The following is a 56273-nucleotide window of genomic DNA, read 5'->3' as shown; positions in this document are numbered from 1 at the left end:
GTAACCGATGAATACGCTAAGAAACTTGCAGAAAATTACTTTCCAAACATACAAGTTAGGCAGTTACCAAATCTATATCTGGATAGCATCGTTGCAGAAGTACGTTTGCAAGAGATCTCTGTTACAAAATCTGAGACAACAAGATTACTTTATGTCCTTGAACCAATACGTCACTCTTGGGGTAATAGTGGACAGTTAGGAGAATTTCAAGCATTAGACTTTTTTATCCAAAACATGGATTTTTTACAACTTGAAAGCCATCTATCAATTAAACTTCGTCCCCATCCTTCCGATCCAATTGGTAAATATAATCAATGGATAGATTTGCAAAAAAATTTAGATATATCTTTAGATACTTCTCTAACTTTAGCTGAGTCTATTGCATGGTCAGATATAGTAGTTGGTTGTCAAACCTATGCTATGGTTGTATCACTAGCGGCTGGTAAGAGAGTTGTCTGCTCAATTCCTCCTTGGGGAGATGCCTGCATCCTACCCCAACCTAAAATCATCAAACTAGTAGATATTTTAAACCACTAACCCTCTTAATAGTATGCTTTTAAAATTTTTGCGATTGAAGCAGCGATTAATATCTTTTTATTCTCAAACACTAGTAATCCCTTCTATTAGAAAGTTTGTTGGAAGAATACGTTTATTCTACTTCTATGAAATAAAGAAGAGATGGCAGATAGTTTCGTCAGAAGATGCATTTAATAATACCAATAAGCATAATCTTAAGTCACTAAAGAACTTTGATATGTACAGTAGAATGGATTTAATCATTAAGCCCATTTCAGTGCTCGAATTTCTTGATCATAATTCAAAAATTCTTGTTATTGGACCTAGAAATGAAGGGGATTTGCTAAGTCTGGTAGGACATGGATTCCCAAATAAAAATATTCGTGGACTAGATCTCATGAGTTATTCTCCACTAATTGATGTAGGTGATATGCATCAAACACAATATGCAGATAATGAGTTTGATGTAATTATTAGTGGATATACTTTAGGTTATAGTAAAGATCCAAAGAAGTGGGTTCAAGAATCTATTAGGATCGCTAAAAGTGGAGCTGTATTTGGGGTTGCTGTTGAATATTCAAATATGACAAGTGAAGATATAAAAAAACTTTGTGGATATGAAATAGTTGAGAATGGACATCAAGAATGTAATTCGGTAAAAGAGATTATTGATTTGTTCGATGGTTATGTTGATCATGTTTATTTTTCCCATGATGCTCCAAGTAAAAGATCACATACATCTGAAGGACTTGTTGACAAACCATCTCGTATTTGCGTTATATTTACAGTTAAGAAATAGATTGCATTTTGCATTTATCTCTACTTTTTAGTTTAATAGTCTGAAAAACAATGCTAGATATCTTATTTGAAAATAGGGTTTCATTGAAATTAAAAAAGATCTTTTCTAAAGCCGATAGATTTTTTTGTAAGCTCGCTAGATATAGACATTATAAATACTTATTTAGAAATAAATTTATAATTGATACACCATCAGAAAAATTTTTAAGTTTAGTTCTCGAATTACAGGATATTGAACAGCAGCTAATTGATGAATCTGAAAAAGAAAAGTTGAGATATAGTGTGTTCAGACGCGATTTCTCTTCGGTTCTATGGGCTTGGGCATGTGAGCAAAAAATCAGGTCGGCTCATAATCAATTTTATGACACCATGATCATTTTTATTGAGGGATATGAGTGTTATTGCGATACTGGCGTAACTACCTCAGAAGCCTATTACAGCTCTAGACAATTATACTGGATTACAAATGGTAGTTTTAACGAGTTCTGGGCTTCTTTTTACGGACTTTTTTTCCCTAAATATTTATTACCTAATCAAGTAGAAAATTTAGAGCTTATTAAATTAAAAGATCTCCAAAATGTTGTTGGAGAAATTAAAAAGAATGGATATCATATCTTTGATACAAAGTTGAATTCGGAAATTAGCGATCGCTTAGTTTCATTTGCTGAAGTTTCCCTATGCAAATTATCTCCTTATTACCCTGAACTATCAACAAAGGAATACCTAATATATGATCGTCATAATCCTAAGTCTGTAACTTATCGTATTGATGAACAAGAATTAGCGAAAAATCTAGATATTCAGAACCTGATTGCAGATTTTTCAGTAATATCGATGGTGCAAGAATATTTTGGTTGTAGAGCTGTGCTCAGAAATATCAGTATGTGGTGGAGTACAGATTTATTGAAAGGAGCCTCAGATTCATCCTCGGCTCAGCTATATCATTGGGATGGAGATGCTATTAAATTTATTAACATTTTTGTCTATCTTACTGAAGTTACTACACATAACGGACCGCATTGTTTTGTTAGAAATTCTCATCGTTCTAAACCTCCTAGCTTACTTAGAGATGGTCGATTCTCAGATCAAGAAATTGAAGACTTTTATGGCAAGAACAATATAGATGAAATAGTCGGTAAAAAAGGAACTATTATTGCTGCTGATACTAGAGCCTTTCACAAAGGGAAAGCTTTGGAGGATGGAGAAAGATTAATCCTTATGCTCACTTTTAGTACAGATCTTTTTGGTGCTCCGTATAGTTCTATTCAACTAAGTGATCAATTAACAGATTCTTTATCTATCTCTATGCGTTATTCCCCATATACTTATGCTCGATTAACATTAACAAGTAAAGCAGTGGAATAAAGAACACTACAAAAAAGCTGTATGGCTTATAAATTGGAAGTAATAATTATCAGCTTAATGTTTTAAATACAAATGAGCGCCGCATCATCCTACGTATTCTATCCATTTACTCGGCAATTGCAATGAAATACTGTAAGTCCTGCTTACAACCAAATACAAGACCAAATTCCCAGTTTACTGAGACAGGAATTTGTCCTGCTTGCCATTATTTTCGACAACTCAAGGATGTCGATTGGCAAGAACGATATGAAATCTTAGACGATTTATTAAAGCAGTTTCCCCGTCAATCTGGTCAGTATTTTGATTGTATTATTGGCGTTAGCGGCGGTAAAGATAGTACGAGACAAGCTTTATACGTGCGCGACAAATTGGGTTTGACTCCTCTTTTAGTTTGTCTTAGCTATCCGCCGCCACAAGTCACCCAGAGAGGTGTTGATAATATTTCTAACCTCATTGATCTAGGTTTTGATGTAGTTTTATCTGCACCTGCGCCTGAAACTTGGCGACGTTTGATGAGAGTTAGCTTTGATAAATTTACAAATTGGGCGCGTTCTACAGAACTCGCCTTGTTTTCTTCTGTTCCCCAAATAGCCATTCGCTACAATATCCCCTTGATCCTCTGGGGAGAAAATCCCGGATTACAGTTAGGTGATTTAAAGACTTTAGGTCGTTATGGTTATGACGGTAATAACTTACGTTATATGAATACCCTCTCTGGTGGTGGTTTAGCTTGGATGTTAGATGCAGATTTTACTTATCAAGAACTTTTGCCCTATATATATCCTAGTCCCAAAGAGTTTGATGTATCCAAGATACAGATTGTCTATTTGGGATGGTTTTTGGGTGACTGGTCGCTTGTAAATAATGCAGCTTATTCCTGTGCCAATGGACTGGAAATACGTGAAGATACTGTGCAAAATACAGGTGATCTTCATGGAGTAACTTCACTTGATGAAGACTGGGTGACGCTTAATCAGATGATTAAATACTATAAATTTGGTTTTGGACGTGTGACGGATTATGTCAATGAGGAAATTCGCCTTGGAAGAATGACTCGTGAACAAGGAATCTCTGTGGTAGAGAAGTACGATAATGCTTGTAGTGACGAATACATAGAGAGTTTCTGTACATACATCGATATATCAGTAAATGAATTTTGGGATCAAGTTTATGCTTCAGTAAATCTACACCTATTTTCGGTGGAACCAAATGGAGCGATCCTTCGCAAATTTAAGGTTGGAGTTGGTTTATGAGTGCTGTGACCATAGGAATAGTGGATTATGGTATGGGTAATCATGCATCAGTGATGCATAGCCTCAAAAACTTGGGGTTTAAAGTTCGAGTTAGTGCTGATCCCCAAGCTTTAGATAGTACAGATGTATTAATTCTGCCTGGGGTTGGCGCTTTTCCGTCAGCAATGCAAGCACTTCACGATCGCGGACTAGAAAGTTATTTGCAACAGCAAGCTGAGAAACAACGCCCAATTATTGGGATCTGTCTCGGTATGCAACTCTTAACAACTGCTTCGTATGAATATCAATATACGTTGGGGTTAGATCTGATTGCAGGCGAAGTCGTTCCACTACCTGAATCACAATGGCATATTGGCTGGAATACGATTAAATGCATTCAACAGGATGTATTACTTCAGGCTAGTGATAACGAGGTGTTTTATTTTAATCACTCATTTACCTATCAAGGTGTGGATAAATATCAAATAGCTATGTCTCAACATTCTCAGGCGATCGCATCGGTGATCCGCAATGGTAGTATAGTGGGCTTACAATTTCATCCAGAAAAGAGTCAGGTTGCTGGTCGAGAACTACTTAAAAATTTAATTGTGGGGTTGGTTGATGCTAAAAAAGAGATTGATAGGAGTTGTCACGGTTAAGGATGGTTGGGCTGTGCAATCCTTTGGATATCAGCACTATTTACCTTTGGGTAAGCCCGAATGTTTAATTGAAAATTTGGATCGCTGGGGTGCAGACGAAATTTTAGTACAAGTTATCGATCGCTCTCGCCGCAATAGTGAACCTGATTTTCGTCTATTAGAAAGCATTGGGAAACTGGGCTTAGCAACTCCCTTAATCTATGCTGGTGGGATTCGGAATGTCGCTGATGGCATTAAGGTGATTAAGTATGGAGCCGATCGCCTCGTTGTTGATGCTCTATTACATGACGATCTCCAAGCAGTGCAACAACTTTCAGAGAGATTAGGAGCGCAGGCGATAATTGCTTCTCTTCCCCTAGCTTGGCAAGAGGGAAGAATTGAGTGGTTTGATTATCGTACCCAAACTAAATCGGTGATCTCAAATCAAGTTCTATCAATTATTAGTTTGGGTGTGGTCTCAGAGGTATTCATTTCCGATTTTTCTCATGAGGGACAAGCCAATGGTTTTGAGTCAAATCTAGTTACAAATTTCCCCTTGCAGGATGTTCCCATTATCGCCTTTGGTGGTTTGAGCGATCCTACTCAAATGAGAAACCTACTACTTCAACCTAATGTTGTCGCGATCGCTGTGGGAAACTTTTTAAATTACAAAGAACAGGCTGCTCAGAAATACAAGCAAGCGATCTCGTCTGCACAACTTCGTAATCCAGTTTATGACTCAAACCATTCCCTATTAACTCATGCCTGAACTTCATCCAGAAATTTACTTTTGTCAGCGATGCCTTTACTCAACTGCTCATCCTTTAGGATTAATTTTGGATGCGGATGGTATTTGTTCTGGATGCCGCATTCATGAAGAGAAAGATTACCTTGATTGGAATGCGCGATGGGAATTATTAGAACATCAGATCCAGCCATATCGAAACCTGAATGGACAAAATTATGACTGCATCGTTCCTGTAAGCGGTTCTCAAGACTCTTACTACATTGTCTACTTAGTGAAAGAGCAATTAGGACTGAATCCGCTTTTAGTTACCTACAATAAATATTTCAATACACCATTAGGTATCCGTAATCTAGCAAATCTGCGTATAAAATTTAATTGCGATATTCTTTACCAAAACGTTAATCCTATTTCTGTTAAAAAGATAACACGCACGACTTTACGCCGTTTTGGCAGTATCTATTGGCCAATCTTGGCAGGACAATCTGTTTTTCCTGTACAGACCGCAGTTCGTTATCAAATCCCTCTAATCATTTGGGGCGCTCATCAGGGGCTAGAGCAGGTTGGGATGTTCTCTCATACACATGAAGTCGAAATGACTCGCCGCTATCGTAAAGATCATGACTTAATGGGGCACGAAGCCGATGATTTGCTATCAATCTTCGATATTCTAAAAGAGGAAGATATCTGGCAATACCGCTATCCTAGCGATCGCGATTTACATACAGTCGGTGTACACGGAATATATCTAGGTAATTACGTGCGATGGGATTCTAAGGCTCAACATGAACAAATGATGAATGAATACGACTACAAAACCGCATCCTTTAATCGAACTTTTGACTGTTATGATTACGTTGACTGCTTCAATTATATGGATCTTCACGATTTATTGAAGCTATACAAACACGGCTATTCCAAAGTCACTGATCATGCTTGCCGTGAGATTCGATTTGGGAGGCTCTCTCGTGAAGAGGGATTGGCTCTTGTTCGTAAGCATGAATTAGCCCCTCTTACCTATATCAATCAATTTTGTGAATGGTTAGGAATGACACCGAGATCGCTACAATTTATGATTGATCAACATCGCAATCCCAAATTTTGGAATCAAATTGAGACTAATAAATGGGAATTTAATGGCTGGAGTATGCAGCAACCTCAATCAGTCGAAGATACAAAAGTAAATCTGCCTCAACTGTTTACAGCTAATAACTATCTAGAATATAACGGTGATGCAAAATATATAACGATAGGGAGAGGATATCCATGAAATCTAAGGACATGAATATCATAGTTAGAGCTGATGCTTCTGCGCAGATTGGCACAGGACATGTCATGCGTTGCTTAGCATTATCACAGACATGGCGAGTTCTAGGAGGTCAAGCTATATTTATGCTAGCAAATAAATCTCCATCTTTAGAAGCGAGATTAAGATTTGAAGGAATGGAAGTTGTATATTTGTCAGGAGAAGCTGGTAGTGATGAAGATGCTCAGCAAACCTTAGATTTGTGTCAGCAATTTTCTACTCAATGGATAATTTTAGATGGATATCATTTTGGAGCAGCTTATCAAAAAGCTATTAAGAATTTTGATGTTAGCTTATTATTTTTTGATGATAATGGTCATGCCGATCACTACTACGCTGATCTAATCTTAAATCAAAATATTTCAGCTAAGATAGACTTATATCAAAGTCGAGAACCATATACTCAATTATTATTAGGTACGCAGTACGTTCTACTTAGAAAAGAATTCTTGTCTTGGAAAAATTGGCAAAGAGTAATAAATCCGATCGCCTCTAAAATATTGGTTACCCTAGGTGGTAGTGATCCTGACAATATCACCCTTAAAGTCATTCAAGCTTTACAACAAGTAAACAGTGGTAATTTAGAAGTTATTGTTGTTGTCGGTGGCAGCAACCCACACTATGAGAAATTACAGACTGAAGTTGCAAAATCCAGAACACGAATTACTTTGCAACGGAATGTTAGTAATATGCCTGAGTTGATGGCTTGGGCAGACATAGCGATCGCTGCGGGTGGCTCAACTAATTGGGAATTAGCATTTATGGGATTGCCTAGTCTCGTGATTACAGTGGCGGATAATCAGAAGGAGAGTATAGCCGAGCTTGATCGACAAGGAGTAATTACAAATCTAGGATGGCATCAAGATTTGTCTATCGAATGGATTAGTTTTGCATTGCAGAAGTTGATGTGCGATCGCCTCAACCAAAAAAAAATGAGCCAGCAAGGACAGCAGATCGTAGATGGAGAGGGCGTAATGCGCGTTGTCTCAAAAATTGCTGATATGATAGCTTAGCCCGAATTTACTGTATGCAATATATTTGCAAAAAAATGGCTGGGGTAAATAGTAAAACATTATATGTAGAATAACAAAGCTGATTATTAAAGCATATCGAGTTGCAAACTCACTATAGAGAGAACGCGAAATTAGGAAAATACAATGACAATGAATTATGGGCAGGTTAAGAAACACTGGGATAGCTGGGCAAAAGAATTTGGCACTTCTTTGAGAGCCACCACAAAGAGCATGACTATCAAACAGCTTGAAATTTTTGCCCTCATGAAACATTTAGTTCCTGGGTCAAAAATTCTTGATGTTGGCTGTGGCAATGGCTACAACGGAATTGCTTTTATCGAGAACATTCCCAATATAACTGTCGTTGGGGTAGATTACTCAAAAGAGATGATTGAGAATGCTATTCTCAATGCGCAGAAGCTTAGCCAAGAACAACAAAAAATGATTGGTTTTGAAGTTGCAGACGTTCTTACATTGCCATACAATGCTGAATTTGACATCGTCACGACAGATCGCTGCATTATCAACCTTACAGATATTGATCTGCAAAAAAAGGCTATTGATAACTGTTGTAAGGCTTTAAAGCAAGGAGGAGTTTTTCTAATGTTAGAAAATAGTCAACAGACCTACAGAAATCAGAATGATGCTCGTGCGGCTGTTGGTCTGTCAAAGAGGAATCCTCCATCATTCAACCTATTTTTCGATGAAGAAATCATACTCCCTTACTGTAGTAGTAGAGGGTTAGACCTTTTGCAAATAGATGACTTTGGTAGCCTTCACGATCTGATGCTATACGTTATACTTACTGCTGCTGATCCAACCAAGGATCACTACGACGAGCCAGCAATTGTCAAAGCAGCAGAGGTTACTATGAACCTTTCAGCCCAAGGATGTGGCTATCCATTTGGTAGTTTTGGGCAGAACAGACTTTATATTTTTCGCAAATCAACAGCAGAAACTAATGGATGATCGAGAAAGTCCTCAAGATAAATGTATGAAAGGAATTAACATTTCAGACAAAAAAATTGGTGAAAAGCAATCTCCATTTATCGTCGCCGAAATGTCTGGCAATCACAACCAATCATTAGAAAAAGCTCTAAAAATTGTTGATGCTGCTGCTGAAGCTGGAGTAGATGCCCTCAAAATCCAGACTTATACAGCCGATACAATGACCCTCGATATTAGTGAGGGAGAATTCTTTATTAGCGATCCTCAAAGCCTTTGGGAAGGTAATTCTCTCTATAATCTCTATCAACAAGCATATACACCTTGGGAATGGCACAAACCAATATTTGACCGCTGTAAAGAGCTAGGCATCATCGGTTTTAGTACTCCTTTTGATGACACGGCTGTCGATTTTTTAGAAACATTAGATGTGCCTTGCTATAAAATTGCATCATTTGAAAATACTGATATCCCACTCATCCGCAAAGTTGCTAAGACTGGTAAACCAATGATTATTTCTACGGGTATGGCGACTGTTGCAGAGCTAGATGAGACAGTCAGAACCGCAAGAGAATCAGGCTGTGAAGAGCTTATTTTGCTCAAATGTACCAGCACCTATCCCACTACTCCAGAGAATACGAACATCTTGACGATCCCGCATTTGCGTGATTTGTTTGATGCTCAAGTGGGACTATCAGATCACACGATGGGGATCGGTGTGGCTGTAGCCAGCATTGCACTGAGTGCTACGGTCATTGAGAAGCACTTTACGCTAAGTCGAGCTGATGGAGGCGTAGATTCAGCTTTTTCGATGGAGCCAGAAGAAATGCGACAATTAGTAATAGAAACGAAAAGAGCGTGGCAAGCACTAGGTAAGATTAGTTACGGTGTTACTGAAGCTGAGAAAAAATCACTCATGTATCGGCGATCGCTATATATTGCCCAAGACATGAAAAAGGGTGACATTCTAAAACCAGAAAATCTTAGAACAATTCGCCCAGGATTAGGATTAGCTCCGAAATACTATGATGTTTTATTAGGAAAAGTTGTCAGACAAGATGTAAAGAAAGGGACTCCTATGAGTTGGGAAATACTGGCTTAGAATATGGGCAAATTAGTAAAAAAGCTCTTTTATTTATTTAGCGATCGCGAAAAAATCCAAATAGGTATAATTTTTTTACTCATGCTCATGGGAGCAGGATTGGAGACGCTTGGAGTTGGTTTGATTCCTGCATTTGTGTCTTTATTAGGCAATCCTGAAATAATTGAGCAGCAAAAGACTTTAAATTGGCTATATATCCAATCGGGTGCAACATCTCATCAAATATTTTTGTTGTGGGTAAGTATTGCCCTATTAGCTATTTACTTAATTAAAAATGCTTATCTATCGATCTTGACCTACTGGCAATATTATTTTTTATATAGAAAACAAGTTTCTTTATCAAGTCGTCTGTTGCGGTCATACTTAAATAGCTCATATACATTTCATCTACAACGTAATTCCGCCGATTTGGTTCGCAATGTTACTTCTGAAGTGCCACAAATTTTCGCGGGTGTACTTATACCAATGCTGACTTTGGTTACTGAGATAATGGTGATGATTTGTATTGGAATATTACTGGCGATCGCTGAGCCATTGTCGTCAGCGATCGCAGCAATATTTTTGGGGATATCGATATTTGGGTTAAATAGAACGATTCGCAAACAAATGAGTGGACAAGGATTGATTCGTCAAGAACAGGGTGGACGAATGATCCAATGGGTTAATCAAGGGCTTGGCGGTATCAAAGAAACTAAGGTGTTAGGTAGAGAGCTATTTTTTCTGGATGCATTTCAAAGAAGTACAGAGGCTTTTAGTAAAGCAAGTTTATTTGTGGGACTTGCAAACCAGTTACCCAACTTATTTATTGATACAGTATTGATTACAGCAGTGTTATTGATTGTAATTTTTAGTTTGATTCAGGGGAGGGAAATCCAGTCGATTTTGCCAATGCTTTCATTGTTTGCGATCTCCGCTTTGCGGCTCATGCCCTCTGCTAAACGCATTGTCTCCACTGTCACCAATATCCGCTATTCTCGCCACGCAGTCGATCTCATCTATCAAGATCTGACTGACCTAGAAACAATCCCTCAAGCTGTCTTATCGGATAATGTTCCAGTCTTGAATTTGCAAAATTTGATCGAACTCAAAGATATTCACTACCAATATCCCAATGCCCCTAAGCCCTCACTATCGGGTATATCCATATCAATCAAAAAAGGAGAGGCGATCGCCTTTGTTGGAGCATCAGGTTCAGGTAAAACTACGCTTATTGATGTTCTTTTAGGATTGCTAACGCCCAATCAAGGTGAAATCTTAGTTGACGATAAAAATATTCTGACTAATCTTGCAAGTTGGCAACAACAAATTGGGTATATTCCTCAAAGCATCTATTTGTCTGACGATACTATTCGCAATAATATCGCCTTTGGTTTAGCCGCTAATGAAATAGAAGAAGAACAAGTATGCGCCGCTATCAAAGCTGCTCAGTTAGAAGAGTTGGTGTATAGCTTGCCAGATCAGCTAGATACCCTAGTTGGTGAGCGTGGCATTCGACTATCGGGTGGACAACGTCAGCGCATCGGTATTGCGAGAGCGCTATATCATAATCCAGAAGTAATCATCATGGACGAGGCGACCGCCGCCTTAGACAATACAACTGAGCGAGAGTTTATGCAGGCTTTGGAAGTAATGAGTAAACATAAAACGATGATTATGATTGCTCATCGATTAAGTACTGTAAAAAACTGCGATCGGCTCTATTTAATGAAAAGTGGCATCGTTGCAGATGTCGGAACTTATAATGAACTAATTTCGAGAAATAAAGAATTTCAAACCATGGCTCAATAAATAATGAAGAAAAAAATTCTTTTCTATTCACCTTATACAATCTTCCCATTTCATTTTGAAACTGAATTAGAACTAGCCGAGAAATATTTAAATCAAGGGCATAGTGTAACTTTTTTATTCTGTGATGGAGACTTGCCATCATGCGATGTTAACCCTAATCATAAATACAGTGTTTGTGCTGTGTGCAAATCTCGACGAAATTCTGGCATGAAATGGCTTGGCAAAGATAAGGTTAAAGTCGAAAATTTTTATCAAGTAACAGAAGCACAAAAGCAAGTTATTCAGAGTTTTCAATCTATCGATATATTATCCTTAGAACAACTTAAAAATATATCTATAAATGGTTCAGATATTGGTATGGCAGTTTATGGCTCTTTAATTTGTAACTTAAGAGAGCCATATCTAGATCCCACAGAATACATAAATCTGATCAGAAAAAATTTAATTGCGGCGGCAATAGTTCACTTTTCTTTTAAGAACCGATTAGAAAAAGATAGACCTAACGAAGTAATTATTTTTAACGGTAGGATGGCTCCACTTAGACCAGTACTTCGTCTCACTCAGTCTTTAGGAATTACAACATATGTACATGAGAGAGCTGGGGATTTGAATCGATATAGTTTAACACCAAATATATATCCACACGATCTCAATTTCATGAAGCAAGAAATTGAATTGACCTATCATAATTCACCATTATCAGAATCTGAAAAATCAACTATTGCAAATGAATGGTTTGAAGAAAGATCTAATAATCATCCTCAAGCTTGGGTTTCCTTTACAGATCAACAAAAAAAAGACTTAATTCCCGAAAGTCTAAATTCGCAGAATATCAATATAGCTATTTTCAACTCTTCAGAAGATGAAATGATGTCTATTGAAGGATGGAGTAATCCATTTTATAAAGATCAAAATGATGGAATTCACAAAATATTAAATACGTTTAAAGATTTTGACAATATTAAATTTTTTCTTAGAGTTCATCCAAATTTATCTAAAACAGATAACTCTCAAACTAGGTTCTTAAAAAATATTTCATCTAGATTTTCTAATATTGAAATTATTGCTCCAAGCTCTCCAATTAGCACCTATTCACTAATCAATGCTTGTGATATTGTAATCACTTTTGGGTCAACAGTTGGAATTGAAGCTGTTTATCAAAGCAAACCATCAATTCTAATGGGAAGAGCTATATACGAAGATTTAGGTGGGCTTATACTACCTAGTAGTCATCTAGATCTGGTAAATGTAATTAGCAATTATATGTTAACTAGAGAATTACCTAAAGCCAAAGATTCAAAAATAGCATTTGTTAAATATGGATTTTTCCAGAAAACATATGGTTGTCTTTTTGAGTTCGTAAAACCATATAATGCTTTTAGTGTTTCATTACAAAGAGATAACGAGAATGAATATTTTGTCCAGCCTAGTTTTTTAGCTAAGGTTTTAAATAAGCTTAAACTTTAATTATGATTTTTCAGTTAACAACTCCTGTAGCATTCCTAATCTTTAATCGCCCTGACACAACATTTAAGGTGTTTGAATCAATTCGTAAAGCTAAGCCGAATAAGCTTTTGATCGTTGCTGATGGCGCTCGATATCCTGAAGAGGAAACTAATTGTAACGAAGCAAGAAGTATCATTGAAAAAGTTGATTGGAACTGTGAAGTATTAACTAATTTTTCTGAAATAAATTTAGGCTGTAAACAAAGAGTATCCAGTGGTCTAGATTGGGTATTTTCAGAAGTTGAAGAAGCAATTATATTGGAAGATGATTGTCTGCCAACGCAGTCTTTTTTCTATTTTTGCCAAACTTTACTTGAATACTACAGAAATGACGAAAGAATCATGCATATTAGTGGCAACAATTTTCAATTTCGTAATCAAACAACTAATTACAGTTATTTTTTTTCCAAGTATGGAGGAATTTGGGGATGGGCATCTTGGCGCAGAGCTTGGCAACACTACGATCGCGACATAAAAACTTGGACAGAGGCTAAACAAAACAACCTAATTGACTATATTTATGATAATTGGGCTGAAAAGTTATATTGGACGAATATATTTGATAGGGTTGTTAATGGTATTCCAAACACTTGGGATTATCAGTGGCTTTATGCTCGTTGGATGCAAAAAGAACTGTCGATCGCACCTGCGGTAAATCTTGTAGCAAATATTGGGTTTAATGCTAATGCAACTCATACAAACCATGAAAATCAGCTTGCAAATATGCGCACAGAGGATATTTGGGAAATACTCCATCCTCCATCTATGACTAGAGATAATTTAGCAGATGCTTATGTGTTTGATTACTGCTATGGAGGTAAAAGAATAAAACGTTATGGGCGATGGTTAGCAACAATACTTTATAAGCTTATTTCACTCAAAAGATTACTGGTTACATAACATACTTAATAAATACTTATTATCAAGATTTAGCAATATGCGAAAAATAAAATATTATTTTAAAAAGTTCAAAATCTTATTAACTTTATTCCTAAATAAGAATAATCTCATACTAAATATTCATCCTAAGTCAACTTTTAGTATGAGCATATTGCAATTAAAAGACAACTGTAAAATCAATATAGATGAACACAGTCTAGTGGAAGGCGTTATCTGCTTTGACAGGAATAATGCGACAATTGCTATTGGTAAACGAGTATTTATGAATGGCTCTTTAATCGCTGCCCAAAACATTGAGATTGGTGATGATGTGTTAATTTCATGGGGCGTGACCGTTGTCGATCACAACTCTCATGCCATATCTTTTTCTGAGCGATCGCAAGATGTTGTCAATTGGCGATTAGGTAAAAAGGACTGGGCTAATGTCAAAATAGCGCCGATTAAAATATCTAACAAAGTATGGATTGGTTTTAACTCTATTATCCTCAAAGGAGTTAACATTGGTGAAGGCGCAATTGTTGGGGCTGGATCGGTGGTGACTAAGGATGTACCAGCATGGACAATAGTTGCAGGTAATCCGGCGAGAGTAATTAGGGAGATTCCAGAAGATGAGCGATAAGCTATTGACTTGGGAAGAAGCTGTGCTATGGCTCAAATCTCAACCTGATCGCCAAGATTTAGTAAGGGCTTGTTACTATGATGACTCTGTGCTGGAAGCAGCTCAGCGATTTGTAAGTAGCGAGGAATGGCAGGCTGTTTTTGATATTGCCAAAGCTCGGATGAAATGTGATGTTCTCGATTTAGGTGCAGGTAATGGCATATCTAGTTATGCTTTTGCGATCGCAGGTTGTCGCGTGACAGCTCTAGAACCAAACCCCAGTGATATTGTCGGCGCGGGAGCGATCGCAAAATTAGCTAAGCAATCTAACCTTGACATTAAAGTTATCCAAAGTTTTGGTGAGTCACTTCCATTTGCTGATAATAGTTTTGATATTGTGTATGGTCGTCAAGTCCTACATCACGCTGAAAATTTATCTAAACTTTGTCAGGAAGCAGCAAGAGTGTTGCGCCCAAAAGGATTATTTATTGCCACTAGAGAACATGTTATTTCCCAGCCTCAAGACTTAGAGTGCTTTTTGCAAAGCCATCCATTACATCAACTATATGGTGGGGAAAATGCTTTTTTGCTTCAACAGTATTATGATGCTATCTCACAGGCAGGCTTAACATTACAAGCTAGTTATGGACATTATCAATCTGTGATTAACTATGCACCAATTACGCGATCGCAATATCAACAAAATATTGCTAATAAGCTAAAGAAATATGTAGGTTTGCAATTAGCTAGTTGGTTAAGTAATCAATCAAATTTTATTAAATTAGTTAGTAATGTTCACACTTGGCGCGATCGTACCGCTGGTCGTCTTTATTCCTTTGTCGCGACTAAATCATAGAAAGAAAGATCAGGATAGATAGTGAAAACAGTCTTAATTACAGGTGTTACAGGGTTTCTCGGTCGGTATATTGCTCGCCAGTTTAGTCAAGCAGGATGGTTAGTGGCAGGTATTGGCACTCGTCCCCCGGAAAATGCACCTCGACAAGACTTGTCTCACTATTACCAATTTGTGCTGCCTTCACCAAATCTAGTAGAGATCGCCCAGAGATTACAGCCAGATGTTTGTGTACATTGTGCGGGTAGAGCTTCGGTGGAGATTTCGGTCAGCGATCCTGCTTCCGACTTTCAGGCTAGTGTGGCGATGACATTTCATCTTTTAGATACGCTACGGCTATATGTGCCTAAATGTCATCTTATTTATCTCTCTAGTGCTGCTGTATACGGTAATCCCAGCATTATTCCTATTCCCGAATCTCAATTCACTGCGCCCATTTCTCCCTATGGATTTCATAAGTTGATGGGAGAACAACTTTGTCTAGAGTTTTTTCGAGTTTATCAATTACCAACCACGATCGCACGGATTTTTTCAGCCTATGGTGCAGGTTTACGACGACAAGTGGTTTGGGATATTTGCCAAAAAGTCTTGACCCAAAATAGGATTAAACTATATGGAACGGGACAAGAAAGCCGAGATTTTATTCATGGTATCGATGTGGCTACGGCGATGTTAGTTTTAGCAAAGCATAGTAGTGGACAAGCAGATATTTTCAATCTTTCGACTGGTGTAGAAACTAAGATTGAAGATTTAGTAAGATTAATTGTCGCAAAACTAAATCCTAAAATTGAGATTGAATTTGATGGGAATTTGCCTTCAGGAGTTCCTTGTAATTGGCAAGCAGATATTACCAAAATTAAACAGCTTGGGTTTGTGCCAAAAGTTGATTTAGAAAAGGGTTTAGATTCTTTTATGCAATGGTGTCGTGGAGAAGTTATCGGATGGTAAATAAATCGCTGAATAAATCGCAAGATAAATTACATATTTGTTTGAATATGGTGCATGATCCAACTTGGTTAGGTGGGATTTTATATATTCAAAATTTGATTCGGGCGATCGCACAATTACCAACAGAAGAAACTGAACATATCCAATTAAGTTTGGCTCTATTTAAAAGAAATACAAGATTAGCAGAACCAGTTAAAGATTTAGTGACTCAAGTATACGCAGGTACTACTACGGAATATGTTTATTTGAAAGCTTGCAAACTATTAGCTGAATATGCCTCATTTGTGCCATTAAAAGTATTAAATCCGCGCTCCTATGACTTTGTATATCCAGATTTATTAGGTGCTAGATCGGCTTATAAATGGGGAGCATGGGTCGCCGATCTTCAGCATTGTCACTTACCGCATTTATTTTCACAAAAGCAACTGGATGCTCGAAATGCGGAGCTAAAGAGGATGGCGGATAATGCTCCCGTAATTGTGGTTAGTAGTGAGATGGCTGGTAATGATTTTTGCGATCGCTATCCTCAGGTACGCGATCGCACAAAGGTGATGCATTTTGCTAGTTTCGTTGATCCTCAATGGTATGAGCCAGACCCACAAACTACACAAGCAAAATATCAACTGCCAGATCGCTTTTTTTTAGTCAGTAATCAGTTTTGGAAGCATAAAGATCATGGTGTTATTATCGATGCTTTAGCAATTCTTAAACAAAGACATATTGATGCCACCATCGTATGTACTGGTACTTTATCAGATTATCGAAATCCTGACTATTTCAACCAATTATTAGCAAAAGTTGAAAGACTAGAACTTAAACAGCAATTTATTGTTTTAGGATCTATTCCTCGCAACGATCAAATTCAATTGATGCGAAGATGTTTAGCCGTAATTCAACCTTCATTGTTTGAAGGATGGAGTTCCGTGATCGAGGATGCTCGGAGCCTAGGTAAGCCAGTAATTGCCTCTGATTTTCCTGTGCATCTTGAGCAAAATCCTCCTAATTCTTATTTCTTTGAGCGGAGTAATCCTGAAGAACTTGCTGAATTAATTGCTAAAGCATTATCAAATTTAGAAGCAGGTGTAAATTCCCGATTAGAATCTTCGGCTCGACAAGACAACCAAAAACGAGTTAAAGCCTATGGAAGGCGCTTTTTGGAAATAGTTCACCACGTAGTTTAATCATGCAACCCATCTATATTATTATTCCTGTTCATAACCGCAAGGTGCTTACTTTAGCTTGTCTAGAGAATTTAAAAGCTAATAGCGATTTACATAAATATCATGTAATCGTTGTCGATGATGGCTCTAGCGATCGCACTGCGGAAGAGGTCAAAGCCAGCTATCCTGAAGTTACTGTCCTGCAAGGCGATGGTAATTTATGGTGGACGGGAGCGATCGCATTAGGTATGACATATGCGTATAACCAAGGAGCAACACATTTTATTTGGTTAAATGATGATTGTCTTACTAAGTTAAATACTCTAGAGCTATTATTAGATTTCCTACAAGAACATCCTAATTCAATTGTTGGTGCTGCTTGTTATGAGGCTGAATCAGGGCTATTAGTGGAAACAGGATTTAAAGGAAAAATAAGAGTCAAAGCATTAGAGAATGAAGTTGTCGAAGTAGATGGATTGAGTGGCTATTGTGTCGCGATATCAGCATCAGTATTTAAGCTGATTGGCGCTCCTGATGCTAATAAATTTCGACAATATGCTGGTGATGGTATGTATACTCTAAAAGCGACTAGAGCAGGTTTTAAAGTATATATTTTAGGCAAAGCAAAGGTGGCTTTAGTTGAAGAAAAAGACCCCATTCATAACTTTACTAACTATGTCCAGAAAGCAAAATATCGCACCTTCCAATCAATATTCTGGAATTATAAGTCTCCCTATCATTTACCAACTCAGTTTTATTACCATACTTATAAATATGGTTTTTTACTTGGATTTCCACTATTCATCGTTAAATCATTCTCTTGGTTAGTGCGCTTTTATGTCTAAACCACTGCATATTGTGATGTTTCATAACCGTTATCAATATGTGGGGGGCGAAGATGCTGCGGTGGAGTCGGATGTTGAATTATTGCGCGAATATGGTCATCGAGTGACCTTAATTGAAGTTCACAATGACATCATCAAGACTTATGCCAAATTCGATAAACTCAAACTTTTTGGAGAGACTGCGTGGAATTTTCGAGTGTATCGTCAAATGCGATCGCAATTCCAAAAACTAAAACCCGATCTTGTCCATGTCCAGAATTTTTTTCCATTGTTTTCGCCTTCTATCCATGCTGCTGCGAGATCACTCAAAATCCCCACTGTGCAACATCTTCACAACTTTCGTTTAGGTTGTCTAAACGGATACTTATTTAGAAATGGCAAAATTTGTGAAGCTTGCGTAGGCAAGAATCCTTGGCGCGGTATTGGCTATGGGTGCTATCGAGATTCGCCTATTGCCTCTATAGCAGTTTGGGCAATGATAACATTCAATCGATGGCGACGGACTTGGGAACAAGATGTGGATGCCTTTATTACACCCAGTCATTTTGCTGCTCAAAAGCTCAAAGAGATGGGAATTCCTAGCGATCGCCTTTATGTGAATCCTAATGTAATTAATCCCCAGAATGTTGAAGTTTTACCATCCTTACAGTCTGAAAATCCTAACTTCCTATTTGTAGGACGATTATCCGCCGAAAAAGGTATCATTACATTGCTGCAAGCATGGGCTGAATTGAACATGATAGATTGGCAATTAAAGATTATCGGCGATGGTTCTGAAAGACCAAATTTGCAGCGATTTATTGATCAGGCAGGGCTAAAAAATGTTCATTTTTTAGGATATTTGACTTCATCGCAGGTAGCAATTGCTATGCATTCTGCTACTGCAATCCTAGTTCCCTCGCAATGGTATGAAACTTTTGGGCGAGTGGTGGTCGAAGCTTTTGCTTGTCGTAAACCTGTATTAGCTTCAGATGTGGGCGCTCTATCTGAACTAATTACATCGGAACATAATGGTTTTTTGATTCCTTGCGATCGCATTAGTGAATGGACAGAAAAATTACACTGGTGCGGCATAAATCCTGAAGCTATGCAAATTCTTGGGAAGAATGCATATCAAACTTACCAAGAACTTTACTCCCGTTCTGCTAACTATCAACAATTAATGAAAATATATGATTCTGTGCTACACCCTTCCCAATGAATGATTAATGGTGCGCTGCAAAGCCGCGCACCATTAATCATTCATGTTAAATAATGCCTATGTTTTGGAGTATGTAAAGTGAAGCATGTAAAGTCTGGGAAGTATACAGAGAGATAATCAAGACACACAATTACTAACGATTAATAATAGCGATCGCCTTTAGAAGATAGATTGTTGATGCGATCGCCTAAAAATCACGACTCACAGGACTAGCGATCACCTACAGCAACCTATAGAAAATATATTGTTAAGGCGATCGCACTTGACTTATACCAAAACACGTAATAAAGACGACAGATGATTATTGCAAAAATGCACGTAAAAACTAAACCAACCTAGAATATGAGGATTTTATATGTCGTCCTACCTAAGTGATTTGGTATTAAAGTAGAAATCTGCGGTACTTCATACTAAGTAAAGTAACTATACCGCAATTGCGTTAAGCTGTTGTGCAGCTCAAGATGTCTGTGGGGGCTACATCTTCAAGCTACTGGTGAGGCATTTGGTGGTAAGTTGGTGCTGCTGGTTAATGCTTGACTAAGCCCGATCTCAATGTGATATAGCTATGAACGATCTGATTTTTTTCTCAGCTTGTGAACTTGCCCAGATGATCCGTGATCGTCAAGTGTTGGCGGTTGAGGTACTTGATGCTCAGTTAGCGCAAATCGCAAAACACAATTCTCAACTCAACGCGATTTGTACCTTAGATGCAGATCGTGCTCACCAACGTGCCAAGCAAGCAGATGAGGCATTGGCGCGAGGTGAAAACTGGGGAGCACTGCACGGGATCTCTATGACAGTGAAAGACGTTTTTGAAACCGTCGGGCTGCGAACCACTTCAGGATATAGACCGCTGAAAGACTACATTCCTCAGCAAGATGCAACGGTCGTTGGGCGATTAAAGGCAGCAGGCGCAATTATTTTAGGGAAATCGAATTTGGCAAGACTAGCAGGTGATTTCCAAAGCACCAATAGTCTTTTCCCACGGGTGAATAATCCTTGGAATCTGGATTATACATCGGGGGGTAGTTCAGGCGGAAGTGCTGCTGCGATCGCTACAGGATTATCGCCACTGGAATTAGGTAACGATTTTGGGGGGTCGATGCGCCAACCCGCCCACTTTTGTGGTGTGTACAGTTTAAAGCCTACCGATCGCCGCGTTTCCACGAGAGGGCATATTCCAGAAGTGCCTGGGATGCCCAAATGTATTCGTCAAATGATGACCGTGGGATGCTTTGCGCGATCAGTTGAGGATTTGCGATTATGCTTTTCTCTGATTGCAGGTGCCGATCCCCTACAGCCAGACGTACCGCCCGTTCCGCTCGATACACCATCCGAAAAATCCTTATCCAGTCTCCGCATTGCTTGGATGAATGGACTGGATGAAATTCCTGTCGCTTTAGAAATTCAGGAAGCGATTCAATCAGTTGCTCAGACACTTTCTCAAACAGGTGCAGAGGTTCAACATTGGATACCAAAAAATCTTGATTTAGCAGGTATGTTTCAAATCTGCAATCAAGTCACAGCGTTTAATAACGTCTATGCTCAACCCTCGGATTGGGAAATCGCACGCGGTGCTCTGCCTTTTATGTATCGAGAGGCGACTCAGGGTGAGAAATCGCTGAGAAAGTTGAGCAATTTGAGTCAGCTTTTTCCCATGTTATTGAATCCGAAGTTAAAAGATTATTTTGAGGCGCTGACAGAGCGAGATCTCTTCATTGTCCAAATGGATCAAGCCCTTGAGCCTTGGGATGTATGGCTGTGTCCAGTATCAGCAACTTCAGCTTTTACTCATCGTCCCACGGGAACAGCAATTGAAATTGATGGCAGAAAGGTGCCTTATGGTCTAGCATCTGGCGGTTATACTATGCCATTTGCTTTCACAGGGCATCCTGTCGTCGTGATTCCAATCGGGAAAACTCAATCAGGATTGCCGATTGGGATGCAGATTGTGGGAAAGCGGTGGCGAGAGATGGAATTGCTGGCGATCGCTCAGCGGATCGATCAAGTTGTCGGTAGATTCCAACGCCCTCCTGGTTATTGAACAATTGCCATTAGCAAAGACGGAACGTTATGTCAAACCGATACGCCCATTAAAGTCATCTGTTTCTATCTGGAATTAAGCAAGCAAAATGGTTGGCTTCGTTGTTTAGTTCCGAAAGTTGTTGGCGATCGTAAAGATTTATAATCAATAAGCGATCACAATACTGCAAACCCTTTAGCAGATAGATTGTTAATGCGATCGCCTAGAACTCGCGACTCACAGTGATAGCGATCGGCTTTAGGAGATAGATGTTGATGCGATCGCGTTTGAATTAGACTAGAACCTGTGGTAAATATCCTTGAATATTCAAATTAAAGATTAGTTGCTTGATAAGTCATATTTAACCATCATCCAAATCGCAAAATGAATATCTCTAAGTACATAGGGAAACAATTAATCTTCGTTGAGGCAGGTAAAATGTGCCTCGCAACGCTTATTCAAGCCGAATATGGAACGGATAGCTTTAGCGCAGTTTTTAGCGCATCAAAATCCCCCTCTCTTTCGTGTAATCTGCAACGAATTCGATATGCTGATGAAGATGCTGTGAGTTCTTGGTCTGAATCGGCAATTTTTGGAGAGCATTGGGAAGTTTTAGTAAAAACTAGCGAATTTGATTATGAACAAGATTATTGGCAAGCGAGCTTTCTGTGGGGAGGTGGCTTCCGAATCTTTCTTGCTCAAAAATTTGTCGAACGTTTCATTTCGCACGATGTCTCTTGGCTTGAGGAATTCTTTAACCAAGATGATGAATCTGAGGAGTAAGAAGAGATTTAACGTTTTCACTGTATATCTTCTTACCCAAGCTAGATCGCCTAGAAATCATGACTCACGGTAATAGCGATCGCCTTTAGAAGATGGATTATAAAACGCTCTTTAGGGGATTGTAATGCAATCCAACGCACCCAAACATTACTTAGTGCGGATCTTTTGTTTGTTGCTACCTACTAGAACACCCTTCAAGGCGAAATTTTTAAGCGCAAATGGTACTTGACAAGAACATATTATATGTATATACATATAATATGAGTAATTCAACTGCAAAGCCTAAACTTGCGATCGCGAATCAAGTACCCATAACCTGTATGGGGCTTCATGTTCGCAGAGCATCGCGGATTATGTCGCAACTGTATGATGCCGCATTTCGTCCAGTCGGCTTAGTGCAAACGCAATTTACTTTATTGGTCGCGGTTCACTTGTTAGAGCCTGTAGCGATTACTCAGTTGGCTCAAGAGTTGTTTACAGATCAAACCACCATCACTCGCAACATCAAGTTGTTAGAGAATCGTGGATTGGTCGCTTTCACTCTAGGCGAAGATCGGCGAATCAAGCTAGCATCTTTGACGATTGATGGAAAATCAGTTCTGGAGCAAGCTCTGCCTTTATGGGAACAAGCCCAAACCGATGTAAGACAGCATCTTGGAGAACAGAAGTGGCAGGATTTGCTGTCTCTTTTGTCGGAGGTAAAAACTTTGAATCAAAGAAGCTGATATGTCTTCCTCTGATGTACTAAATCTTGATTATAGAGAAGAAACGGATACTTCGCATCCTATTCCACCATTATTATCCAGTCAAGGAGCAGGTTGGGATTGTCTACATCTTTCTTATTATCAAGTGCCTGCTGACTATAGTCTTCCTGAAAACCGCGCTCCTCATCATCTAATTTGTATTAATTACAGCGATTCGTTGATATCTGGACAATTAACCGTAGAAGGAAAACCAACAAGCATTAAGGCTGTTCCCAGAGGCATTGGTATCTATCCTGCCAACCTGACATTCCAAGAGTTTTGGAGTGCAGAAGCATCTTCCTTTCTCGATCTTTATTTAGAACCAACTCTTTTAGAACAAACAGGAGTAGAACTTTTTGGCAAAACTGATATTGAACTGGTTCCAAATCTGGAATATGGTTTAGATCCGCTAATTTATCAAATTGCTATGGCTCTTAAAACCGCTTTAGAAGTCGATCGCTCTGGCAGTAAATTGTATGCTGACGTAATGAAAACTGCATTGGTTGCTCGTCTGATTTCACAATACTCGGCTCATCGCCCTATTATCAAAAATCATTCTGGCGGATTAACAAAGCATCAACTCAAGCAAGTGACTAGTTATATCCATGAGTATTTCGATCGAGACTTAAGTTTGGCAGAGCTAGCGAATTTAGTACAGTTGAGTCCCTATCATTTCTCTCGATTATTCAAACGCTCGACTGGTCTATCCCCACATAAATTTCTGTTGCATTGTCGGATCGAACGTGTCAAACAACTCTTGCGGGAGAGAGAGTTAAGTATTGCTGAAATAGCTTGTGTGGTTGGGTTTTCCAGTCAGGGACACCTAAACTATCATTTCAAACGCTTGGTTGGTTCTACGCCAACGGCATTCTTGCAGCAACTTTAGCAAGAATTTGGAAAATTAGAGCAAAAACTTGGAATACTTCGATCCGTTTCTTCTTTAAGAATAGGCGAATGCATTTTGTCTTTGAGAATTTTGCATTAGAGCCAAGTCATCTCGTTGATAAAAATTTTATCTCCCAAAAAACATAGCAGTAGTTCATAACTGTGGAGGTTTTAATGATTCTGGTTAATCATCGCCCTAAGATTTTAGTCACTGGAGCTACGGGCAAAACGGGTAGGGCTGTGGTAGCTCAACTGTTGGAAAAAGGATTTCCCGTAAGGGCGATCGTCCGTTCCCATGATGCAAGGAGCCAACGACTTGATCGCCTCGGTGCGGAAACTGTCGTCGCCGATATGTACGATGTCGATCAGATGGCGGCAGCGATGCAGGGAACAGTGCGAGCCTATTACTGTCCGCCGATGCAGCCCTTAATGATCCAGAGTGCGGCAGTGTTTGTGACTGCGGCAAAAGCGGTAAAACTGGAAGCGATCGTGGGACTCAGCCAATGGACGGCAAGTGCCAACCATCCATCCCTGCATACGCGCCAATTGTGGCTAGTGGAACAAATGTTGGCTGCCATTCCTGGCATCGCCTATGTGAATCTCAATCCTGGGTATTTTGTCGATAACTATCTACGGCTGATTGACTTCGCATCGTTACTAGGACTCTTTCCCATCTTGACTGGGCATAGCCGCAATGCCCCTCCATCTAACGAAGATATCGCTCGCGTTGCCGTTGCGCTATTGATGAACCCCGATCGCTATGCAGGCAAGCGCTTTCGTCCAACTGGTTCCAAACTCATGTCCGCCTACGATATGGCTGGGATCATCCGCAAAGTGCTGGGTAGCCCTGTCTTTGCCTTTGACTTGCCTTGGTGGATGTTTGAACGGGCGGCTCGCTTACAGGGTGTCTCGGCGTTTGAAGTGGGCAGTTTGCGCTACTACGTTGAAGACCATAAGCAAGGTGCATTTGAGTTTGGTGCGCCCAATCATGTGGTTGAGGAAGTTACGGGAAAACCTCCAGAGGATTTTGAAACAATCGTTCGGCGCTATGCTTCGATGCCCTTTGCTCGCAAGACCTTTGCTAATCGCTTACGCGCATTTATACAATTTAATCTTGTTCCCTTTACCCCAGGATATAACCTAAATGGGTTCGAGCGGCAGCACTTCCTTCCCGTCCAGTCCGATCCGCAGTTTGTAATCAGTAGCGATCGCTGGCAGTCCGAACACAGCTTACAGTAATCATCGCAACTAGTCATCCAGAGCTTTATCACCAAATTTAAGAGAAAATTATGACCCGCCCAATTAATGCAGTTCTGTGGGAGTTAATCATCGTCATCGTTGTGGCGATCGGATTCACCATACTCTGTAACGCCTTGATCGCTTTGACAGGAGTCGGAGTTGGTAAGTCCACTGAGGTAGTGCCACAGGGATGGGAATGGGTCGATCGCATTGTTGGCTTTGTATGGATCGGACTGTTGACTGCATTGAGTATTGCGTGGTGGTTACTCAGACAAGCAGAAGCGAATGGTATTGAAACTCCATCGCGTCTGTTACCGATCCTGTTTGCTGTCTGCTTACTTTATCCATTTACTTTTGGACTTACTCCTCTCAGTGGACTCATTGGGAATGTAGTTATAGGCGCTTTTGCTGCATGGGTTGCTTGGAAGGCTTCTAGTTTGTCAGCATTGGCAGCACTATTAATTACGCCGATCGCAATATGGCTGAGCATTGCCACTGTCTATCTATACCTTCTGCTTAGAGTTAATCAGAGTTAACAAACTGTAAAACAACAAGTCCAAAATCTCAATAAATTATTCACAAAATCACTAGAAAGAGTCAGCTTACCATGAACGAACAAATTGCAGATAAACCAGGAGTCATCGCTTTTCCACCCGCTCTCTATGGAGTTACCTTAGCGATCGGAGTGGGACTTAGTTTCTTTTTCCCAGTGAGATTTTTGCCCCTTTCAATATCTCTGCCTTTGGCGGCGTTAGTTTTGATTGCTGCGGGATGGTTCTCGACCTCCGCCTTTCGGACGATGACTCGCGCCCAAACGGCGATCGATCCTGAAAAACCAGCTACGGCGATCGTCTCCGATGGAGCTTTTCGTTTCAGTCGCAATCCACTCTATCTATCACTAATGCTGCTCTATATCGGTATCAGTTTGCTGCTCAATGCAGTCTGGGCATTCGCCCTATTGTTGCCGCTTTTGGCAGTAGTTCAACTTGGAGTGATTCAGCGCGAAGAGATTTACCTAGAGCGCAAATTTGGCGATGAATATCTCCGTTACAAAACCCAAGTACGTCGTTGGCTTTAATACTAGAAACTACAGGACTAATCCCATGACAAAATTTGATGACCATCCCACTGTGAAGCTTTTGCGATCGCAACAAAAATCTCAAGAGCAGAATTCTCAAAGTATAATTTCATCGGCGCTCGATCGCGATTGGTTGCGTTCGTTCTGCTTGGATTTGGGCGCTGATGATGTGGGTTTTGTGAGTATCAATCAACCCGAAATCGACGATCAACGGACAAAGCTATTACAGGCTTTTCCGCAAACAAAAAGTTTGATTAGTTTTGTCTGTCGCATGAATCGGGATAACGTTCGCAATCCCGCCCGCTCCGTCGCCAATGTGGAATTTCATCACACGGGAGAGGAAATTAATGAAATCGCTCGTAAAATTGTCAGAGAATTAGAAGATCGAGGGATAAGAGCGATCAATCCAGCGATGGGATTTCCGATGGAAGCCCAAGACTTTCTCAATGTCGGTAAAAATGTCTGGGTGGTTTCTCACAAACCGATCGCTGTCGCCGCAGGATTGGGACATATGGGCATTCATCGCAATGTGATTCATCCTAAATTTGGCAACTTCATTCTCTTGGGTACAGTGCTGATGGATGTGGAGGTGACGGAATACGATCGCCCCATTGATTACAATCCTTGCGTAGATTGCAAACTCTGTGTAGCTGCCTGTCCCGTGGGGGCGATCGCTTCGGATGGTAGCTTCAATTTTTCGGCTTGCTATACCCACAACTATCGCGAATTTTTAGGTGGCTTTAACGATTGGGCGAAGAATGTTGCTGAAAGTAAGTCGGCGAAAGACTACGAGCGCAAAGTGGGTGAAGAAGACTCGGCAACTATGTGGCAAAGTCTATCGTTTGGAGCTAACTACAAAGCAGCCTACTGCCTCGCCGCCTGTCCTGCGGGTGAAGATGTCATGGCTCCTTTTTTGCATAACCGTAAAGAATTTATTAAAGATGTCGTCAAACCCCTGCAAGATAAGGTCGAGACAGTATATGTCGTTCCCGGCTCTGATGCTGAAGCCCACGCGGTTAAACGCTTTCCCCACAAGCAGATCAAGTTAGTTCGCAATAGCCTAACGCCCATTTCCATCTCAGGCTTTAAGAATGGAGTATCCTTGACCTTTCAACCGAATCAAGCTAAAGGTCTCAACGCGACCTACCATTTTCTATTTACTGGGCAGGAATTCTCCCAGTTCACGATCAAAATCTCCAATCAAGTTTGTGAAGTTCAAGATGGACTGGTGGGTAAACCCGATCTGATCGTCAAGGCGGATAGTAAAACTTGGATTGCTTTTTTGCGAAAATATCAAAATATTGTTTTGGCAATTTTGACACGCAAAATCAGCGTCAAAGGCGATATTCGGTTACTGCTCAAATTCGGAAAATGCTTCCCATCTTAAGCTAAATTGTTCTTAATCCATAAAAGTGCGGCAATAATTTTATGGATTAAGAATCAAATCATTGGCGATCGCTCTATCAATCATGACTCGCGGTAATAGCGATCGCCTTTAGAAGAAAGCCTAAAATATTTAAGGAAAATCAACCGTAGTTTTTTAAAGAGAACCCAAGTATGACAAGTGAATCTTTTGAAGAAATGCTTACGGGAGGACATCCAAACTCTCTTGGTAGAACAATTGAAGTAGTTGACATGGTATTAGCTAATTCCACAAGACTTTTGGATTTATACAATTGTTATTTCAGTGCTGATGAAATTGTTCGACTTCGCACATCTAATGCCATCAAGAGAATATCCTTAGAAAATCCTGAATGGCTTATTCCGTATATTGATAAACTTATTTCTGAAATATCAAATATTAATCAGCCTTCAGCGCAATGGACTCTAGCCAATTTATTTCAGACTCTTGCAGTCTTTATGACAGAGACACAGAAAAACAAGGCAAAGAATATTCTTCAAAAAAATCTTGAAACTTATACTGATTGGATCGTTCTGAACAATACAATGGATACTTTAAGCAAATGGGCAAAAAATGACTCGATATTAAAAGAGTGGTTATTGCCACATTTAGAAAGATTAGCTCACGATCCCAGAAAATCAGTTTCGGGGCGAGCGAAGAAAATGAAGACCGCACTAATTTAATCCTAAACCAAGAATTTTGGATTAAGCTTCATTGCAATCTGTGTAACAATCCGATTGGATTCTGGCTGTATTGACATTGTTGGTGCGATCGCCTAAAAACCAAGACTTACAGTAATAGCGATCGCCTTTAGCAGATAGATTGTTAATGCGATCGCCTAGAAATTACAACTGACGGTAATAGCGATCGCAAAGTATGAGAAATTGATAAGTGAGCGCATTGTCAATAAGGCTATGAAAACGAAGGAAAACAAAACGAGATTTTTGTCTTTGGCAAAACTTGACAACCTTGAGATGTTAGTGGCTGAAAATATTGTCACCTCCTCTTCGCGCCATACCCACGAAACCTTAACCCTTGGCGTTATCGAACAAGGAACGGCATTACTTCATCACAGGGGGACATCTTATCCCATCTCGTCAGGTTCTATTATCGCGATCAATCCCGATGATGTCCACGCCTGTTATCCTGAAAATGTATTGAGTGGATATAGTCAACGAATTATGTATCCTAGTATTGCAATAGTGGAACAAGCTACCTATGAGATAACAGGAAAAGCGCAACAACTCCCACTTTTTCGGGAACCAATAATTCATGAGCCGAAAATCCTTCGACAGATTCAAAAACTATTTAGTGTCATAGAAACAGCATCAACAGTTCTAGAGCAAGAAACTCGTTTGATGCAGACACTTATTTATTTAATCAGTACCCAAGCTTCATGTAGCCAGATTCAATCGCTTGATGATGAGCCTAAAATCGTATCTCAGATTCGCGAGTATTTGGATGCAAATTATATTGAGAATCCTACACTTACTCAGCTTGCAGCTCTGACCTACATTAGTCCTTTTCATCTAAGCCGTATCTTTTCGCAGTCAGTAGGCTTACCTCCACATCTATATTTAATCCAAGTTCGAGTGTTACAAGCAAAAAAATTACTCTCTCAGGGATTAGCGATCGCGCAAGTTGCTCAAGAAGTTGGATTTTCCCATCAAAGCCATCTAAATCGTCATTTCAAAAAAATCGTAGGCGTTACACCTAAGCAATATCAAAACAGCAAGAACGTGCAAGATTAGTCGGGATTAATTAACTAGAGTGGAGATTACTTAATTCTGGCACTCATATTCAACGAATCATGGCTACTCATCAAGAATCTATCATCGATCAATTCACTCGTCAGGCGATTCCATTTACTCAATTATATGCTCACTCTAATCAAGAATCTTTAGACTTGCTCGTCGAAATGGCAGGAGTATCAGATCGAGACACAGTTCTAGATGTTGCTTGCGGGAGTGGAATTGTTGCTTGCGCTTTTGCGAAGGTTGCCGATCGCGTTACAGGAATTGACATTACACCAGCAATGCTAGAACAGGCTTCAGTTCTTGCCGCGCAAAAAGGCTTGAAAAATTTATCTTGGCAACAAGGGGATATTGAGAAATTACCATTTCCTGACGAAAGTTTTTCGATTGTGATGAGCCGTTATGCCTTTCATCATTTTTTGCAGCCAGATGTTGTGATGTCAGAGATGATGCGCGTGTGCCGTCGTGGTGGTCGAGTACTTGTTGCTGATGTGGCTTTACCACAAGAAAAGGTAGAGGCTTACGATCGCCTTGAAAAGCTCCGCGATCCTTCTCATACCCATGCTTTGACTCTAGAAGAATTTTCTCAATTAGTTGCTAACTATAATCTCCAAAATGTAAGTTGGAAATTCTATAAGGTCGAATTAGAGTTAGATCAACAACTAGCTGCTTCCTTCCCAAATTTAGGTGACAAAGATCGAATCCGCCAAATATTTCGAGATGATGTTGGCATTGACAATCTCGGTGTCGGAGCGCATTACCGAGGTAATGAAATCCAATATGTAGTTCCGATTGCAGCGATCGTTGGAGAAAAAATATCATAATAAAGAGTAGAAGCGATCGCATATAAATCACGACTCATAGTAATTGCGATCGCAATAACGCAAAACCTTGGCAGATAGATAATTGAGGCGATCTTTAGAATGGGTGTAGTCTAAAAACATGTCCAGATTACTAGATTTTCACTCAGTTTTCTCCCTACTTAATTTTCATCCAGTAGTTTCTTTAGTTCAATCAGTAAGTTATGTTGGGTACACTGACTAAAAAAATTCGCGTCCAAGCATTCAACTAGTGGTAGTGCCTGTTCGAGAATTGATTCTCCACTTAATGTCAGGTTCAGTATCTTTGCGCGTGTATCAGTAGGATGGGTAGCGCGTTGAATTAGTTCTTTAGCTTCAAGTTTTCGAGTAACTTGAGAGATCTGCATTACATCGATTTTACAGAATTGTGCTAGTTGTACCTGAGTCAACAAATCACCATTGCGAGTCAGCCAGCCAATTCCTGCTAACAAAACAAACTGTAAGTGAGTGATATCAATCTCTGCTAAAGTCATTTCAACTTGACGTTGCCACAAATGGACAACCTGCCATAGTAGGAAGCCCATACTGTCTTCTGGCATAGTGAATTGAGAGACTCTTTCCCAATTAATCGTCATAACCTCACTAAAGCCTCTACTTTCATTGCTTCTGCAATCCTTTGAAAGTCTGACTCAGGAATTTCAAGTAATCCAAATCGAAATACATAACCCCATGACTTCTTGTTCTTAATAAAGGTCAGATCGTCTAGTAATAGGCGGATTGGTACTTCTTCAACTTCGATAAATCGCACATCTCGCCGATGGGGTACAAAACCATTGCCCATGTCAAAGAGATAGGGTTCTCCATTTAGTATTTCACCTATCGCTGTAAATGATTGCACAATATTTCCACTGTTCATTGCTGTGCGAGGTGAGTAGTAGACGATCCAATCACCTGAACTCAAACGCTTTAGCGGACTGTGTTTGCCGTGGCAAAGTTGACAAAAGCCGCCCTGTACGCCTTTTAGAACGTGATCTTTTGAGGCAACACCAATCCAATAGCGAGGTTGTTTCATATTTTTGACCCCTAATTTCTAATCAATCATATCATAAACATATATATCATAAATACATTTATGATATCATGGGTGTGTTAGTGGATTTATTTGTTTAGATACTGCCTATAATCGCCTAAAAATTACGACTCACAGTTATAGTGATCGGCTTGAGGAGATAGATTGTTAATGCGATTAGGTTTTACTTAACACAATATCTGGAGTGATTTTCCCAATGACATCTTCTGAACTATTTAGCATTTGTCAGCTTTCCACCAATGAATTGGCACTTATGGAAGAATTATTGGGTGTCTTTGGTGAAGCTTTTGAGGAAGTTGATACCTATAGCTCATCTCGTCCAAGCGCTGGCTATCTTAAGCGTTTGCTAAGTAGCAATTATTTCATCGCCCTTGCAGCCTTAAAAAATGGAGCAGTAGTTGGAGGTCTTGCCGCTTACGAACTTCAGAAATTTGAACAAGAGCGAAGTGAAATTTATATTTACGATCTGGCTGTAGCAGCAGAGCATCGACGGGAAGGAATAGCCACGGCATTAATTCAGGAATTAAAGAAAATTGCTGTAGCGCGAGCAGCCTACGTTATTTTTGTACAAGCAGATCATGGAGATGACCCTGCGATCGCGCTCTATACAAGGCTTGGTGTACGTGAAGATGTGCTTCATTTCGACATTGCTGTTGACGATAATAGCTATCATCAAAAAATTTAATCTGGTAGTTGACACTAAACCGTCTGGACGGTATAGTTATTTTCAAGACAAGTCAATTGTCTTGAATTTTTAGTATTCGGACAGAAGGTTATGGCAGAGGCTTTAGAGGTAGGCAAGCGATCGCGATCGGCGACGCGAGAATCACTGCTCAATGCGGCGGGTGAAGTTGTTTTGCGCTCTGGGGCTGACGCTTTGACCCTTGATGCTGTGGCAAAAGAAGCTGGCGTAAGCAAAGGCGGATTGCTCTATCATTTCCCTAATAAAGAAGCTCTACTGACGAGTATGGTCGCAAACCTGATCGCCGAGTTTGAGCAATTATTAGAGATAGAACTCGTTCGAGAAGGCGATCTCACCGCCAAAGGTGCTTGGTTAAGGGCTTACATCAGGGCTGGAGATATATTCGATCGCCAGAATGCCGCAATACAGTCTGGATTGTTAGCGGCTGTCGCTAAGGATAGTAAACTCCTCCAACCATACCAAGAAGCTTCTATATGCTGGAATCAGCAAGCCTGCAATTGCGGTATTGCTCCACTCAAGGCGGGAATAATTCTCTTAGCTGCGGATGGACTTTCTTGGAATCAGTTACTAGGGCTTAACTGTATTTCTGATGAAGAGCGATCGCAAGTAATTGCCGAACTAATTCGCATGACCTATAGCGATGACTGAAGCTTGCTAAATTTCTTTGAAATGGATTAGTAAAATATGACATCTCACTCTTTTTTTAACTCCCGCCATCTTTGGCTTGGGGGAATTTTCCTTGCAACTCTAGCTACAGGAATTTCTATTTATAGCGTTGTCTCTTCGAGCAAGCCCAATATTACCAATAATACTTCAGCGATCGCTAGTGCACCTCTACCCGTAACGGCACTGGGGCGATTGGAACCAGAAGGAGAAGTCATGCGTTTAGCAGCTCCTGTCGCTCTAGATGGAGATCGCCTCAAGGAATTGCGCGTCCAAGTAGGCGATCGGGTGAAATCAGGTGAGATTATCGCTGTACTAGATGCTAGCGATCGCTTTGCTGATGAAATGGCGCAAGCTAAGGCTCAGGTGCAGATTGCTCAAGCAGAATTTGCAAGAGTTAGTGCTGGTGCGAAACAGTCGGAAATTCAAGCCCAAGAAGCAACAATCGTGCGCTTGCAAGCAGATTTGCGCGGTGGCGAGGCTGCCCAGTCTGCGACGATTTCCCGTTGGCAATCGGAAGTTCGTACTGCGGAGACAGAGTTGGCTCGGTTCCAACAACTCTATGCCCAAGGAGCAGTTTCTTCTTCGGTCTTAGATACTAAACGCCTCACTGCGGAAACAACTCGCGCTCAGTTACAGGAAGCTCTGAGCAACCGCGATCGCCTTGCTAATACCCTGCAAGCCCAAGTTCTTGAAGCAACTAGTACTCGCGATCGCATTGCCGAAGTTCGTCCTGTAGATATTGTCACCAAAGCTAGAGAAGTTGACAGTGCGATCGCTGCTCTCAAACGGGCAGAGACCAACCTCGCCCAAGCCTATATTCGTGCTCCTAGAGATGGACAAGTCCTCAAAATCCGCACGCGATTAGGGGAAAAGGTTAGCAATGACGGCATCGTCGAATTAGGCGCAACCGATCGCATGGTTGCTGTGCTAGAAATCTATCAAACGGAGATTGATCGCGTCAAAGTTGGACAATCGGCAACAATTACAGGGCAAGCATTTCAAGGCGAAGTAAAGGGTATTGTTTCTCAAGTTGGTTTACAAGTTGAACGTCAGCGACAAGCAACAAACCAAGCAGGAGAGAATCTCGATCGCCGCGTGATTGAGGTCAAGGTACGTTTAAGCCCAGAGGATAGCCGCCGCGTTGCAGCTTTTACCAACTTACAAGTTCAAGGCAAGATCCAGCTTTCATCCACAAATTAATATCATCAGGAGGTATATTTATGAATATTCTCAATGACAAAATGAATGTTAGGAATGAAGAGCCGCAAATCCTTTCTCTTCAACAATCTCAAATTTCTGTTGCTGCAAAAATGATGGCGACAACCTTCTTTCCCGATCCTCTATCTTGCTATCTTATGCCCAATGAAAGCGATCGCTTAGAAATCCTCGAAAAAGCTTGGAGCAAGACGATAAATCATGACATTCATTTAGGACATGTCTATTACAGTGGTCAAGAACATAGCGATACTTCGGCTTCGATGAACGCTCAACTATTAGGGATTGCCAGTTGGTTGCCTCCTAACGCTAAGTCACCTTCATTATTACAATCACTTCCCTTAATTTTTGAAATATTTCTACAGAGCGGTTTTCGTTCTACAAGCCGAGTACTTAACACCTTGACCAAAACGGAAGCCTATCGCCTGCGTGACTGTCCAACCCCGCACTGGTATCTGGATGGATTAGCTATATCACCGAACGCGCAAGGCAAAGGAATTGGCAATCTGCTATTGCAGCCTATTTTGCAGCAAGCCGATCGCCAAGGTGAGATTTGCTATCTCTTTACTTCCACCCCTCGCGCCGTCAAATTATATCAACGGCATGGATTTGTGGTGCGAGAGGAACTGCGAGTTCTCAACGATGCACCACCTTTATGGATGATGATGCGATCGCCAAATCACAGCGAGTTTGGACTCATCAAATAGGATGACAACATTCTCATAAGTTCTTGTTCGAGTTCGCCATTCTTGAGCAGATTTGGGCGATCGGCTATTGCATCATAGAGCAGGGCTTTGATTGTGCGGCTAATGATAAAAACTGTTATATCCAGATTTTGGGGTCGCAGTTGATCACGATGCAGAGCCAGAAATGCGTGCAACATTTGCTCAATTCTGGCATCATCTAGTTTTTGCATCTCCTCACTACGGGGAACCTGTTGATGCAGGATGCGATAGAGTTTAGGGTTCACCGCATAAGCCGCTAAAACCGCTTTGATAATCTGCTGAAGTACTTCTAGGATTGAGCGATCGCCTAGATCTTCTAGATGGTGTTGCGCTAACCGCTCCATCTCATTCGCATGATGCTCTCCCAAAGCATAAAGCAACGCCGCCTTATTGGGAAAGTATTGGTACAGTGAGCCAACACTCACACCTGCAAGTTCCGCGACTCGATTTGTATTGAATTTGTCGTATCCTTCTTCGGTCAAAATGCGAGTTGCGGCGATCAGAATAGAGCTAACAGTTGCTTGAGAACGCTCCTGTTTTGGCAGTTTACGCGGCTTTTGTAAGGGTTTGGTCATAGGTCACAAATATCAAAAAAAGTTCAAAAAAGGCGAGTTGTCAGGCACTCTAAAGTAGCTATAAAATATGAGCAATTACTCACATTATATCAGGCAAGTCTCTTGATTTGTTGTAAAAAGGAAGGATTGTTTATGCGAATTGCGATTATTTCTCTAGGAAGTCGAGGCGATGTTCAACCCTATATTGCTTTGGGTAAAGGATTGCAAAAAGCAGGGCACAACGTGCGAATGGCAACTCATGAAAACTTTGAATCCCTTGTCAGTTCGCATGGGCTGGAGTTTTTCCCCATGACTGGGAATGTACAGGAATTTATGGAAACTCCCAAGATGCGTGAGTTAACGGAAAAAGGGGATTTTCTGGCGATTAACGCGGAAGCGACAAAAGCAACTAAACGCGCTGCGATCGATTGGGCAAAAGACAGTTTGATAGCTTGTCAGGATGTGGATTTGCTGATTACAGGTGTAGGTGGCTTATTCCTCAGTCTTGCACTTGCCGAAAAGTTCCATCTACCATTGCTTCAAGCCTATATCTTTCCATTTACCCCCACTAAAGCCTTTCCTGCGATTCTATTTCCTAAATCATTAGCAAAACTCGGTAGTTATGTTAATTGGTTGTCCCATGTGCTATTTCGACAGATCATGTGGCAAGGAACCCGCCAAGGTGATGAACTAGCAAGAAAGCAAGTTTTGGAACTACCTGCTGCCCCGTTTTTAGGTACTTACAATTCCCCACATTTGCAGCGTTTTCCTGTTCTCTATGGGTTTAGTCCATCGATAATTAATCCACCCTCCGATTGGCAAAATACCCATGTCACTGGATATTGGTTATTAGATGAAGATCCCAATTGGACTCCATCCAAAGACTTGATGGATTTTTTACTTGAGGGAGCGCCACCTGTATTTGTGGGGTTTGGTAGCATGGGGAATCGTAACCCAGAGGCAACAGCCGATCTTGTTTTAAATGCGATCGCGATCGCAGGGCAACGCGCCATCTTGCAATCTGGTTGGGGCGGGTTGAGTAAGCGGGATTTGCCAGATACGGTCTTTATAGTGGATTCCATTCCCCATGCTTTTATCTTTCCCTATGTGGCGGCGGTAGTCCATCACGGTGGTGCTGGTACGACATCTGCGGCTCTTAGAGCAGGAGTTCCCAGCATTGTGATTCCCTTCTTTGGCGATCAACCATTTTGGGGTAATCGCATTGCTGAATTAGGCGGTGGAACTAAACCAATTCCCCGCAAAAAGCTGACTGCGGAAAATCTTGCAGAAGCCATACAAATGGCGGTCACAGATCGCTCAATGTGTGAAACAGCAGCCAATTTAGGCGAGAAAATTCGGGCTGAAAATGGAATTGCCAAGGCAGTCGCCATCGTCAACCAAATTGAATATTAAAAACTACAGAGAGGAACTATGTTGCGTAAATTGCTGCGAAAAACTCCCCTTGCTTGGCTCCAACTGACTCGTAATAAAGTTCGCTTTATTGTGGCGCTATCGGGTATAGCCTTTGCTGATATCTTGATGTTCGTGCAGATGGGTTTTGAAGGAGCGCTCTATGATTCAGCGATGAAACCCTATCGCGAATTAATTCAGGCAGATTTAGCGATCGCTAGTACGCAATTTCAAACTCTCATCTCCACTCCAAATTTCCAACGCGATCGCCTTTACCAAACCCTCGCCCATCCTCAAGTTAAATCTGTTTCTCCTCTGTACATTTCCGTTGCTGGTCAATGGCGCAATCCTGAAACTCGCCAAAATCGCGCCATTCTTATCTGGGGAGTTGATGCAGGTAATCCTAGCGTTAGGCTGCCCGATCCTGCTCAGCAAATTCCCCAGATTCAACAACTCGATCGCGTCCTGTTTGATCGCGCTGGTCGTCCAGAATATGGCGATGTGGCGAATATGTTTATGCAAAAGGGCGAACTGGAAGCCCAGCTAAATAATAAATTGGTACAGGTTGGCGGACTGTTTGAGGTTGGTTCTTCCTTTGCTGCTGATGGCAATATCATCACCAGTGACGCAACTTTTTTACGTTTATTTCCAGACCGACGCAGCGATCGCATTGAAATGGGGCTAATTCATCTAAAAGAAGGAGCCGACGTTCAGCAAGTCAAAAGGGAACTCGCCAATCTGCTATCGGGCGATCTGCGTGTGCTGACCACAGAAGAATGGGCAGGTGTCGAAAAAAGCTATTGGGAAACGGGAACCAGTATCGGCTTCATCTTTGGTTTGGGCGTGGCGATGGGCTTTATTGTCGGCATCGTGATTGTCTATCAAATTCTCTATTCCGATGTCTCCGATCACCTTGCGGAATATGCCACTCTCAAGGCGATGGGCTATAGCGATCGATTTCTCTTGAGTATCCTTTTCCAAGAGGCTCTTTTGTTAGCTTGTCTGGGTTTTCTGCCTAGTTTCCTTCTTTCCGTTGGACTCTATCAAGTGACCTACGCCGCCACCATGCTACCCATCAAAATGACGTTAGAACGTGCCATTTCTGTCTTTGTGATGACTGTAATCATGTGCGTAACTTCAGGCGCGATCGCCATGCGAAAACTCCAGACCGCCGATCCTGCTGATATTTTCTAATTATTTTTTAAACTTTATGTCAGCCTTACTTCCATCACTAATGGCGATCGCAGCACTCGATAGCCTTAATCCATCGGCGATCGCCTTACAAGTCTATTTGCTAGGAACGACAAAACCAGTTCCGCGATCGATCGCCTTTGTAATTGGCATATTTTTCGCCTATTGGACATCGGGATTATTAGCAGTATTGGGCTTAGATAGATTAATTCAGACCGTGATTGTAAACTCTGGATTCTCTTTGTCTACGCCATTATTTTATATAATTCAATTTCTGACGGGCATAATTTTATTGATAGTAGGCGTTACTCTCCGAATTACTACTCAATCTGAACCAGCAAAAGCACCGCATAAATTAAATTTGGCAAAAACTTTCCTGTTAGGAATGTCTGTAACGATTTTAGAATTTCCCACCGCTTTACCCTATTTTGCAGCGATCGAGCAGATCGTCCGCGCTAACCTAGATCTCCTATCAACTATGAGTATCTTGGCACTCTATAACCTAATTTTTGTCCTGCCACCGATCACTCTAATTGTTATCTATCTTTTCTTTCATCGTCAAAGTTTTGCCTTGACTCTGCTCCAGCGCATTAACCGCTATATTGCCATCTATTCTCCTCACATCATCCGTTTTCTAATCTTGGGTTTAGGCATATTTTTTATTGCCGATAGCCTCGTCTATTGCATTGCCAACGCCTTTGGAAATCCACTAATCAAACTCCTATAGTTATGAATTCCCCACTTGCCATTGCTCCATCTACACCCGTAATCTCAGCCCAAAATCTCAATCATTATTTTGGTGAAGGTGACTTACGCAAACAGGCGCTTTTTGATATCAATCTCGATATCCATGCTGGCGAAATCATCATCATGACGGGACCTTCTGGTTCAGGTAAAACTACGCTCTTGACGCTCATGGGCGGGTTGCGATCGGCTCAGGAAGGCAGTTTAAAAATTTTGGATCAAGAAATTCGTGGTGCTGATAAAAACTCTCTCGTGCAAATCCGCCGCAATATCGGCTATATTTTTCAAGCCCATAATTTGATGACCTTCCTCACGGCTAGACAAAATGTACGCATGGCTCTAGAACTTCACGATGAGGATGGAACTTCCGATCTTGATGGTAAGGCATCTGCGATGCTCGAAGCAGTCGGACTAGGACATCGCCTCGATTATTATCCCGATAGCCTCTCTGGTGGACAAAAACAACGGGTAGCGATCGCCCGTGCGCTAGTTTCTCAACCCAAAATCGTCCTAGCCGATGAACCTACGGCAGCCCTCGATAAAAAATCGGGTCGCGAAGTTGTGGAACTCATGCAAACCCTCGCCAAACAAAAAGGCTGTACGATACTCCTGATCACTCACGACAATCGTATCCTCGATATCGCTGATCGCATTGTTTATATGGAAGATGGTAAGCTCGTTCCTAATATTGAAGTTGGTCATTGATTAATGGCGATCGCCTTCAGCAAATCTTTAAAAGATAGATAAATTGAATCGGCTAAGTTTATCTTATAGTATAATTTACAAGTATTTACTTCAAAAAAATAACATGAAAAACCCTGTTGGTTATTTTGAAATTCCTGTCGTAGATCTTGAGCGGGCAATTCTATTTTACGAGGCTATTTTTGGATATAGTTTAGAAAGAGTATCGATTGATGGAAATGAAATGGCTTTATTCTCTTTTGATGAGATGGCATCAGGAATAACAGGTGCATTAGCTAAAGGAGCAAGTTATATACCTTCTAAACTAGGCTCTCGCGTTTACTTTAATGTCAATGAAGTAGATCCTATTTTAGAGAAAGTTGTATCTTCGGGTGGAAAGGTTTTATACCCCAAGACCTCAATCGGTGAACTAGGGTGGGTTGCTGAGGTTGAAGATACAGAGGGTAATTGTATTGCCTTGCATTCACAATAAACAACTAATCACCGAAAAAGATTATTACTCCAAAGGGTTATCTGATCGCCTAAAAATCACGACTCACAGTTATAGGAATCGCCTTTAGGAGATAGATTGTTGGTGCGATCGCCTAGAACTCACGACTCACAGTAATAGTGATCGCCTTTCTCAAAGTTTTCCATTGTTAGTCTTCATCTTCTTCGGAATCAAATCCTAACCATAAGAGTAAGACATCTTCTAAGTCTTCCATTTGCTCTGATGTTAGCTCTCCCAGTTTGCGTAAAAGTTTAGCATGAGGGATTGTGATGAGATTTTGCACGTCAAAAGCGCCTTCTCGTATAAATTTAGCTTTCACTTTCACTTCAAATCTGGAATCGCGTAAACTTGTTGTATGTGGAACTAGGGTTACTAATGCTCGATCCCTATCTAGTGCTGGGATGCTAACAACTAAACATGGTCTGACTTTGGCGACATAGCCAAGATCGACTAGCCAAACTTCTCCACGATAGGGGCTATTCATACGCTAATTCTTCTTCCTCTAGTGTTAGGAAGATATCCTCGGCATTCAGTGTTAATTCTTCGTCAGATAATGGTTCAAAGTCTAAATAAACTGTACGCCTCAGAATTTCTGACAATAAATCTAGTCTTTCTGAGTACGTTAGGTTGTCAAAGGTGTTTAGAAGCTCTTGTACTACAGCAGTCATAGCTTTATTTCCTAAGTTATATTTATAGATTAACATGACCGCCACTTTACAAAAATCAAACAGCGATCGCCTTTAGCAAACCCGTAGAAAATATATCGTTAAAGCGATCGCATAGAAATCATGACTCACGGTAATAGCGATCGCAATATGGCAAAACTTTAGAAGATGTTATTGAAGCGCCGCACTAAATCACTGATAGATCAAAATAATTTTGGCGTAGGTATTGGTTAAAATAGTTAATACGTTAAGTATCTTTGCTTATATCCCAATGCCTAGCTCATCCTCGGACGCTGATTTTCTTCAACAATGGCAATATGCTCTTGCACCTTATAATTTGGGACATAAGCTTAAACTTGTATCCCAATTAATGTATCGAGATTTCTTAGAAAGACTTGAACCTTACGGATTAACTCCATTTCATTATTTAGTTTTATGTTGTCTCTGGGAAGAAGATGGGCTTTCAACGACTGGCATTGCAGATAAGCTAAAGCAATTGGGAGCAACGTTAACTGGAGTAGTTGATCGAATGGAAGAGCGTCAACTAGTTATAAGAGAGCGGAATTTAAGCGATCGCCGAGTTGTACAAATTTGGCTGACCGATGAGGGAAAACAGCTTATGAAAGTCTTACCACCTATCGGATCTGTAACGCTTGAAAAAGCAACTAAAAATATTTCAAGCGCGGAGCAAGAAATGTTTGCGAAAACATTGGATCGGATAATTCAGAACCTAGCTTAAGCATTTTAACATTCAAGGATTGACAGGCGGATAATTACTTAATATATTAATAGTTAATACGCTAAGTAATTATCTGCGAGAGGATAAGTGAAATGCTCAAGTTAAATGTCAAACAAAAAAACTGGTTATTGTCAGCACATATTAGTTTTGCTGCCCTTTGGACAGGAGCCGTCCTTAGTATGTTTCTTTTGTCCTTCAAAAATACAAATTCAACTAATGCACAGGCTCTTTACGCGCTTAATTTAGCAATTAATCTCCTCGATGACTATATTGTGATTCCCTCTGCGATCGGTTCAGTTCTTACAGCCACATTTCTTTGCTGGATGACTAATTATGGATTTACTAAATTCTACTGGGTGATTACAAAATGGATTGTCACAACAGGATTGGTCGTTTTTGGGACATTTTGGCTTTTCCCTTGGGGAAATGTTGCTGAAAATATTTCTTCTAAAGAGGGATTGCAGTCTTTCCACAACTCTATCTATTCTTTTGATTCTCAAGGTGTTTTGATTGGAACTATAATTCAGGTTGTTTTTCTCATCTTCGTTATCGGTATCTCAGTTTTAAAGCCTTGGGGAAGAAGACCGACCAAAGAGCAAGAAAAAGTCATAGCTGATTAGCCGATTAGTTGCGATCGCCTTCAGTACACCTTTAGTTGAAGGATAGTTTAGGCGATCGCCCAGAAATCACGACTCATGGTAGTAGCGATCGCTTTTAGGAGATAGATGTTGAGGCGATCATCTAGAAATCATGACTCGCAGTAATAGCGATCGCTTTTATGAAGATATATGTCGTTTTTTTTCGAGTTCTCTTACTTTATCCAAGATTTCAAGGAATAGTAATCCAAACTGCGTAAACTTGTACTCTACTCTTGGTGGCACTTCTGGGAATGCTATGCGCTCTAGAATGTCAAAATCCACCATTTTGTGTAAACAAGCATTCAATACCTTAGTAGTGAGTCCATCTAGCGATCGCGTAATAGCACCAGGGCGATCGACACCTTCTTGAATTAAGCCTAAAATTCGCATTGACCATTTGCAGCCAACAATATATTCGAGCATTTCCGAAACTGAAGTTTGAGTGGTTGGCATATCAATCGTGGTTAAAAAAATTAGTGATGCTGCTACTCAATTTGTACCAAAAAGTACGTACCTTTCCCGAAAGTGCTTACTTTTCATCTTTATTGATTATCTCTATTATGCTCTCATTAACTCAAACGGAAATTATTATGTATTTGGAATTTAAGAATCGGCAAGCATTAGTAATTGGCGGAAATAGTGGGATCGGTCTGGAAGTTGCTAAAATCCTTCTCAATCAAGGGGCTATCGTAACCATCGTGGGACGCAATGTTTCTAAGCTTGAAGAAGCATCATCTTTTCTCAGCCAATTTGGTGATATTAATACTTGGTCATCCGATCTTAGCGATCGAAAACAAGTTAATCAACTTACAGAACGCATTGCTGACGAGTTGCCTGAAGTTCGCTATCTCGTCAATTCGGCAGGAGTGTTTTCACCAAAATCATTCTTAGATCATGGTGGTGAAGATTACGATCGCTATCTAGATCTAAATCGCGGTACATTTTTTACAACGCAGCAAGTGGCGGGAAACATGGCTAAATCTAAGGGTGGAGCTATTGTCAATATTGGATCGATGTGGGCGCATCAGGCGATCGCAGCTACTCCATCTTCGGCTTATTCGATGGCAAAGGCGGGATTACATTCTCTGACGCAACATTTAGCAATGGAACTAGCGCAGTATAATATCCGCGTAAATGCTGTCGCCCCTGCCGTGGTAGAAACGCCTATCTATGGCGCATTTATTAAGCCCGATGAGATTCATACAACCTTACAAGGCTTCAATAGTTTTCATCCCATTGGTCGAGTGGGATTGCCAATTGATGTCGCCGAAACTGTGGTATTTTTGCTCTCTAATCAAGCGTCTTGGGTCACAGGAGCCGTGTGGAATGTTGATGGGGGAGTGATGGCGGGACGTAATTCTTAATACAAAGGTTAGAGCGATCGCCTTCAGCAAACCTTTATTTGATAGATAGTTGAGGTGATCGCCTTTAGGAGATGGATTGTTGATGCGATCGCGTTTGACTTAGAGTAGAATCTACAGTAATTTATCTTCATTAAAGTAATTAAACCGCAATTGCATTATAACTCCAAGTTATTCAATGTGTAACAATAGCAAAACAATGAAGTTGAGCAATGATTTTAGTGGCGCATTAAGAACGTTCGCCTATTTCATGGCAAGCGGAACGCACTACATGCTTGAGGGCGTGAAATATCTAGATATGTACGGCAACCAGCCGAGTGAAATCGAAATGGTTTTTGCCATCTTCGCAAATGTACTCGAACTGGATGAAGACGGAAACGTTCTGAACTTTACGTACGCTCAACGAAGAGCTACTGATTATCTTAAAGCGTATTGCATTCGGGGGTTTGAAGTTGTTCCTCCATATGAAGAGTGGGAAACTAACTTGTATGGTCCTCCGCCTTTAGAAGACGCTATCTGATATAGTTTTCCTGATCTCGCGTTGATACGATCGCCTAAAAATCATCACTCACATTAATAGCGATCTTCAATATCTTAATGTCTATACTTTTAGTTTGTTGGCAATTAATCTGTTTTTTGTCCAGTGGTCGGAACTAATCTCAAAATTTGAGCTGACATATTTGCCTATCGATTCTTCCCAATTTTTTTCTGTAAAAGAGCTTGCCAACCTAACTACAAAACCTTCGGTATTTGGCTCTGATTCTACATGTTTTATTAATTCACCTGCTAATCGCTCTGTCCAAACTCCCTCATAGAGCAAAGGCACTGTATGCAGTCCTATTAGCTCAACTGTATTTCTAACATCTCGCCAAGATAACCATAGGGATGGAAAGATATGGATGTTAAAAACCATAAAGTAGGAGTTGAGATTGCTGTATGGGATACTGTGCTGTGCGTAAAGGTTCTCACCATATATAATCATGTTTTCTGGTATCTGCGACTTTACTTTGGCTTGTAGTTGCTTTACCCAACTACGAGAAGGGTGGTGTGCTGAATCTAAAGAGCGCGCATGGATATAGTCTGAATACATTGCAGTACATTCGCCATCCATTTTCTCTAGAACTACGACTTCCTTTCCTAATAAATAGTCCTTTTTAGCGATCGCATCTTCTTCTGAAATTGTTCGACTGTATGGCAAATGGGGGGTTCTAGGATACTTCCTCATTAGGGTAATTCTGTTGATTAATGGCATTTCTACATAGATCCATATTACTGGAAACAATAACAAAGTGAACTAATCGTGCTGATTTATGTCGTCTAAGCCTTGAGTTAGAATCAATGCCCCTTGAATCGAGATCGCCTAAAAATCACGACTCACAGTAATAGCGATCAATATTTTTTAGAGCGATCGCAAGAATTTGACTAGCTCACTAAATGAAGAACACCGTTTAGAACATAGATCTAAATTTAACATGGTCGCCAATTTGTCATTATCGTTAGTACTGTAACGAGGCTTTCTACTTCCATCTCTCGATAATTCTATTAGTTTTTCTTTAGGAGATTTAATTTCGTGCGGGTTAGGATGTGCTTTCCCTTTTTCACCGCCAATATGTTTGACAACTTCTGGATCAGACCAAAACCAAGCTTCTAACTCTTCGATGGGAATACAGATATGTTTATTGAGACTTTTGATTTCAGAAGATAATGCTTCTAATCTTGAGCGCAATGCTACTTCACTGTTAAGGGAGGCATTCTGAGGATTACGATCCAAATCATGAACGACAATAAAAATATTACAACCTTCACTGGAAAGGACTTTCAGCTTTGCTGTGAGCTTTTTCTTTAATGTACTACAACCGTTTGAAGCCCATTTTTTTGTTGCGACTTCTGCCCCAAGGACACGATGAACAATTCTACGAATTGCGGCACAGTCTGTTTCATCCTCAGCAATTAAGGCGATTTTAATATTACTCATCATCGAGAATACCACTATAAATCCATTCGCCTAAGTCCCCTTCTTCAGACAAATATTCGATGACATTGTGAATCTGAGCTTCACCTAATTGACGAACGAATGTCTGTCCGTCCTTACGGTGAACCAGATTAATTTTTTCGGGACTAGCCCACGCCACTACTTGAGGTGAATGAGTTGAAATAATTAAATTTTGACCATAAGTATAAGTCTCGATCTCATTGAGTAACTTTGCTAGCATCGATGGATGAATTTGTGTTTCAGGCTCTTCAATTATTATTGTTGAACTAGGAGAAGAGACAAGTAATTCCATAAGTATCGATAAGACTCGCAGAGTTCCATCAGAAAGCAACCCAATATTGACTCCATCAAGCAATACTGAGGCAATATATTCATTGCTTTCATCCTCAAATGTTTCTTTAGTATCTATACTTAAAACAAACTTTTGTATAGTTATCTTTCTGCCGAGTCCAATTCTCTGACAAATGGCTTCAAGCTCATTAATTTCTTTCTTGCCCATACGACGAAATATTTTTTGAGCCAGACTATCTACCAGATCAAACGAACTAGAAGCTATACCTTTACGTGATACCCTTAGTTGTGAAAGTCGTCTCCTAGAGGTTTTACGAACAGATGTTTTTCCCATTATATGAACTTCATTTAAGGCAGAATAAAGCCACTGCATTTCATCTGGGATCTCGAACCGTGAAGTTTTTAAGCTGGTAGATCTTCGGATTGCATTCATACTTCCAACAACATTAGTTATGCTGCTATCCATATTATGGAAAGTTGTCATTCCATATTCGGTTGTCCACACTAACTCTTTTGCTCCATCAGCATACTGGCAGCAATCATTCCAAGAAAATTGACTTTCATCTAATTTATCATCTGGAGAATCCTCAAAATTTAGCTCTTCAACTGAACTACTTAGAGTTATCAGTTCATAATTATACTTAAGCAGACGAACAGTCGGAGTTAAAACTTCGATTTCTAATATTTTGGGAATACTGTCATCATCATTTTGCCTCACACGATTAATCTTACCAATTGCATACAAAGAAATCGCCTCAAATCCCTCAATAACAGAAGATTTGCCAGCACCATTAAGACCAACTAATACTGCAACACCATCGTGTAAAGACACAGTAACTCGACCACCCAAAACAGACCAACCGTCAAGGGTGAATGATAATAGGCGAGGCTGATTTGTGTTGGAATCTGTGTTTGACAAAATAGAATTTCCTTCCCAATACTAATCTTGATAAATTCTAGCCGAATATGTCTGCGTCTGCCACAAACAAAACAACAGAATCAGCGATCGCCACAATTTTGCGACTGAGACCGAAATCAACACGCACAGTAATAGCGATAGCGATCATCGCTGCTATTGATTACTTTTATTCTTGCTAAATCTGACCCGCCACCGACTTGATCGTATTGCGTAACCATTGATGCTCTTCATCGCGATCGCACAACACACTCCACAACATCGAAACTGTCCAAGATGGCGTTTCGATTGGTAGTTCAAAAATAGCAAGATTACAAGACTTAGCCATATTCAGGGCAATGCGTTGAGGCACAGCCGCAACTAGATCGCTAGAAGCGATCGCAAAGGGCAGAATCAACATGTGCGGAGTGATTAAAGCAATTCGCCTTTGTAAATTTTGTGCTTGCAAGGCTTGATCGATCGCACCAGTACGATCGCGCCTTACGGTCATCAGCCCATGAGATAGTTGAGAAAATGCTTCCAAACTCATCGTTCCATTTCTTAATGCAGAATGCCCCTGACGCACAATGCCCAGAAATCGCTCTTGAAAAATTGGTTCCAATTGAGTTTGTCTCGGCGGATTAGGGAAAACTCCCAAGGCAATATCAATCATGCCATGCTCTAACAAATCACCCACACTATCTTTCTCAAACCCAATTGTATTGAAGTTAATGAATGGCGCATTTTGCTGACAAAATTGTAAAAGTGGAGGCACAATTACAAAGCTGCTGTAATCAGCACTGCCGATATTAAAAGTGCGATTGCTATTAGTCGCATTGAAGGATTGACTAGAGGTGATCGTGTGGCGAATCTGTTGTAAAGCTGCCAAAATACTCGGTGCGATCGCCTGAGCTTTCACGGTTGGGTGCATTTGTCTCCCCAATCGCACAAATAAATCATCCTCAAATAACCCTCGCAACCGATTGAGAGAGGCGCTCATCGCAGGTTGCCCAATCTGGAGTTTTTCGGCGGCTTTCGTGACGCTGCGCTGCTCCATCAATGCTTCAAAAGCAACTAATAAGTTGAGATCGATCGCCGCCAAATTTATCGATTTCATTAATAGTATCTATCTAAAATATTGTCTTGTTTAATAGTTTAGTGGTTGCTAAGGTAATTTCATAGCTGATTTAACTAGAGGATTTCGATAGCTATGACTAAGAAAGTTGCCGTAATTACTGGGAGTCATAAGGGATTGGGCTATGCGATCGCCCGTAATTTAGCCCAGAAAGAAGATATTCAGGTGGTAATCACCAGTCGCAATCCTCAAGACAGTATTGCCGCGCAAAAACGACTAGCTGATGAAGGAGTTCAAGTAGATGCACATCCTCTTGATGTAACTAGCGATGACAGCGTAAAGGAGTTTGCTACTTGGTTGCAGCAAACCTATGGCAGAGTCGATATTCTGGTTAACAATGCAGGTGTCAATCCAACAATGCAGCAGGAAGAAGCAAGTCTGCTCACGGTAGACATAGAGACAACGCTGACGACTTTCAACACTAATGTATTGGCAGTAGTAAGAATTACCAAAGCATTGATTCCATTGATGAGAGCCAATAATTATGGGCGGATCGTGAATGTATCTACAGAAATGGCTTCTCTCAATTCGATGAGCAGCGACTATTATCCCTTGGCTCCTTCCTATCGTTTATCCAAGGTTGGCTTAAATGGATTGACGGCACTCTTTGCGAAGGAACTACAGGGCAGTAATATTTTGATCAATGCCTATTCTCCTGGTTGGATGAAAACGGATATGGGCGGCTCTGATGCGCCATTTACCGCCGATGAAGGTGCAGAAACTGCGGCGTATTTGGCAACTTTGCCAGATGGTGGCGCTCAAGGTGGTTTCTTTGCCGAAATGCGGAAGTTTGGTGGTGCGATCGCTTTGCCGTGGTAGACTCTTTATCGATCTTTTTCTCAGCTTCTAAATATAAAGGGTAACAATTTGTATTGGCAAGCACCTGAAGCCTTTGAAGTTGAAGTGATCTATAAATAGGTTTTTCTATAATTTGGACGCGTCGACATTAATTAAACACAAAATGAGAAAAACATGAATATAGGTATTATCGGTACAGGCAACATGGGCACTGGCATGGGTAAATGCTGGGCAAAAAATGGACATAATCTCATGTTCAGTTATTCTCGTAGTGAAGAAAAGTTGAAGGCTGCGGCGGCGACGGTTGGCTCTGAAGTCTCAGTTGGTACACCCTCTGAAGCAGTGGCATTTGCAGATATAGTGGTGCTTTCGGTGGCTTGGGCAGCCCTAGAAGATGCACTCAAACAGGCTGGTTCCTTGGATGGCAAGATTTTATTTACGATTGTCAATCCTCTATTACCTGATATGAGCGGTTTGGCCATAGGAACTACCACTTCTGCTGCCGAAGAAATTGCTAAACTGGCTCCAAAGGCAAGGGTTGTAGAATCGATGCCGATTTTTGCGGAGATATTACATTCACCATCGACTAAATTTGGCAATGAAGTTGCAAGTGTCTTCTATTGTGGTGACGATGTAGAAGCAAAGGGAATTGTTGCAGGATTGTTACGCGAACTTGGCACGGAGCCTATTGATGCAGGAGGGCTAAAAAATGCCCGCTTTGTGGAGCCATCAGGAATGCTTTTAGTCCAGCTTGCCTATATGCAGCAAATGGGACAGATTGGGATTAAACTGTTGCGCCGTTAGCGATCGCGCAGGAGACCCATGATAAAAGCAAGTGTCTTGACGTACGAAATCCTATCGCTCAAGCCTTATAGCGGTTACGCTGCATTGTTTGCGAAGTAATAGAGTAAAACAAAGAGTATTTAAAAATAACCCAAAACACAGATAAACAAGATTATGAACTACCAAGCTGTTCCATCTCAAATCGTTTCTGAATTTCCAATCAATTCATTTTTGGAAAGTATTGCGATCGCTCCCGACAACACCCTCTTTATTACCAACCACTACGAAGGTAAAGTAATTCGCATCGGTGCTGATGGTATCCCTACAACCCTTGCCCAAATTGATGGTAAAGCTACTGGACTTGCTTTCACAGGCGATTACCAACTGCTATTGTCGGGATGGAATGCTGAGAATACCTGCGTGATTTGGCGGATTAGTTTAGATGGAACCACCGAACTTCTGGTAGAAATGCCCGAGGCGCAGTTTTTGAATGGCTTAACTCGATTGGATGATAATCGCTTTTTAATTGCCGATTCCTATCGCGGCGCAATTTGGGAATTAAATATTGGCGATCGCACTGTTAAAATCTGGCTAGAACATCCAGTCCTTGCCCGAACTTCCCCTGAGGAAGGAACCCCTGCCGTAAATGGCTTAAAGATGTTCGCTAATTTTCTCTATGCTTCTAATACCCAAAAGCAGCAGATTGTGAAGATTCCGATCTTGGCAGATGGAACGGCAGGGGAACCAGAGATTTTTGTAACGGGGATTAATATAGATGACTTCGCTTTCGATCGCGCTGGCAATCTCTATGGTGCAACCCATGTGTTTAACAGTGTGGTCAAAATCACAGCCGATGGTTCTATAACTGCGATCGCGGAAATAGAGCAGGGTATGGCAGGAAGCACTGCTTTAGCATTCGGTACTGACGGAAACATATATGTCACCACTAATGGTGGGATGTCATTCCCTCCTGCTTCAGGCATTGAACCCTCGAAAGTAGTCCGTTTGCAGATAGCAGAAGAGGGCTTATCATTGGTTTGATTACTTCACAGTTCACATACTAAACAATCGGAGGCTATGAAGATCAATGTCACTGGATTAGAGGGAGATCCATCTGTTCTCGCATAGTACAGTTATGAAGAAACCCTAACTAAATTGCAGGGCAGAGGATTCCTCGGCTAGAAGCTATTAGAGGTGGCGTATTTGCGATCGCCCAGTGTCTCTATCCCTTTGGCTCAATCCTCTGTTTTATCAATACCTATCTCAGTATCTTCGTGATAATTTTAATTCAATTAAATTATGCTTTGACACCCTCTGATTGTTTTAAGAATAGTTCTAAAGAGTGAATTCTATGGAAACAAATGATGCTCCCGTAACCGCTGATGTGGTAATCAAGGTGAAACCCTCTTGTGAAGATGACTTTGAACATACACTCACAAAAATGCTTACAGCCGCAGAAGAATTCCCTGGACATTTGGGGGTGAATGTGTTTCGTTCTCCTGATTTGGAGTATCGAGTAGTATTCAAATATGACCATCTGAGTAATTTTCGTCAATGGGAAAGTTCTGAAATTCGTAAGGGCTTCCTTCAAGAGTTAAAGCAATATACCCAAGATGAGGCAAAATACCAGATTATTACGGGACTGGAAACGTGGTTTACGCTCTCCAGTAATGGCGCGATCGTTCCTCCTCCGCGATATAAAATGCTGACAATCACTTCCTTGGCGGCATTCCCCACCATCAACTTGATTAACTTTCTACTTCAGCCCTTGAGTTGGCTCCCACCCATTCTAAGAACGTTGATTGCCATGTTAGCTCTTCTTTCTGCTATGACCTATATCATCATGCCCAGAATGACCAAGCTTTTTGCCAAATGGCTGTATCCTAAGAGGAGGAATGGATGAACATTCGACCTGCAAGTTTATCTGATGCTGACGGTATAGCTCAGGTCTATCTGAATTCCCGCAGAGAACATCAAGGAACTCCATGACTTTAAGATTGCGGCGATTTTAGTAGATGGCGATCGCCTTTAGGAGATAGATTGTTGAGGCGATCTCACTAAAAATCCAGTCTCACATTGCTAGCGATCGCCTTCAGCAAACCTTTAGCAGATAGATAATTGAGGTGATCGCCTAGAAATCACGACTTACTGTAATAGCGATCGCCTTCACCCCCCTAGCAGATAGATAATTGAGGCGATCGCCTAAAACTCACGACTCACAGAAATAGCGATCGCAGATGCCAGATGTCGTTTGAAGCAGTGGGTTTGTTTTTCAATTAGAAAATAGCGTAGCCATTTTCTAATTTGGTATTATTGGCTGGCATCTAAGATTAAATTAGATTACAAAAGACGTGTAAGTTGTAAAGAGATTATGAAAAAGAAAGTTGCCCTTTTAGGAGAGTACACTCCAACGTTTCAACCCCACATTTCGACAAATTTAGCGATTAAGCATTCCTGCTCATTTTTGTCGGTTGATATTGAAGGAGATTGGGTTTCAACCGACAACATTAGTGATTCACTCTTTGATGATTATTCTGGAATTTGGGTCGCTCCTGGTAGTCCTTACAAAAATATGGACAAGACCCTATGGGCAATTCGTTATGCTCGTGAGAATGGTATTCCTTGCCTCGGTACATGTGGCGGCTTTCAGCATATCATCATTGAATATGCCCGTAACGTTTTAGGGTTCAAAGATGCACAACATGCTGAGTATGCTCCCTACGCCTCTAACCTTTTTATTTCTAAGCTTGATTGTTCGCTAGTTGGGCGGGAAATGGTCTTGAATTTTGTAGCGGAATCAGAAATTGCAGGTATTTATGGAGCCTTGACAGCGATTGAACAGTACTATTGCAATTTTGGAGTCAATCCTGAGTACATACCACTGCTGAAAGGTGGTTCTTTAGATATCACAGGTTCAGATAGTGAGGGTGAAGTGCGAGTAATTGAAATTTCTTCTCATCCGTACTTCATTGGAACGTTGTTTGTCCCTCAAGCGAAATCAACTTCTTTTGTTCCACATCCCTTGGTAACAGCATTTTTGAAGGCAATTGTTGAGACAGCAGGCTAAAAATCCTTTAGTAGATGGATAACTGAGGCGATCGCACTTGACTTAAAGTAGAAGTCTGAGGTATTTTTTCCACAGTAGAGCAATTAAAGCGCAATTGAACTAAAACTATAAGTAACTGTAAGTTGTACCGCTTTGATTTAGGGTTGCGGCAGTAGTTTGAATCGTATTTGCTTTGCCAAAGGTTAAGTTGTTTGAGGGTTGCTGAAGCAGCAATTATTATTACGTAAGAAATTAAGCTTATTAAAAATCGGTATGGCAATCACAATTGTCTTGGCATATATCTTGATCGTTTGCTATTTCGTGATGGAGCGATCGCTGAGAAAAGGTAAGCAAGCACTCAACCTCAAACCAGAAGCGGCTGATGCTGGAAGTTCTCAAGTATTGTGGGTCAGCGGCGTGATTAGTATTTTGCTTGTCATTGTTGCACCTATCTTAAATACTTATAAAATCGGAGAGTTAAGCTATATGACGGTTGGCTGGCTGGGATTGATATTGATGCTGAGTGGATTAGCAATGCGATATTGGGCTGCTAAAACGCTGGGTGAATTCTATACAAGAACATTTCAGGTTATGGAAGGTCAGAAGATTGTAAGTCAAGCTCCGTACAACGTTATTCGGCATCCTGGGTATCTCGGAACATTATTAATGGAAATCGGCGCGGGAATAGCGGTTACAAATTGGCTCGTGTTGTTAGCTGTTTTAGTTATTGGAATCACATCAAGATATTATCGAATCGGTGTAGAAGAGAAGATGTTGGAAGCAAGTTTCGGAGGAGAATACAAGATATATGTAGAAAAGACTTGGAAGTTGCTTCCGTTTCTGTATTAAAACAAGAAGCAGTTATCTTGGTTGTTTAGTTTCGAGAACCTATTGGTGATTCCTTTCAGGATGCTCCCCTCTCAAGAAATTGATAGGCGATCGCCTTCAGCAACCCTTTAACAGATAGATAATTCAGGCGATCGCCTAGAAATCACGAATCACATTAATAGCGATCACTTTTAGCAAACCTATAGAAAATATATCGTTGAAGCGTTGAAGCGTTGAAGCGATCGCACTTGACTTAAAGTAGAAATCTGCGGTATTTTGTCTTCAATAGAGTAATTAAACTGCAATTGCGTTATAACCTTATATTATGCCGCAGTCCTTTAGTGGTAGCAGCCAGAAGATTGTCGGCGAAAACTTCAGTGCTAAAATTTGCTTGACGGTCGGTTAATATAAAATCATTTCATGCTTACTCAATCCACACTAGAAACGACCAGATTGATCCTGCGCCCCTTATCCCTTGCAGATGTGCGGTCAATCCAATGTGTGGCGACTCGTCGTGAAGTTGCCGATACTATGATTTCCATCCCCCACCCATATCCTGATGGTGAGGCGGAGCAATATCTACGAAGACAAATTGCAGAGTTTGAGACAGGTCATTTAGTTTCATTTGCAATTGAGCGCAAATCTGACAAAGCATTTTGCGGAGTTATCGAGATTCGAGATATTGAGAGAGAGCATTCTCAAGCTGAATTGAGTTTTTGGTTAGCAGTTGAGGTGTGGGGACAAGGATATATGAGCGAGGCATTAAAACCTATGCTTCGCTTTGGATTTGAAGATTTAGATCTCAATAGACTCTATGCCTATCACATGACTAGAAATCCAGGCTCAGGCAAAGTATTGCAGAAAAATGGGTTTGTACAAGAAGGGTTGCTGCATCAGCGAGTACGAAAATGGGGAGTGTTTGAGGATGTAAAATTATGGGCAATTTTGCGGAGAGATTGGCATAGCGAAACGGCATAACAACCCGGTTGGAGCGGACTTTCGCAGTTCGTCGGTGGTGTAGCAGAGGTTGTTGACAGCCGCTCAACCGGAACGCTAGCCTGCAAAATATCGGTGGGGAGTAACTGCAAGTTCGCCTGTTGGGATTCAGAGTCAAATATACTTTTTGAGCCAATTGAATAATTTCTCATGACATAAGGCAAGTGCTCCAATCTGACAATGTTCAGCTGCACCATCTTCTGCCGAAAATAGCAGATAGTCCTTTGAGCAAGTGAGCCTGTCAAACAGTTTTTGCCCCTGATTCGGTAAAAGGCTGTCTTCAGCACCATCGATGACCAAAGTTGGACAGGTGACTTGATTTGCGATGTCTTCTAGTGTGAATTGTCTCAATTTAGCAACTGTTTCAGCCGCAGAAGTTGTCCCCATGACGTAAAAGCCGTGTCCTAGCCTTGCCTTTGCTCCGGGGACAGATTCCATAACGTTACCAACAATGAAATCGATCGCTGTATCATCACTATTAGCAATTTTTGATCGCAAATCTGGTGGAAATAATTCAAGAAAGGACTCATACATATCAAACATTCCACCATGAAAAATGCAAGCAGAAAATCGATGGTCATAGGCAGCGGCTCTTATTGCCAATAATCCGCCAAAGCTTTGACCAAACAGAATTAATGATTGAGCATCAACATCGCAACGAGCCTGAAGATAATCCACAACAGGTGCAAGGACATTCTCCCAGTCAGGGCGAAAGGACAAACCTTGTTGACGAATCACAGCACCTTGTCCTGGCCCCGCAAAAGTCAGGCAATGATATCCCTGCATGACTGCTGCTGCTGCTCCAAAGAAGTGTAACTCTTCGAGGGTTGAGTCGAAGCCGGGGAAAAAGATAATTGTAGGGCGAGGTTGAGTGTCTAGTGTGCAGCGATAGAAATAACCCGGTAGCGTCGTTTTTTCATAGGTAATCTCAACAGGTTCGATGGGAAGTTCAGAGAGTTTTGCAGCGTTGCGGAAACAAGACTCACTCTGTCTCCAAGTTTCTAAAATGCGCGGATCGCTCGGATTACTATGGAGAAAGAATTCTGCATTTCGATAGTAATTACTCGCTCGTAAATAGGCTTGACGGGCACTAATGGCGTTTCCGTTGTTCATACTTTCGTCAGCATGGTGTCTTAAGCGATCGCTTGTCTTACGCCACTCCGCGTACCACTGTTCATAGTTGCCATCTTCAATCCGGGATGCTGTTGCTAGACATTCACCAATATCAGCCCCACCGTATACGGTATGCCCCATTGTCCGAAGGAGGTTATACGAAAAATTTGGATCTTGAAAAATCATAAGTTTGTCTGAGTACGAAGAGTTGCAAGCAAGATGACCTGATAAAATACGAGCAATGAATCAGATTTTACGGGCAATGGCTCTAGTTCGACAACTCGCATTTCATTGAGTGATTCAAATGCTACGTAAGATCCTCACAAATCCCCGCAAACTCCCGCGACAAGATCGCTCTAAAGTAACCGTCGAGGCAATTTTGACTGCGACGACTCACATTCTGACCGAAGAGGGCTACGACAAAGCCAATACTAATCGAATTGCAGAGGTTGCGGGTGTGAGTGTTGGCTCGCTCTACCAATACTTTCCGAATAAGGAATCTTTGATTGCTGTGCTGGCTGAGCATCACGCAGATGAAATGGTTCAGTTGGTTGAATCGCATTTGAAGAATTTGTCCAATGCGCCGATACAAGAGGTTTTGCATGGATTAGTGAAAGCTGTAATCTTAGCTCACGCGGTTAACCCAGCGCTCCATAAAGTGCTCAATGAGCAAGTTCCTCGTAGCGATCTGATGCGGCAATCTGCTGAAGCAAAAATGGCGGCAATCTTACATTCTTATTTGGAAAAACGGTGCGACCAGCTTCAATCGCAAAACCTAAATTTGGTGGTGTTTATCGTAGGACGGACGGTTGAGGCTCTGACCCATGCAGCAGTTATTGAGCATCCAGAGTTACTAAGTAGCGGGCAGTTAGAACGAGAAATCACTAAGCTATTGTCGTCTTACTTGGTAAAACCTTGAGCATTCTAACAACGCAGTGGAGGGGAAGGACAAGAAATTCTGCGCTTCGTTTTGATGTTTGTCTGCCGCCGCTCACTTTAGCCGTTATGCCAAACCGAATGCGCCCGTTGAGATTGTCTATTTCTAGCCGAGATTAGACAAGCAAAAATGGTTGCCTTCGTTGATGAGTCCCGAAAAGTTATTAGCGATCGCAAAGATAAATAATAGTTAAGCGATCGTCTTTAGGAGATAGATTGTTGAGACGATCGCCTAGAAATCACGCCTCACAGTAATAGCGATCGCCGATAGCTTAGGAATGAAAAATAAATAACTTATGCATTTCAGTTATTTTGAGGAATAGCTCTATAATTCCATTTAGGAAGATATTCATCAAAAATGATAGGTAGATTTTCCTTGAAACCATCAGCGACTTCTCTAC

62 protein-coding genes (1 of these 62 running past the window's edge) are annotated in these 56273 nt (G+C 40.9%); 51 read left to right on the top strand and 11 right to left on the bottom strand.

The features are described from left to right. The 30 genes from PseudUWO311_RS02000 to PseudUWO311_RS01855 form a co-directional block, all read left to right on the top strand. Positions 1-537: the 3' portion of a hypothetical protein gene (locus PseudUWO311_RS02000; RefSeq protein ID WP_142653427.1), read on the top strand. Its footprint begins 369 nt before the window's first position; 537 of the gene's 906 nt are visible here — the last part of the coding sequence; its start codon lies off the left edge, out of view; its stop codon occupies positions 535-537. Between the two features lie 229 nt (positions 538-766). Beyond that, complete coding sequence (locus PseudUWO311_RS01995) at positions 767-1315, top strand: class I SAM-dependent methyltransferase (protein ID WP_190303361.1); 549 nt, start codon at positions 767-769, stop codon at positions 1313-1315. Positions 1316-1365: 50 nt separating this feature from the next. Continuing rightward, entirely contained in the window at positions 1366-2679 is a 1314-nt protein-coding gene (locus PseudUWO311_RS01990) for a phytanoyl-CoA dioxygenase family protein (protein ID WP_142653425.1), read from the top strand. A 122-nt stretch (positions 2680-2801) separates the two neighbouring features. Next, positions 2802-3932: an N-acetyl sugar amidotransferase gene (locus tag PseudUWO311_RS01985; protein WP_142653424.1), complete on the top strand. Its 1131-nt coding sequence runs from the start codon at positions 2802-2804 to the stop codon at positions 3930-3932. Continuing rightward, complete coding sequence (hisH, locus tag PseudUWO311_RS01980) at positions 3929-4570, top strand: imidazole glycerol phosphate synthase subunit HisH (protein WP_142653423.1); 642 nt, start codon at positions 3929-3931, stop codon at positions 4568-4570. Before PseudUWO311_RS01985 ends, hisH begins: the two co-directional genes overlap by 4 nt. Further along, complete coding sequence (locus PseudUWO311_RS01975; RefSeq protein WP_142653422.1) at positions 4533-5318, top strand: HisA/HisF-related TIM barrel protein; 786 nt, start codon at positions 4533-4535, stop codon at positions 5316-5318. The genes hisH and PseudUWO311_RS01975 overlap by 38 nt, the downstream gene beginning before the upstream one ends. Beyond that, entirely contained in the window at positions 5311-6564 is a 1254-nt protein-coding gene (locus PseudUWO311_RS01970) for an N-acetyl sugar amidotransferase (protein WP_223807411.1), read from the top strand. The genes PseudUWO311_RS01975 and PseudUWO311_RS01970 overlap by 8 nt, the downstream gene beginning before the upstream one ends. Then, the gene (gene pseG / locus PseudUWO311_RS01965) at positions 6561-7613 is read left to right on the top strand and encodes a UDP-2,4-diacetamido-2,4,6-trideoxy-beta-L-altropyranose hydrolase (RefSeq protein WP_223807410.1); all 1053 of its coding nucleotides are present in this window, start codon (positions 6561-6563) and stop codon (positions 7611-7613) included. The genes PseudUWO311_RS01970 and pseG overlap by 4 nt, the downstream gene beginning before the upstream one ends. 144 nt (positions 7614-7757) lie before the next feature. Beyond that, positions 7758-8582 (top strand): class I SAM-dependent methyltransferase, encoded by an 825-nt coding sequence (locus PseudUWO311_RS01960; protein WP_142653421.1) that lies wholly within the window; start codon positions 7758-7760, stop codon positions 8580-8582. Positions 8583-8607: 25 nt separating this feature from the next. Further along, a complete protein-coding gene (pseI, locus tag PseudUWO311_RS01955) occupies positions 8608-9660 on the top strand; it encodes a pseudaminic acid synthase (protein ID WP_142653671.1) in 1053 nt (350 codons plus the stop codon). A gap of 3 nt (positions 9661-9663) precedes the next feature. Next, positions 9664-11448 carry an ABC transporter ATP-binding protein gene (locus PseudUWO311_RS01950; protein WP_142653420.1) on the top strand — a complete coding sequence of 595 codons (1785 nt, stop codon included), beginning with the start codon at positions 9664-9666 and terminating at the stop codon, positions 11446-11448. 3 nt (positions 11449-11451) lie between these two features. Beyond that, a complete protein-coding gene (locus PseudUWO311_RS01945) occupies positions 11452-12915 on the top strand; it encodes a hypothetical protein (RefSeq protein ID WP_142653419.1) in 1464 nt (487 codons plus the stop codon). Between the two features lie 2 nt (positions 12916-12917). Further along, a complete protein-coding gene (locus PseudUWO311_RS01940; protein WP_142653418.1) occupies positions 12918-13853 on the top strand; it encodes a glycosyltransferase family 2 protein in 936 nt (311 codons plus the stop codon). 142 nt (positions 13854-13995) lie between these two features. After that, entirely contained in the window at positions 13996-14472 is a 477-nt protein-coding gene (locus PseudUWO311_RS24715) for an acyltransferase (RefSeq protein ID WP_142653417.1), read from the top strand. After that, complete coding sequence (locus PseudUWO311_RS01930; RefSeq protein ID WP_142653416.1) at positions 14462-15307, top strand: class I SAM-dependent methyltransferase; 846 nt, start codon at positions 14462-14464, stop codon at positions 15305-15307. Before PseudUWO311_RS24715 ends, PseudUWO311_RS01930 begins: the two co-directional genes overlap by 11 nt. 21 nt (positions 15308-15328) lie before the next feature. After that, the gene (locus PseudUWO311_RS01925) at positions 15329-16252 is read left to right on the top strand and encodes an NAD-dependent epimerase/dehydratase family protein (RefSeq protein ID WP_142653415.1); all 924 of its coding nucleotides are present in this window, start codon (positions 15329-15331) and stop codon (positions 16250-16252) included. Further along, positions 16246-17433, top strand: a complete 1188-nt coding sequence (locus PseudUWO311_RS01920; protein WP_190303360.1) for a glycosyltransferase family 4 protein — start codon at positions 16246-16248, stop codon at positions 17431-17433. Before PseudUWO311_RS01925 ends, PseudUWO311_RS01920 begins: the two co-directional genes overlap by 7 nt. Positions 17434-17435: 2 nt before the next feature. Next, positions 17436-18257, top strand: coding sequence for a glycosyltransferase family 2 protein (locus PseudUWO311_RS01915; RefSeq protein WP_142653413.1), 822 nt, complete (start codon positions 17436-17438; stop codon positions 18255-18257). Next, entirely contained in the window at positions 18250-19458 is a 1209-nt protein-coding gene (locus PseudUWO311_RS01910) for a glycosyltransferase family 4 protein (protein ID WP_142653412.1), read from the top strand. Before PseudUWO311_RS01915 ends, PseudUWO311_RS01910 begins: the two co-directional genes overlap by 8 nt. Positions 19459-20023: 565 nt before the next feature. Continuing rightward, on the top strand, positions 20024-21502 hold the full coding sequence (locus PseudUWO311_RS01905) for an amidase (RefSeq protein ID WP_142653411.1): 1479 nt from the start codon (positions 20024-20026) through the stop codon (positions 21500-21502). A gap of 363 nt (positions 21503-21865) precedes the next feature. Continuing rightward, a complete protein-coding gene (locus PseudUWO311_RS01900; protein ID WP_142653410.1) occupies positions 21866-22264 on the top strand; it encodes a hypothetical protein in 399 nt (132 codons plus the stop codon). A 260-nt stretch (positions 22265-22524) separates the two neighbouring features. After that, on the top strand, positions 22525-22989 hold the full coding sequence (locus PseudUWO311_RS01895; protein ID WP_190303359.1) for a MarR family winged helix-turn-helix transcriptional regulator: 465 nt from the start codon (positions 22525-22527) through the stop codon (positions 22987-22989). Position 22990: 1 nt separating this feature from the next. After that, positions 22991-23893 (top strand): helix-turn-helix domain-containing protein, encoded by a 903-nt coding sequence (locus tag PseudUWO311_RS01890; protein ID WP_142653408.1) that lies wholly within the window; start codon positions 22991-22993, stop codon positions 23891-23893. A 173-nt stretch (positions 23894-24066) separates the two neighbouring features. Beyond that, positions 24067-25131, top strand: a complete 1065-nt coding sequence (locus PseudUWO311_RS01885; RefSeq protein WP_142653407.1) for an NmrA family NAD(P)-binding protein — start codon at positions 24067-24069, stop codon at positions 25129-25131. 50 nt (positions 25132-25181) lie between these two features. Continuing rightward, positions 25182-25667 carry a tryptophan-rich sensory protein gene (locus PseudUWO311_RS01880; protein WP_142653406.1) on the top strand — a complete coding sequence of 162 codons (486 nt, stop codon included), beginning with the start codon at positions 25182-25184 and terminating at the stop codon, positions 25665-25667. A 71-nt stretch (positions 25668-25738) separates the two neighbouring features. Continuing rightward, positions 25739-26209 carry a methyltransferase family protein gene (locus tag PseudUWO311_RS01875; protein ID WP_142653405.1) on the top strand — a complete coding sequence of 157 codons (471 nt, stop codon included), beginning with the start codon at positions 25739-25741 and terminating at the stop codon, positions 26207-26209. 25 nt (positions 26210-26234) lie between these two features. Then, positions 26235-27596, top strand: a complete 1362-nt coding sequence (locus tag PseudUWO311_RS01870) for an SCP2 sterol-binding domain-containing protein (protein ID WP_142653404.1) — start codon at positions 26235-26237, stop codon at positions 27594-27596. A gap of 170 nt (positions 27597-27766) precedes the next feature. Continuing rightward, positions 27767-28294 (top strand): hypothetical protein, encoded by a 528-nt coding sequence (locus PseudUWO311_RS01865; protein WP_142653403.1) that lies wholly within the window; start codon positions 27767-27769, stop codon positions 28292-28294. Between the two features lie 231 nt (positions 28295-28525). After that, complete coding sequence (locus tag PseudUWO311_RS01860; protein ID WP_142653402.1) at positions 28526-29362, top strand: helix-turn-helix transcriptional regulator; 837 nt, start codon at positions 28526-28528, stop codon at positions 29360-29362. A 59-nt stretch (positions 29363-29421) separates the two neighbouring features. Then, positions 29422-30189, top strand: coding sequence for a class I SAM-dependent methyltransferase (locus PseudUWO311_RS01855; protein ID WP_142653401.1), 768 nt, complete (start codon positions 29422-29424; stop codon positions 30187-30189). A gap of 158 nt (positions 30190-30347) precedes the next feature. On the opposite strand, the gene PseudUWO311_RS01850 is transcribed toward PseudUWO311_RS01855, so the two are convergent. Both PseudUWO311_RS01850 and PseudUWO311_RS01845 read right to left on the bottom strand, forming a co-directional pair. Continuing rightward, the gene (locus PseudUWO311_RS01850) at positions 30348-30800 is read right to left on the bottom strand and encodes a MarR family winged helix-turn-helix transcriptional regulator (RefSeq protein ID WP_223807407.1); all 453 of its coding nucleotides are present in this window, start codon (positions 30798-30800) and stop codon (positions 30348-30350) included. Continuing rightward, entirely contained in the window at positions 30797-31237 is a 441-nt protein-coding gene (locus PseudUWO311_RS01845; RefSeq protein ID WP_142653400.1) for an EVE domain-containing protein, read from the bottom strand. Before PseudUWO311_RS01845 ends, PseudUWO311_RS01850 begins: the two co-directional genes overlap by 4 nt. 214 nt (positions 31238-31451) lie before the next feature. Here PseudUWO311_RS01845 and PseudUWO311_RS01840 point away from each other — a divergent pair, with 214 nt between their 5' ends. From PseudUWO311_RS01840 to PseudUWO311_RS01825, 4 genes are all read left to right on the top strand, one after another. Next, positions 31452-31940, top strand: a complete 489-nt coding sequence (locus tag PseudUWO311_RS01840) for an AAC(3)-I family aminoglycoside N-acetyltransferase (RefSeq protein WP_142653399.1) — start codon at positions 31452-31454, stop codon at positions 31938-31940. A gap of 90 nt (positions 31941-32030) precedes the next feature. Beyond that, a complete protein-coding gene (locus PseudUWO311_RS01835; RefSeq protein ID WP_142653398.1) occupies positions 32031-32606 on the top strand; it encodes a TetR/AcrR family transcriptional regulator in 576 nt (191 codons plus the stop codon). Positions 32607-32642: 36 nt separating this feature from the next. Then, positions 32643-33824, top strand: a complete 1182-nt coding sequence (locus PseudUWO311_RS01830; RefSeq protein ID WP_142653397.1) for an HlyD family efflux transporter periplasmic adaptor subunit — start codon at positions 32643-32645, stop codon at positions 33822-33824. Between the two features lie 20 nt (positions 33825-33844). Then, on the top strand, positions 33845-34546 hold the full coding sequence (locus tag PseudUWO311_RS01825; protein ID WP_142653396.1) for a GNAT family N-acetyltransferase: 702 nt from the start codon (positions 33845-33847) through the stop codon (positions 34544-34546). On the opposite strand, the gene PseudUWO311_RS01820 is transcribed toward PseudUWO311_RS01825, so the two are convergent. Next, positions 34519-35139: a TetR/AcrR family transcriptional regulator gene (locus PseudUWO311_RS01820; protein ID WP_142653395.1), complete on the bottom strand. Its 621-nt coding sequence runs from the start codon at positions 35137-35139 to the stop codon at positions 34519-34521. The two genes, PseudUWO311_RS01825 and PseudUWO311_RS01820, sit on opposite strands and share 28 nt — an antisense overlap. 132 nt (positions 35140-35271) lie before the next feature. On the opposite strand from PseudUWO311_RS01820, the gene PseudUWO311_RS01815 reads away from it, so the two are divergent. From PseudUWO311_RS01815 to PseudUWO311_RS01795, 5 genes are all read left to right on the top strand, one after another. Continuing rightward, positions 35272-36531 carry a glycosyltransferase gene (locus tag PseudUWO311_RS01815; RefSeq protein ID WP_142653394.1) on the top strand — a complete coding sequence of 420 codons (1260 nt, stop codon included), beginning with the start codon at positions 35272-35274 and terminating at the stop codon, positions 36529-36531. Positions 36532-36549: 18 nt separating this feature from the next. Next, positions 36550-37722: an ABC transporter permease DevC gene (devC, locus tag PseudUWO311_RS01810; RefSeq protein ID WP_142653393.1), complete on the top strand. Its 1173-nt coding sequence runs from the start codon at positions 36550-36552 to the stop codon at positions 37720-37722. A gap of 16 nt (positions 37723-37738) precedes the next feature. Beyond that, the gene (locus PseudUWO311_RS01805; RefSeq protein WP_142653392.1) at positions 37739-38446 is read left to right on the top strand and encodes a GAP family protein; all 708 of its coding nucleotides are present in this window, start codon (positions 37739-37741) and stop codon (positions 38444-38446) included. Between the two features lie 2 nt (positions 38447-38448). After that, the gene (locus PseudUWO311_RS01800; RefSeq protein ID WP_142653391.1) at positions 38449-39168 is read left to right on the top strand and encodes a DevA family ABC transporter ATP-binding protein; all 720 of its coding nucleotides are present in this window, start codon (positions 38449-38451) and stop codon (positions 39166-39168) included. 103 nt (positions 39169-39271) lie between these two features. After that, positions 39272-39637 (top strand): VOC family protein, encoded by a 366-nt coding sequence (locus PseudUWO311_RS01795; RefSeq protein WP_142653390.1) that lies wholly within the window; start codon positions 39272-39274, stop codon positions 39635-39637. 166 nt (positions 39638-39803) lie between these two features. Here the strand turns inward: PseudUWO311_RS01795 and PseudUWO311_RS01790 are convergent, their stop codons facing one another. Beyond that, positions 39804-40139, bottom strand: coding sequence for a type II toxin-antitoxin system PemK/MazF family toxin (locus PseudUWO311_RS01790; RefSeq protein ID WP_142653389.1), 336 nt, complete (start codon positions 40137-40139; stop codon positions 39804-39806). Beyond that, positions 40132-40323, bottom strand: a complete 192-nt coding sequence (locus PseudUWO311_RS01785) for a hypothetical protein (protein WP_142599642.1) — start codon at positions 40321-40323, stop codon at positions 40132-40134. Before PseudUWO311_RS01785 ends, PseudUWO311_RS01790 begins: the two co-directional genes overlap by 8 nt. A 268-nt stretch (positions 40324-40591) precedes the next feature. Here PseudUWO311_RS01785 and PseudUWO311_RS01780 point away from each other — a divergent pair, with 268 nt between their 5' ends. Continuing rightward, positions 40592-41059 carry a MarR family winged helix-turn-helix transcriptional regulator gene (locus tag PseudUWO311_RS01780; protein WP_142653669.1) on the top strand — a complete coding sequence of 156 codons (468 nt, stop codon included), beginning with the start codon at positions 40592-40594 and terminating at the stop codon, positions 41057-41059. Between the two features lie 92 nt (positions 41060-41151). Next, a complete protein-coding gene (locus PseudUWO311_RS01775) occupies positions 41152-41679 on the top strand; it encodes a hypothetical protein (RefSeq protein WP_142653388.1) in 528 nt (175 codons plus the stop codon). 156 nt (positions 41680-41835) lie between these two features. Here the strand turns inward: PseudUWO311_RS01775 and PseudUWO311_RS01770 are convergent, their stop codons facing one another. Continuing rightward, positions 41836-42150, bottom strand: coding sequence for a winged helix-turn-helix transcriptional regulator (locus PseudUWO311_RS01770; protein WP_055076107.1), 315 nt, complete (start codon positions 42148-42150; stop codon positions 41836-41838). Positions 42151-42287: 137 nt separating this feature from the next. Here PseudUWO311_RS01770 and PseudUWO311_RS01765 point away from each other — a divergent pair, with 137 nt between their 5' ends. Continuing rightward, complete coding sequence (locus PseudUWO311_RS01765) at positions 42288-43061, top strand: SDR family NAD(P)-dependent oxidoreductase (protein ID WP_142653668.1); 774 nt, start codon at positions 42288-42290, stop codon at positions 43059-43061. Between the two features lie 196 nt (positions 43062-43257). Next, positions 43258-43578, top strand: a complete 321-nt coding sequence (locus PseudUWO311_RS01760; protein WP_142653387.1) for a hypothetical protein — start codon at positions 43258-43260, stop codon at positions 43576-43578. Between the two features lie 81 nt (positions 43579-43659). Here PseudUWO311_RS01760 and PseudUWO311_RS01755 read toward each other — a convergent pair whose 3' ends face one another. The 4 genes from PseudUWO311_RS01755 to PseudUWO311_RS01740 form a co-directional block, all read right to left on the bottom strand. Then, positions 43660-44283, bottom strand: a complete 624-nt coding sequence (locus tag PseudUWO311_RS01755) for an RNA ligase family protein (protein ID WP_190303358.1) — start codon at positions 44281-44283, stop codon at positions 43660-43662. A 174-nt stretch (positions 44284-44457) separates the two neighbouring features. After that, positions 44458-45033, bottom strand: a complete 576-nt coding sequence (locus tag PseudUWO311_RS01750; protein ID WP_142653667.1) for a DUF4276 family protein — start codon at positions 45031-45033, stop codon at positions 44458-44460. After that, on the bottom strand, positions 45026-46261 hold the full coding sequence (locus PseudUWO311_RS01745) for an AAA family ATPase (protein ID WP_142653385.1): 1236 nt from the start codon (positions 46259-46261) through the stop codon (positions 45026-45028). The genes PseudUWO311_RS01750 and PseudUWO311_RS01745 overlap by 8 nt, the downstream gene beginning before the upstream one ends. Positions 46262-46436: 175 nt before the next feature. Next, positions 46437-47354, bottom strand: a complete 918-nt coding sequence (locus PseudUWO311_RS01740; RefSeq protein ID WP_142653384.1) for a LysR family transcriptional regulator — start codon at positions 47352-47354, stop codon at positions 46437-46439. 93 nt (positions 47355-47447) lie between these two features. Between PseudUWO311_RS01740 and PseudUWO311_RS01735 the strand changes: the two genes are divergently transcribed. The 7 genes from PseudUWO311_RS01735 (at position 47448) to PseudUWO311_RS01705 (ending at position 53805) form a co-directional block, all read left to right on the top strand. Further along, complete coding sequence (locus tag PseudUWO311_RS01735; RefSeq protein ID WP_223807405.1) at positions 47448-48191, top strand: SDR family oxidoreductase; 744 nt, start codon at positions 47448-47450, stop codon at positions 48189-48191. 153 nt (positions 48192-48344) lie between these two features. Further along, positions 48345-48974 (top strand): NADPH-dependent F420 reductase, encoded by a 630-nt coding sequence (locus PseudUWO311_RS01730; RefSeq protein WP_142653382.1) that lies wholly within the window; start codon positions 48345-48347, stop codon positions 48972-48974. A 153-nt stretch (positions 48975-49127) separates the two neighbouring features. Further along, entirely contained in the window at positions 49128-49994 is an 867-nt protein-coding gene (locus tag PseudUWO311_RS01725; RefSeq protein ID WP_142653381.1) for an SMP-30/gluconolactonase/LRE family protein, read from the top strand. Between the two features lie 310 nt (positions 49995-50304). After that, positions 50305-50856: an antibiotic biosynthesis monooxygenase gene (locus tag PseudUWO311_RS01720; protein ID WP_142653380.1), complete on the top strand. Its 552-nt coding sequence runs from the start codon at positions 50305-50307 to the stop codon at positions 50854-50856. A 468-nt stretch (positions 50857-51324) separates the two neighbouring features. After that, complete coding sequence (locus PseudUWO311_RS01715) at positions 51325-52020, top strand: glutamine amidotransferase-related protein (RefSeq protein ID WP_142653379.1); 696 nt, start codon at positions 51325-51327, stop codon at positions 52018-52020. 252 nt (positions 52021-52272) lie between these two features. Next, entirely contained in the window at positions 52273-52848 is a 576-nt protein-coding gene (locus PseudUWO311_RS01710) for a methyltransferase family protein (protein WP_142653378.1), read from the top strand. Positions 52849-53247: 399 nt separating this feature from the next. Then, entirely contained in the window at positions 53248-53805 is a 558-nt protein-coding gene (locus tag PseudUWO311_RS01705) for a GNAT family N-acetyltransferase (protein WP_142653377.1), read from the top strand. Between the two features lie 132 nt (positions 53806-53937). Here PseudUWO311_RS01705 and PseudUWO311_RS01700 read toward each other — a convergent pair whose 3' ends face one another. Then, complete coding sequence (locus PseudUWO311_RS01700; RefSeq protein WP_142653376.1) at positions 53938-55122, bottom strand: alpha/beta hydrolase family protein; 1185 nt, start codon at positions 55120-55122, stop codon at positions 53938-53940. A gap of 118 nt (positions 55123-55240) precedes the next feature. Here PseudUWO311_RS01700 and PseudUWO311_RS01695 point away from each other — a divergent pair, with 118 nt between their 5' ends. Continuing rightward, positions 55241-55855, top strand: coding sequence for a TetR/AcrR family transcriptional regulator (locus PseudUWO311_RS01695; RefSeq protein ID WP_142653375.1), 615 nt, complete (start codon positions 55241-55243; stop codon positions 55853-55855). Positions 55856-56273: the final 418 nt, after the last annotated feature.

The sequence above is a fragment of the Pseudanabaena sp. UWO311 genome, from assembly GCF_006937785.1.
Classification (GTDB): domain Bacteria; phylum Cyanobacteriota; class Cyanobacteriia; order Pseudanabaenales; family Pseudanabaenaceae; genus Pseudanabaena.
Note: the sequence above shows the minus strand (reverse complement) of the source record. Positions and strands in the feature narration are given on the sequence as shown.

Excerpts from the sequence above, each read along its gene's own strand:
- pseG (WP_223807410.1), top strand. The coding sequence starts at position 6,561 with ATGAAATCTAAGGACATGAATATCATAGTTAGAGCTGATGCTTCTGCG.
- PseudUWO311_RS01715 (WP_142653379.1), top strand. The coding sequence starts at position 51,325 with ATGAAAAAGAAAGTTGCCCTTTTAGGAGAGTACACTCCAACGTTTCAA.
- PseudUWO311_RS01835 (WP_142653398.1), top strand. The coding sequence starts at position 32,031 with ATGGCAGAGGCTTTAGAGGTAGGCAAGCGATCGCGATCGGCGACGCGA.
- PseudUWO311_RS01950 (WP_142653420.1), top strand. The coding sequence starts at position 9,664 with ATGGGCAAATTAGTAAAAAAGCTCTTTTATTTATTTAGCGATCGCGAA.
- PseudUWO311_RS01830 (WP_142653397.1), top strand. The coding sequence starts at position 32,643 with ATGACATCTCACTCTTTTTTTAACTCCCGCCATCTTTGGCTTGGGGGA.
- PseudUWO311_RS01850 (WP_223807407.1), bottom strand. The coding sequence starts at position 30,800 with ATGACGATTAATTGGGAAAGAGTCTCTCAATTCACTATGCCAGAAGAC.
- PseudUWO311_RS01755 (WP_190303358.1), bottom strand. The coding sequence starts at position 44,283 with ATGAGGAAGTATCCTAGAACCCCCCATTTGCCATACAGTCGAACAATT.
- PseudUWO311_RS01700 (WP_142653376.1), bottom strand. The coding sequence starts at position 55,122 with ATGATTTTTCAAGATCCAAATTTTTCGTATAACCTCCTTCGGACAATG.
- PseudUWO311_RS01705 (WP_142653377.1), top strand. The coding sequence starts at position 53,248 with ATGCTTACTCAATCCACACTAGAAACGACCAGATTGATCCTGCGCCCC.
- PseudUWO311_RS01750 (WP_142653667.1), bottom strand. The coding sequence starts at position 45,033 with ATGAGTAATATTAAAATCGCCTTAATTGCTGAGGATGAAACAGACTGT.
- PseudUWO311_RS01735 (WP_223807405.1), top strand. The coding sequence starts at position 47,448 with ATGACTAAGAAAGTTGCCGTAATTACTGGGAGTCATAAGGGATTGGGC.
- PseudUWO311_RS01995 (WP_190303361.1), top strand. The coding sequence starts at position 767 with ATGGATTTAATCATTAAGCCCATTTCAGTGCTCGAATTTCTTGATCAT.
- PseudUWO311_RS01985 (WP_142653424.1), top strand. The coding sequence starts at position 2,802 with ATGAAATACTGTAAGTCCTGCTTACAACCAAATACAAGACCAAATTCC.
- PseudUWO311_RS01775 (WP_142653388.1), top strand. The coding sequence starts at position 41,152 with ATGCTCAAGTTAAATGTCAAACAAAAAAACTGGTTATTGTCAGCACAT.
- PseudUWO311_RS01770 (WP_055076107.1), bottom strand. The coding sequence starts at position 42,150 with ATGCCAACCACTCAAACTTCAGTTTCGGAAATGCTCGAATATATTGTT.
- PseudUWO311_RS01945 (WP_142653419.1), top strand. The coding sequence starts at position 11,452 with ATGAAGAAAAAAATTCTTTTCTATTCACCTTATACAATCTTCCCATTT.
- PseudUWO311_RS01785 (WP_142599642.1), bottom strand. The coding sequence starts at position 40,323 with ATGACTGCTGTAGTACAAGAGCTTCTAAACACCTTTGACAACCTAACG.
- PseudUWO311_RS01905 (WP_142653411.1), top strand. The coding sequence starts at position 20,024 with ATGAACGATCTGATTTTTTTCTCAGCTTGTGAACTTGCCCAGATGATC.
- PseudUWO311_RS01795 (WP_142653390.1), top strand. The coding sequence starts at position 39,272 with ATGAAAAACCCTGTTGGTTATTTTGAAATTCCTGTCGTAGATCTTGAG.
- PseudUWO311_RS01740 (WP_142653384.1), bottom strand. The coding sequence starts at position 47,354 with ATGAAATCGATAAATTTGGCGGCGATCGATCTCAACTTATTAGTTGCT.
- PseudUWO311_RS01990 (WP_142653425.1), top strand. The coding sequence starts at position 1,366 with ATGCTAGATATCTTATTTGAAAATAGGGTTTCATTGAAATTAAAAAAG.
- PseudUWO311_RS01695 (WP_142653375.1), top strand. The coding sequence starts at position 55,241 with ATGCTACGTAAGATCCTCACAAATCCCCGCAAACTCCCGCGACAAGAT.
- PseudUWO311_RS01855 (WP_142653401.1), top strand. The coding sequence starts at position 29,422 with ATGGCTACTCATCAAGAATCTATCATCGATCAATTCACTCGTCAGGCG.
- PseudUWO311_RS01915 (WP_142653413.1), top strand. The coding sequence starts at position 17,436 with ATGCAACCCATCTATATTATTATTCCTGTTCATAACCGCAAGGTGCTT.
- PseudUWO311_RS24715 (WP_142653417.1), top strand. The coding sequence starts at position 13,996 with ATGAGCATATTGCAATTAAAAGACAACTGTAAAATCAATATAGATGAA.
- PseudUWO311_RS01870 (WP_142653404.1), top strand. The coding sequence starts at position 26,235 with ATGACAAAATTTGATGACCATCCCACTGTGAAGCTTTTGCGATCGCAA.
- PseudUWO311_RS01805 (WP_142653392.1), top strand. The coding sequence starts at position 37,739 with ATGTCAGCCTTACTTCCATCACTAATGGCGATCGCAGCACTCGATAGC.
- PseudUWO311_RS01920 (WP_190303360.1), top strand. The coding sequence starts at position 16,246 with ATGGTAAATAAATCGCTGAATAAATCGCAAGATAAATTACATATTTGT.
- PseudUWO311_RS01910 (WP_142653412.1), top strand. The coding sequence starts at position 18,250 with ATGTCTAAACCACTGCATATTGTGATGTTTCATAACCGTTATCAATAT.
- PseudUWO311_RS01825 (WP_142653396.1), top strand. The coding sequence starts at position 33,845 with ATGAATATTCTCAATGACAAAATGAATGTTAGGAATGAAGAGCCGCAA.
- PseudUWO311_RS01730 (WP_142653382.1), top strand. The coding sequence starts at position 48,345 with ATGAATATAGGTATTATCGGTACAGGCAACATGGGCACTGGCATGGGT.
- hisH (WP_142653423.1), top strand. The coding sequence starts at position 3,929 with ATGAGTGCTGTGACCATAGGAATAGTGGATTATGGTATGGGTAATCAT.
- PseudUWO311_RS01800 (WP_142653391.1), top strand. The coding sequence starts at position 38,449 with ATGAATTCCCCACTTGCCATTGCTCCATCTACACCCGTAATCTCAGCC.
- PseudUWO311_RS01875 (WP_142653405.1), top strand. The coding sequence starts at position 25,739 with ATGAACGAACAAATTGCAGATAAACCAGGAGTCATCGCTTTTCCACCC.
- PseudUWO311_RS01720 (WP_142653380.1), top strand. The coding sequence starts at position 50,305 with ATGGAAACAAATGATGCTCCCGTAACCGCTGATGTGGTAATCAAGGTG.
- PseudUWO311_RS01790 (WP_142653389.1), bottom strand. The coding sequence starts at position 40,139 with ATGAATAGCCCCTATCGTGGAGAAGTTTGGCTAGTCGATCTTGGCTAT.
- PseudUWO311_RS01760 (WP_142653387.1), top strand. The coding sequence starts at position 43,258 with ATGAAGTTGAGCAATGATTTTAGTGGCGCATTAAGAACGTTCGCCTAT.
- pseI (WP_142653671.1), top strand. The coding sequence starts at position 8,608 with ATGAAAGGAATTAACATTTCAGACAAAAAAATTGGTGAAAAGCAATCT.
- PseudUWO311_RS01780 (WP_142653669.1), top strand. The coding sequence starts at position 40,592 with ATGCCTAGCTCATCCTCGGACGCTGATTTTCTTCAACAATGGCAATAT.
- PseudUWO311_RS01880 (WP_142653406.1), top strand. The coding sequence starts at position 25,182 with ATGACCCGCCCAATTAATGCAGTTCTGTGGGAGTTAATCATCGTCATC.
- PseudUWO311_RS01815 (WP_142653394.1), top strand. The coding sequence starts at position 35,272 with ATGCGAATTGCGATTATTTCTCTAGGAAGTCGAGGCGATGTTCAACCC.
- PseudUWO311_RS01840 (WP_142653399.1), top strand. The coding sequence starts at position 31,452 with ATGACATCTTCTGAACTATTTAGCATTTGTCAGCTTTCCACCAATGAA.
- PseudUWO311_RS01885 (WP_142653407.1), top strand. The coding sequence starts at position 24,067 with ATGATTCTGGTTAATCATCGCCCTAAGATTTTAGTCACTGGAGCTACG.
- PseudUWO311_RS01895 (WP_190303359.1), top strand. The coding sequence starts at position 22,525 with ATGAGTAATTCAACTGCAAAGCCTAAACTTGCGATCGCGAATCAAGTA.
- devC (WP_142653393.1), top strand. The coding sequence starts at position 36,550 with ATGTTGCGTAAATTGCTGCGAAAAACTCCCCTTGCTTGGCTCCAACTG.
- PseudUWO311_RS01940 (WP_142653418.1), top strand. The coding sequence starts at position 12,918 with ATGATTTTTCAGTTAACAACTCCTGTAGCATTCCTAATCTTTAATCGC.
- PseudUWO311_RS01820 (WP_142653395.1), bottom strand. The coding sequence starts at position 35,139 with ATGACCAAACCCTTACAAAAGCCGCGTAAACTGCCAAAACAGGAGCGT.
- PseudUWO311_RS01930 (WP_142653416.1), top strand. The coding sequence starts at position 14,462 with ATGAGCGATAAGCTATTGACTTGGGAAGAAGCTGTGCTATGGCTCAAA.
- PseudUWO311_RS01900 (WP_142653410.1), top strand. The coding sequence starts at position 21,866 with ATGAATATCTCTAAGTACATAGGGAAACAATTAATCTTCGTTGAGGCA.
- PseudUWO311_RS01960 (WP_142653421.1), top strand. The coding sequence starts at position 7,758 with ATGACAATGAATTATGGGCAGGTTAAGAAACACTGGGATAGCTGGGCA.
- PseudUWO311_RS01890 (WP_142653408.1), top strand. The coding sequence starts at position 22,991 with ATGTCTTCCTCTGATGTACTAAATCTTGATTATAGAGAAGAAACGGAT.
- PseudUWO311_RS01975 (WP_142653422.1), top strand. The coding sequence starts at position 4,533 with ATGCTAAAAAAGAGATTGATAGGAGTTGTCACGGTTAAGGATGGTTGG.
- PseudUWO311_RS01865 (WP_142653403.1), top strand. The coding sequence starts at position 27,767 with ATGACAAGTGAATCTTTTGAAGAAATGCTTACGGGAGGACATCCAAAC.
- PseudUWO311_RS01725 (WP_142653381.1), top strand. The coding sequence starts at position 49,128 with ATGAACTACCAAGCTGTTCCATCTCAAATCGTTTCTGAATTTCCAATC.
- PseudUWO311_RS01765 (WP_142653668.1), top strand. The coding sequence starts at position 42,288 with ATGTATTTGGAATTTAAGAATCGGCAAGCATTAGTAATTGGCGGAAAT.
- PseudUWO311_RS01845 (WP_142653400.1), bottom strand. The coding sequence starts at position 31,237 with ATGAAACAACCTCGCTATTGGATTGGTGTTGCCTCAAAAGATCACGTT.
- PseudUWO311_RS01710 (WP_142653378.1), top strand. The coding sequence starts at position 52,273 with ATGGCAATCACAATTGTCTTGGCATATATCTTGATCGTTTGCTATTTC.
- PseudUWO311_RS01860 (WP_142653402.1), top strand. The coding sequence starts at position 28,526 with ATGAAAACGAAGGAAAACAAAACGAGATTTTTGTCTTTGGCAAAACTT.
- PseudUWO311_RS01970 (WP_223807411.1), top strand. The coding sequence starts at position 5,311 with ATGCCTGAACTTCATCCAGAAATTTACTTTTGTCAGCGATGCCTTTAC.